This window comes from Methanomassiliicoccus sp. (assembly GCA_012719175.1).
Lineage (GTDB): Archaea > Thermoplasmatota > Thermoplasmata > Methanomassiliicoccales > Methanomassiliicoccaceae > UBA6.
In genome coordinates, this window is the sequence record JAAYAX010000005.1 from 57,672 (window position 1) to 115,342 (window position 57,671).

The window sequence follows — 57,671 nt, forward strand, 5'->3', positions numbered from 1 at the left end:
ATGGCTCAGCCGTGGTTGTTCCTGCAGGTGCTATGCATAATGTCGTCAACACTGGTAATGAGAAGCTGAAGCTCTACACTATCTACTCACCCGCGGAGCATAAGGACAAGACCGTGCATGGGACGAAGGCGGATGCCGAGGTCCATGAGGAGCATTTCGACGGGGAGACCACCGAATAAACACCTTGGCAGCCATCGGGCTGCTCTTCTTTTCCATCATTTATATAGATATATTGTATGCTCTCACGGTGTTTCCATTGACCGTCCATCATAATGGGGGTCATCGATCCGGTTAGGGTAACAGTATAATTCACCGTTTTTTCCCACACCAACCTTAGTGATCTCGAAGAAGGCGTCGACGAGCGATCTGGTGCCTGGATTTAAAATGTGTTGCATCCATTAAGGATGAGTTGGATTATACATCCAATAGGTACTTAAACAATGAATGCATTCAAGGAATTAGCAACTATCTCGTCACTCCTCGAAAACCACACATATGCTCTTTGCTTTCTGAGCATATCTCTTAGATATCAGTCCAGCTTCCATCCACACAGCATTGAAAACGCCCGCTGGTACAAGACAGGTAGGGGTCAGATTGGATTCATGGGCTAGTTCCATGATCCCTGAATCCCTTAGGGAGACATACTCTTCCCTGTGTAAGGGTTTGATCAACTTGCCAAACTTACGGACTTCGCGGCAAGTAGAGCGGATCCTTACGTTCACAGTGCCATCCTCTTGAATCTCGGCATCAATCAGCGCCTTGTGAGCGCATATGGACATATCCACACGGACCCTGGATACCATTTATTTCCCAATAATGGGTCAAAGGTTTAAGGATGATATTTCTATTGATAATAGTATCAAGATATTAACAATCGAAAATTGGAATTCGATTTCCGAAGATGTCTGGCCACTGATGACTGCATTCATAGGTTCGGTAATACGGATGAAAAGAGATTATTGCATTTAATGTAGGGAAAATATTCAGTTTCCAAGGAAAGAATGCCTATAAATATAAACTTCAGCCTACACGTTATGGAGACATCGGATTCTTTCACATAATGTAATACTACTGGCCAATGCAACAATTTGTATGAAGAGCCAACATTTTTTTATATATAATTTCTTAACTATTTTCCTTATATTCTACAATCATAGAATCAATTCTTACAACCGGGCATCACCTTTATATTGTTACGCGGTAACTAGAGTAATAGAGTGCGAGCATAGTATCCTTATAGTCCTTAGAAGGCATCTTGAGCCAGATGCTTTCGGGGAAACATTGTTGCAGTTTAGCAGATGTACTACTTTTATTTTTTGTTCAATATAATTTTGCTCTCTATAAAAGTAAAAATCTCGACTACTGTTTATATACTCTTTTCGAATTTAGGAATTGAGCGGTTCGGAATCTGAGTTAGAGTCCGGACTGTCAGACAAGAGGAGAAAGGGAAAATGCTAGACTTCGACGCAGTAAATGCAGACAAGATCTTGACTCGTTATGACATCAAGATGGAGTCTTCGGAGAAGCCAGAGACCATCGCTGCAAGGATCCTTCCGAAGGACCCTGCTCTGAAGAAGGTCGCTGAGGATGTTATGAACTTGAAGGGCAAGCTCATCGAGGATGATGTAAAGGCCGCCCTTAAGTCCAACGCCCCAGAGATGGTTATTCAGGATGGCCTGCTGAAGGGAATGGATGTTGTTTCTGAGCTTTATGGCCGCGGTATCTACTACCTGCCCCATGTCATGGTCGCAGCTGACGCCTTCGACAAGGGAATGAAGCTCGCCGAGGGAGCGATGTCCACTGAGAAGAAGACCAAGGGAACCGCCGTCATGCACGCCGCTGAGGGTGACCCCCACGACATTGGCAAGAACATCGCCGCTGTCCTTCTGAAGTCCAACGGCTACAAGGTCATCGACCTTGGCAGGGATGTTCTGGTCGACACCGTTGTTGACAGCGTCCTGAAGAACAAGCCGAACTTTGTGACCGGCACTGCTCTGATGACCACCACCATGTCCGCGTTCCCCAGGATCACCGCGAAGTTGGCAGAGAACGATGTCCACCTTCCGTTCATCGGCGCCGGCGGTGCTGTGAACAGAGAGTTCGTCGAGTCCTTCGACATGGGCGTCTACGCTGTAGCTGCCAAGGATGGCCCGCACCTCGCCGCAAAGATCGTTGACGGCTGGAGCTGGCACAGGCTTAGGGAGAAGTGGGACGACATCATCGCGGGGAAGATCTAAACGAGGTGAAAAAAATGGCACTGAAGAATTTCACAAAGATGGAGTACGGCTCCGCAGATGAAGTCGTGTTCGGCGACGCGAAGTACCCGTTGTCCTACGGCCTTGGCCTCAAGGTCGGCGCTGGGTTTGTCTCCCCTGAGATAAACTTCGCTCCCAGGCCCGGAACTGAGAAGACCCCCGAGAGACTGACCAAGGAGTACGTCGACTACATCACCGTCGACATCATGAACCGCGCCGTCACCCTCGGTTTCCCCTCCCTCCAGCTGGAGAACGAGTGGATTCACCAGATGGGTAACGACCCCAAGAAGTACGCTGCGCCGGTAGTTGCTGGCCAGAAGGCGGTCATGAAGAAGTTCAACGAGGAGTACGGCGTCGCGTGCGCTATCCGCCACACCTGCGCTGACCCCAGGCTTGCTGAGATGGGCCTGAGGGAGGGCATGGACAAGACCCACATGTACCCCGAGAAGACCATTGAGTCCTTCGAGGTCGCTGCCGAGAACGGCGCCGATGTGCTGTCTTGCGAGACCATGGGAGGCAAGGAGGTCGCTGACTACGCTGTCGTCAGGCAGGATATCCGCGGATGGCTGTTCGGTATCGGCTACCTCGGCTCCCTCGACATGGCGTGGATCTGGCCCCAGATCGTCGACATCGCCAAGAAGAACAAGATCGTCCCCGGCGGTGACACCAACTGCGCAGGCGCGAACACCTCGATGTTCATGGCCGGCGGTTACCTCGACAAGGATATCCCCAGGACCTTCTCCGCTGTGACCCGTATGATCGCTTCCGCCAGAACCCTGGTCGCGATCGAGGCTGGCGCCACTGGACCTGACAAGGACTGCGGCTATGAGGGACCCGTTCTGAAGTGCATATCCGGACGCCCGTCTGCCCAGGAAGGCAAGGGTGCCCAGGACGCGCACGCTGACCTGATGGGTAACCTGATGGCTCACACCTGCGACCTGTGGTCCAACGAGTCCGTTGAGTACCACTCTGAGTTCGGTGGATCCTCTGTCCAGTGCTGGCTCGGTGTTATCGGCTACGAAGCTGCCCTGATGAACGCTGCCAAGCAGCTGAAGCAGGACAAGACCCTGAGGGACCTCTATGTCGCCTCTGACAGGTTCAGGTGCCCAGAGGGCTTCTGTATCTGCTTCGACAACGCCTACCAGATCGGCCAGGCAATTGTCGACAACGGCAAGAGCTACTACCTAAGGGCCAAGGCTGCCGGTCTGAAGGCCGCGGAGCTCGTTCAGGCGTCCAACGACAAGAACAAGCTGAAACTCAGCAAGCAGGAGAAGGACACCCTGAACAAGATCCTCACCGACCTGAACTCCCTGCCGGACGAGGAAGGCAAGTTCGTTGACTGGGCGCTGAAGGAGTACAAGAACGTACAGGCCTTCAACCCCAAGAACTACGAGCTCTAAGCGCATAGCTTAAGCCTAGTTCCCTCCAAACCCTTTTCTTTAAACTCTTTCCCTCACATTTTTCTGTTTTGAACAGTTTTAAATTTATTAGATGAGAGAATGTATCTTTGCATCTTCCTGCGTGGCACTCTAACCACGATTAGGACGAGCTGTTCTTCATTAGGAGCAGGAGATGCGTGAAGGTTAGGAAGAATAAATCTTGCTAGTAAGTGAACGGATCACCTGGACGCGAAGAGCTGATTCAGATAATAGATCATTTTTTACATTTCAGGTTCTGTTCCCAACTACGACCAGGCGAAGAAACGATCATCGTCTTTTCTTAGACTGACATTCACGCCGTAAAGAAAGGATAAAATATTCTCATTGAGAAGGTCCATCCCCCCGTCCTTGAAGATGCTGCCGTCCCTCATCATTATGACCCGTTCGATCTCGGGGATGATATCAGAGGGATCGTGGGTGACCAGTATGATGGTCTTGCCGCTCTGCGCAAGCATGCGCATGGAAGACCGGACACTGCACTTACCAGTCAGGTCCAGAGAGCTCATCGGCTCGTCCAATATCAGGGCTTCAGGCTCGTTGACCAACGCTCTTGCTATTAGCACTCTGCGGGCCTCGCCCGTGGAGAGAGTCGACATCGTTCTCCTCGCCAGATGAGAGATGCCTATGCAGGATAGGGACCTGACCGCCGCATCCCTCATGCCTTCAGTAACTTCCTGAGATCGGTTGGTCCCAACAGAACCGAAATATCCGGATATCACCGCCTCAAGTGCGGTGAGGTCACGGTAGAATTCGTGCTGAAGGTCGCCCGAGACGGTCCCGAAGGCACGGCGGACATCGAACAAGGACCACTCCTCCTTGCCGCGTATCCTTACTGAGGCCCCTTCTACCGATGTGTCGAATCGGTTGTCCCCGATCATCGTCTTGATCAGTGAGGACTTTCCCGAGCCGTTCGGCCCAAGTATCACTACCCTCTCCCCACTGTCGATCATGAGATCCACATCATGAAGGATGGTGGCGCGACCCTTGGTGATGTTGACCCTCTTCATCTCTATGACTGGATTGAGTGGCATGCTCCCTCATCGTTGACGGACTATTTATCAGAATTTGGACTCGGAACGGATCTTAAAAACGGCGACGTCTGCCCATGGGATAAAAAAGGAGGGAAGGGGAGGCCGTTAGGCCTACGTTGGTACTCGGACTAGACATAATCCTAAGGTTTCTTCTTTCTCAACAGCAAGAAGCCTGCAACGCATACCACAGCCACAGCCACTACCCCAAGGGCTATAAGGAGCATCTGGGGGATGCCACCCTCGCCGGAAGAAAGGGTCTGGGATACCTGATCATAGGTCTGTTCCTCAGTTACCTGGCCGATGATGGTGTCTGCAACCTGCTGAGCATCTCCCACCGGTATGGACTTCATATCGAAGGTCATAGAAATCTCATACATGGCTGGTGGAGTGTGGAACTCTATGCCTGCAAGGTAACCCTTTTCCGGATAGTACCATAGCTGAAGATAGTTCTCCAGGGAGGCGTTCCTGAATCCGAACTTGTTGATATCGATCGTCCCGTAAACGGGATCATCGATCGTGGCTTGCCCTAGGCAGCTGAACTCAGGATTAACAGGCACGGAATCTATCTCCAATGTCCCATTGTCCACAGGGATTCCAGAACCGCCAGGGTTATAGATCTTCGCTAGGTCGACGGGGAATCCGGTTATCCCCGACTTCGCCAGATTCTCACTGAAGATCATATCGGTTATGTTCGATGGAAGTCCAGCAACGTTGAAGGCGCCGGTCCAGCTGAAGGACCCATTCAGGTAGCAGGTCTGCTCCCATAAGTCTCCTGTTGAGGGGTTGTCCTTGATGACCGGTAGATAGGGCTCGAAGTCCAGACTGCCTGACATCGATAGGTCCAAGGTAACGGGGCTTTCGAACGAGTCGTAGGATGTGATGTTTATCGTGTCGATATCGTTCATCCAATCATAGTCATAGGTTGTGTTGGCGTAGTTATCCATGTTCACGTATCCCCTGGCGTAGGCCGTCATCTCCATGTCAATGGATTTCATGGCCATGGTGCTCTTCTCCAGGTGGATGACATAGGTGCTGTTGGAGGCCGCCGCAATCTTGGTGTCGAAACCGAAGGTACCGTCCGCGGTCGTCGCCTCGCTGATGTTAAGGATATTATCAGGGTTTTCGGAATAGCCTTCATCCCAGTCTGTTATATAGAGACCGGGCTGGACCAGCTTACCATCAAGGGACAGTTTGGCCGCCAGAGAGATGTTGCTGGCCACGGTCATTGTGACCACGTACTCGTCGGAGGTTACTTCGGTCACCTCGAAGATGGCGACCGTTCCGGTATAGCCGGACATTCTCGCGTCGTTCAGCTTGGCGTCTCTCAACCAGGATGTCTCGTCAGCGAAGACCAGCATGCCGTTTGTGGTCTCAAGGTTGAGTCCAAGATTCCTCTCGCCCTTCAAGGCGAACTTATCACCCTTGTTCCAGGAGGCGAAAGAAGCCTCGGAGTCAGAGGTCACAAACAGGATCGTGAATGTGGCACACACTACCATGAGGGCCACAAGCCCGATCACGGCAGGTCTGGCTGTCCGATTATTAATAGTCATATCAAAAAATATAATGAGTTGTATTCATAATACTAACCGTCTGAAAATCAACTTAGGTAATACCAATGAGTGATAAGTGACTAATGGCTGACAGAACTCCTTCCAAGAGGTCTGGCTAACCCGTAACTACTAGATGAGTACCTAGGGAGGATGAAGAAAAAACTCATTTTTCAAATTTTCATTACTTGATAATAACACAGTCAGTCACTGCATGATGTTGTGAGTGGAGTTGGGGCCGTTCATACCAGCATCGCCCCCCCTTCCTTCTATCAAAATACCCTCGTTCTCTTCTATGGTTCCGATGCTGTCAATGGATATGCGGCCTCATCCTTGAGGGATAGATAAAATCGCATGATTCTAATTAAGATTTAATATTTTTTACCCAGATGAGTATCGTATGAGCAGGTTTGTACCGTTCTTGGATAAATCGGCTCTGCGTCAGAACACCATTCTTACGAACCTTCTGATCATGCCATAGGAAGGAATGATGCCTACTTGCAAGGTGAGCGTAAGGTTATGACATGTTGAAAATGTGCGTGATAATAAATGGATCAGTCGGTACCGCTCATCCGCTCTATTACTCTCTTGGCCTCTGAGAATGCCGAGGCCCTCTCGTACTCATCGCATAGATACGCGATGGTCGCAAGAGCGTTCAGGTATTCTATGGCCTTGCTCCTGTCGATTAGTCTCCCTTCCCCCGATTCCTCAAAGTGAACGGTGGTCTCTATCTGTGGCATCCCATAACCTAATGGTTTTGCATGTATATAAAACACTATTTATTTTGAATTCTAAATTTTTAATGCAGGCCATAAGCTCGACCGCAACGTCCATACCAGTAGAAAACCTCGATCATATAAAAAGATTGAATAAATCATGTTGATGGGATAAGAATACGGAAGAAAAAGATCGTGTATTGAAAGATGATGTAAGATCGGGACTGAAACATATCTTAAATCCTAGGTGTAGCCGATGATCAAAAGCTCACCGTTCTTACGCTCCACCTTCTTGCTCAGCACGTACTTGTACTCCTTCCTCACAACTTTGACCACACTGCAGTACTGACCCACGATATCGCAGATCGTCCTCTCACTGGGTATGCCCGGCGATCTGTAGGATATGACCATAATTCGATCACTAAACTTTCTTATCAGCTGATCAAAGGCCCCTCCGATCTCGTTCCTATCTGTCCAGGGCGTTCTACCTACCATCAACCTACGGTGCTTGGAACCCATATCGATCCGCGACCGCCAATTATCATAGTCAACCATCCCCTCGAGAAAATGATAGAACTGTGCATAGTCCACTCCTACGCCCCCATCGGATAAGTAGGGGGTGTCGATGTAAACCAGATCCGTGTATTCGAGGAGGTCGAAGGCGTCCTCGTTCATCGCCTTGTTCTCACGGCCGTTAGAGAACACGGCCTGATCGAACTCCTCTGCGAACCTTGAGAAAAAACCAGCGAACTCCCCATCCCAGGTGGTCTTGTTACCAAAGGAGCGATCGACCTCGGCAAATCTGACGTAAAGGTTCTTCCGATGGAACAGATTGAACGGCCTTTTGACCAGACAGGCTTGCCCCAATGCCGAATAGGCCAGAGCCCTTTTTATCTCATCATCGAGATAGGAAATGTTCGTTAGGGCCATGTCCAGGAAGGCATTTTCCTCATCCGTATAGTAGATATCTTTGAACGTATCCTGAACGAAAGTGGGGTAGTCTATCGAGGGATCGTTGGTGAGGACCATTCTTATGTCTTCATCGCTCAGCGTGACGGCATCGTTCTGGATCAGAGAAAGCGCGATCTGATGGTTGAACTTGAGAATGTCATTAGATACGATCCTTTTTCCATGCTGTTTTACATGGTAACCTACTGATCCGGTGCCGCTGAAGGCGTCGAGAAAGCTATCGAAGGACAGGTCCTTTATGGAGTCCCAGATCCACCCTACTAGCTTTTGTTTCGAGCCCTGGTATCTCGTGGAGGGGAACCGATGTTCCATACCAGAGATATCAGGGATGACCGACCGCACCGCCACCTGTCGCAGAATGGCATGGCCAGATAAGAATGTGGTGACCTGAGCATTCACATTCTGGTGTTCTGTCCGCTGTGGCTTCCCTTGATGCTACTTAAGGCCACATGGATATCTGTTATGGACGATCGTTCAAAGGTTTCTGAGCCGGTATCCTTCCAGGAGGCATGTCATAGCTCAATAGAACATCTCCACCTGGTACGATGATAAATGACGTTATTGGTCAACGCAGAGGAGACCCCTCGAAAATGCTCTTCTTTTGTGAGCTCAACCATTCTTCGACCTCTCTTCAGCACCGACTTCGTGACGTCTAGTGCTTCAGGTCTTCTTTCATGAGCAGATATTGTTCCCTAGTGATCTCTCCAAGCACATATCTCTTATCCAGGATCTCGAAACCGCTCAATTGATCTTCGTGGTTCGCTGGAAGATCTTTTTCTTTTCCTGTTCTTTCGAAAGCTAATGGAACGCCTTTGGAGTTCCATTCCTTGTAGCTCTCGATCCGAGCTTTCTTCTCTTCTTTGGTCTCGTACGTGAAACCGTATGTACCAATTAGTATGCCAACAGCCAATAACGCCATGGACAATAGTATCAGCATCCCTCTGACATCATCCGGAGTGTTCGAAAAACCTATGACGCCCAGTCCGATGATCCCGATGATGGAGATCCCACATCCTGCGAAAAAAAGACCTTTCTTCAATCTTTTCCCCATCGTCCATACTGTTATTGGAAACTTAATGTTTTACCATCTAACGTTGGTACGTTCTCGCGATGTCCTACCTAGCATGTGGGTCCAGGGACCCATTACTACTCTTTGAATGTTCATCGATCCAACGAGAGAAAGGACTGTCGAGTCTAGCTCCATTTTGGTTTTTTAATCAATGTCGGGCTGCCGACAATTCCGATCTCATTCATTTATCGGGCTGTAGCTTATCGATCAGGCTGTCTATGAGGTGCGTCAATCGGTCCATCTCCTCCGACAAGCGATCGGCTTCCCCCACGAGCACCTCAGCGGTCTTACTCAAAGACTCATCCTCAACCTGCTTCGCAAGGAGCCGAATACCGTGCTCTGCTCGCCTTATTGCATCTCTCTTGTTCTCGTAGTCCTTTATCTGTTTGATGATCCGCCTATTATCCTTGCTCAAAGGAATATTGAGTTTTCCTATGACTATCTCAATTGGGCTGGCCATGATGAGCAATGTTGATTATCGCCTAAAAAAGGTCCTGTATCAGTAACATGTTTTGATTCTGGACACGGTCTCCTCGACCCACGATCGCGATAGAGAACAGACATCCCGGATGCCTCAGACAGTATGCACCTATCTGAGGCCCTAGAGAAAGCTACTAGCAGGCCGAGGGATAGATAATAGGTAAAAATGAAGGGAAAAGTGGTGGGTCTGTCCGGACTTTCAACACCGACTATCCAGATAATCATTCCAGGTTTCAATAACGGCATTTTCGTCCTTTGAGGTTTGCTGGACAAACTCTTTCAATATTTTTTATATCCTCCTCTTACAAGGTTTATCATTTTGTCTGGTGTGCTGTTTATTACTAATCATATTATTTCTTTTTAAAAAAGATTATACCAAGTCGTTAAGTTGTTATTTTTCAATATTATTCTACACACTGGCTATCCAGTAACGACCTACTTTTTTTAAGCCGTTATCGAGTCGTTAGGCCGTTATTGAGGCATCAATCATCTCGGATTGGACTCTTAACCTCCGAGACATAATCATCAAATGCATACCGAACACCGTGGGCGCTCGCAAGAATATTCCTCTTCCACCGAACTAGGACACCACAGCTCGCATATGGTGCCTCTAGCAACATCTGCGAGTCACAGGACCTTATCCTATTATCAACGCCGCAGGCGGGGCAAGCTAATCGCTTGGTGATGTGCTGAGGGTTGTAACGCATGAAGAAATGAGCGTGCCTCTCCTTGACGCTCGTTGCGGTGGGATGTGCCCGAAAGTATTTGTTGCCAGCTACCACTGAGTGAAATAGTCGTCATCAATTTTCTTAAGCTCGTATTTATCGATGACAGAGACGCCCACATTGTTCTCGATCATCAGATCAGCCAGTTTTTCACCATCTATCAATGCCATCTCCATATCTGTCTTAAAAATAAATTGCTCCGCCTCCCTGGTGAAGGATAATGTCGTGATGAAGATGCCCTTATTCGCACCTTGCCAAGCCAACGCTCCGACGAATTTATGGACCTCAGGCCTTCCGACGACATTATCGGGCTGCCATCCTTATACAGTGAATTTGTTAAAAAAATTAAAATCAGAATAATGTATGGATGGATGACGAATGAAGTTAGTGTGATGATAAATCGCAAACAAAAATATGTCTACACTGAAGAACATTTCCTTCTATGCCCTCGGAGGAAAAGTTAACAATATTTAATTTTGATAAGCCACCCATTCTTTTAATTGGTTCTGGGATTACGCGCAGATATTTGAAAAATTCTCCTGACTGGAAAGGACTCCTTCAGATAATCGCAAACAGAATGGAGATTAATGAGGGTAGACTTGTAGCCTTCAGGCATACAGCCAGGCATAACTGTATCCCAGAAATAGGAGAGTATCCAAGATTGGCAACGGAATTAAATCTTTACTTGAATGAAGAAATAAAGAGTGGACGTATCGATCCTCAAAGGCTATTTAATGAAAAAGAATATGATTTATTCATCAAGGGAATAAATCCTATAAAAATTATTGCGTCATCGGCCCTGGAAGACCTTGAAATGACGGATGATGAATCTTTATTAGATGAGATAAATATATTTAAAAAATTAGTAGATATAATCCCATGTATTGTGACAACTAATTATGATTGTCTTATTGAAGACGCCATATTTGAAAGGAAATTTGCAGTATATTCACGAGTGTCAGATTACTATCTTTCTGGTTCTCAGGGGATAGGTGAGATATTCAAGATCCATGGAACGTTAAAAGAACCTAGCACCATCATTATTAATGAAGAGGATTACCAAGAATTTCGAGACAGGTCAAAAATCGTCTCGGCTAAACTTCTCTCCACGTTATGTGACTATCCAATGGTAATTCTGGGATACCAGTTAAATGATGGAGATGTTAAGGATATTATTAATGACCTAATTTCGTCCTTGGATGAAGACAAATTTCATGAAATTGAGAAAAATGTAATTTATATTTCTTATATGCCAGGAGAGTTAGGATTTATAAAGACCACGACGAATTTTGACTATAAAGGAAAAAGACTCGCAATATCCTCTTTAAGCACTGATAATTTTAAAGCAATATTTCAAGAATTATCGGAAATGATACCTTCTGCATCACCGTCGAAAATCAGAAAACTGAGACAATTGGTAAAAAAAATCATCGTTGTAGGGAGTTCTGCGGAAAGCAAATATGGGCTGATAGGAATAGATGACATATCTCCTGAAAAATATGACAAGCTCGTTGTAGCAATTACAGATGAAAATTATTTGCGCGCGTTGAAGGAAATACCAATCTTCACATCCGATAGCATGGTAAATAGCGTCTTATCTGGGGATTCGGAATATGATTCAAAAGCAGTGGTAAAATATTTCCAAGACTCTAAAAGAACAAGGAAAAGTGAATACGCTCCAATTTTCCATTACCTTAGAGAATCTGGTATGCCAAAAGAAGACTACGGTCCATACTTAACCGAATATATCGAAGAGAAGAAAAAACAGTATAGAGATAAGCTTGAGAACTACATTCCATCCACATTCCGATCTGTCATAAGATCGATAAATGTGAAATCATTGGACGATGTAGACAGAGCCATATCTTCAGTGGCAGAATACGCAAAACCCCTCCTGATTATGTATTATTACCAACAAGAAGCGATTTCTGAGGAAGAGGCGTTAATAATGCTACGCAGAATAAGTGACGAGTGGAAGAGCCGACCAGAAAGTGAACTTACTGGAAATTGTCGATCAAATTTTAAATGTGCAATCACATACTTAGCCTTCAAAGAAATGGGGCTAGAAAATTAAATGTGCAGGGACCTGCAGACAAATCATAGTGAAGTGGAGCTGCAGGTATGCATTGGTCAAATTACTAATGTAGAATCTCCATTTTATCTTTTGTGTATTAATCCTCAATATCTACAATGATTATTTCTTTTTCAACTGTTTTACTATTTTTCATATTCTCGGACAAGGGTTGCTATTTCCGATATATAAGCATCAAATAATATTTCATTCCAGTTGGAGGAGCAATCCGATACAGATTAATCACCTTGAGACCAATACCCGCCCGATCCAATTGAATTTCAAATCCATCCTCAACAAGCACAGGGATTTGTCTTTTTCTGAGCGAGACAAAGGCGATCGATTTGAGCGCCTTATGCAGGGATACCTGCTCACAAGTCCATTATACGAGAACGAGTTCGACAAAGTTTGGCTGTGGAGCGAGTTCCCCTTCCGGGAGCAGTTCGGTCGCACTGACACAGGAATCGACCTGGTCGCCCTGACCAAGGACGGCGAGTACTGGGCCATCCAGTGCAAATGTTACCAAGAGGACTCCCGGATTGATAAGAAGGAAGTTGATTCCTTTTTATCAACGTCGGGCCGGGGGTTTGTGGATCGAAACGGCGAGATGATCAGGTTCTTTCACCGCCTGTGGATCTCCACCACCAACAACTGGGGCGGGAACGCCGAAGCGGCCCTGGTCAATCAGGACCCCCCAGTGTCGCGCATCAGCCTGACGGACCTGGAGAACGCCCCCATTGACTGGGAAAAGCTCGATGATGGCATTTTCGGCCTGCCTGCGAGGCTGGATAAAAAGACAATTAGACCACATCAAAAGGAGGCCTTGGACAAGGTCCATGAGTACTTCAGGACCGCAGACCGAGGAAAGCTAATCATGGCCTGCGGGACCGGGAAGACGTACGCGGCCCTGAAGATCGCCGAGAACGAGACCGGTGGCAAGGGCACGATCCTTTTCCTGGTGCCGTCCATCGCGCTCCTAGGTCAAACGCTCAACGAATGGCACAACGATGCTGACAAACCTATCAATGCCATCTGCATCTGTTCTGATTCCACTGTCTCCAAGAAGAAGAACAACAAGGACGATGAGGACGCCGCTAGTACAGTGGATCTAGCACTACCAGCCAGCACGGACGTTGATAATATTATGCGGCAGCTTGCGCATATCAAGAACAGAGACAACGGCGGACTTTCAATCTTCTTCTCGACCTACCAGAGCATCGATGTGGTCTCGAAGGCGCAGGAAAGATTGGGAACTTCGTTCGACCTCATCATCTGCGACGAAGCACACAGGACAACTGGTGTGACACTGGCTGGCGATGACGAGTCCGCGTTCGTAAAGGTCCACGACAACGATTTCCTCAAGGCCAAAAAGCGCCTCTACATGACCGCTACGCCTCGGATATTCAGCGATGATAGCAAGAGCAAGGCGGATGAGAACGACGCCGTCCTCTGCTCGATGGACGACGAGACGTTGTACGGTAAGGAGATCCACAGGCTTGGCTTCGGAGAGGCGGTGGAAAGAGGGCTCCTCGCCGACTACAAGGTCCTCGTACTCACTCTGAACGACCGAAACATCTCGCCATCGGTGCAGAGGATGGTGGCCAATGTGGACCAGACGATTAACGCTGACGATGCCGCGAAGCTCATCGGTTGCATCAATGCGCTATCGAAGCAGATCGTCGGCGATGATGGCGTTATTAGGGACACAGACCCACTACCGATGAAGAGGGCCGTGGCATTCTGCCAGACCATAAAGATCAGCAAGGGCATCGCTTACAACTTCAACGAGGTCTCGGAGAAGTACATGGACGACCTGCCCGAGGAAACGGTAGGAAGAATACTGGGAGTCGAGGCTCGACACGTTGACGGGACCATGAGCGCAACGATGCGCGATGAGATGCTCAGCTGGCTGAAGAGGGAGGGCGACGAGTGCAGGATCCTCACGAACGTCAGATGCCTGAGCGAAGGCGTTGATGTACCATCATTGGACGCAGTGATGTTCCTGGCTGCGCGTAACTCTCAGGTCGATGTTGTTCAGTCTGTAGGCCGCGTCATGAGGCTCTCTGAGGGTAAAAAGTACGGATACATCATCATCCCGGTCGTCATCCCCAGCGGCGTATCGGCCGAGAAGGCTTTGGAGGACAATGTCCGATATAAAGTCGTCTGGCAGGTACTTAACGCTCTGCGTGCCCACGATGACCGCTTCAATGCTACCATCAACAAGATAGACCTCAACAAAAAGAAGCCTACCACCATCCTAGTCGGTAGGCCGGACCTCGGCTTTGATGAGAACGGCAATCCGATAGTATCCGAAGGTCAGGTTGGGGAAGGGACAATACAGATGAGGCTGAACCTGGAGTTCGAGGAACTCCAGGACGCTGTCTATGCTCGGATGGTCATGAAGGTCGGGGATCGCCTGTACTGGGAGCAGTGGGCCAAGAATGTTGCAGAGATCGCTGAAAAACAGATAGACCGCCTATCCAGGTTGGTGGAGAACGAACGAATAAAGGATACCTTCAACGACTTCCTTTCGGAACTTCGGCGAAACCTCAACCCCGAGATCTCGAAGGAGCAGGCCATAGAGATGCTGTCACAGCACATGATCACGAGGCCGGTCTTCGAGGCCTTGTTCGAGAACTACTCGTTCGCGGACCACAACCCGATCTCAAGGTCGATGCAGAAGATGGTCGATCTTCTAGAGGCCAACGCGATTGAGAAGGACACTCAAGCCCTGGAACGCTTCTACGAATCCGTACGTATGAGGGCTTCCATGATCGATAACGCCGAGGGTAGGCAGCGTATCATCATCGAGCTGTACGACAAGTTCTTCAAGGCCGCCTTCCCGAAGATGGCCGACCAGCTCGGTATCGTCTACACCCCGGTGGAAGTGGTAGATTTCATCATCCGCTCGGTCGATGATGTCCTGAAGAAGGAGTTCAATAGAGGTCTGACGGATGAGAACGTTCACATCCTCGATCCATTTACTGGAACCGGAACGTTCATCACACGGCTACTTCAGAGCGGATTGATCGAGCAGGAGGACCTGGAACGCAAATACGCGAGCGAGATCCACGCCAACGAAATCGTCCTGCTAGCGTACTACATCGCCGCCGTGAACATCGAGAACGTGTATCATGATATACTGGCAGTGGAGGATGAATATCGGACCTTCGACGGCATATGTTTGACCGATACTTTCCAACTGGGCGAGGCCGTACAGGGTGACCTGTTCCGCCCAAGTTTCTTCCCCGAGAACATCGGAAATGTTGAGAGCCAGCAAAAAGCACCTATCAATGTAATCATTGGCAATCCGCCTTATTCGGCGTGGCAAACATCGGCGAACGATGATGCACAAAATACATCATATCCAAAACTGAATGGGCGGATTTCAGAGACCTACGCTAAGAAATCAACTGCTACTTTGAAAAACTCGCTGTATGATAGCTATATCAAAGCGTTCCGTTGGTCATCTGATAGATTAGATGAGCATCGAGGAGGCATAATCTGTTTTATCTCGAATGGTGGCTGGTTGGACGGCAATGCCCAAGATGGTTTCAGAAAGCATCTGGAGAGGGAGTTCAGCAGCGTTTACGTGTTCAATCTGAGAGGGAACCAGCGTACCAGTGGAGAACTAAGCCGTAGGGAAGGCGGAAAAATTTTCGGGTCCGGATCGAGGGCTCCAATCGCTATTGCCCTGCTGGTAAAAAATCTTAAAGCGTCTAGAAATAAAGCGACGATCTATTATCACGACATCGGTGACTACCTTACAAGGGAAGAGAAACTGGAAAGGATAGTGCAATTGAGTACTGTTACCAACCCAGACTTCAATTGGGAAATTATCACGCCCAATGAGGCGGGCGATTGGATTAATCAACGTAGTGCTTCATTCAGTAAATTTATACCGATAGGAGATAAGGGTAACAAGGATGGCAAATCATATTTCGTACCTAACTATTCGAGTGGTGTAAAAACCAATAGAGATGCCTGGTGCTTCAATTCCAACAGAGACAAGCTCGTTCAAAAAATCAAAGAATCTATCGATTACTACAACTCACAAGTGGATGGGTTCTCCAGCGCCAAATCCCAGACCAATGATCTGACCGTTGAGGACTTTATAACATATGATTCAACGCGGTTTAGCTGGGATGCCCAACAAAGGATAGATATAATAAAAGGCATGAAATATTCATTCGATCCAGAGTCTATCCGAATCAGCTCGTATAGACCGTTTTTTAAACAATATCTCTATTTTAACCGACATTTAAATAATAGGGTCTATCAAATGCCCAAACTTTTCCCGGATTCAAAAGTCTCAAATCTAGTAATCTGCACATCCGGTATCGGAGTAACAAAGGAGTTCTCTTGCATCATCACTAACATGATGCCTGACCTTGAGCTTGTAGGAAAATCTCAATGCTTTCCCCTATATCATTTTGAGGAAATTGGAGTCGGCAATTGGAAAATGATTGACTCATCCCAGTCCCTTCTAGATGTGGGGGACACCCATCTAAGTAACAAATGTGTCCGAAAAGATGGTATTAGCGATTTTATCCTTAATAAGGCAAGAAAGGAGTATGGCGACTCGGGACTTTCCAAAGAGGACATCTTCTATTACGTATACGGCATCCTACACAGCCCCGACTATCGTAAGACCTTCTCCAACGATTTGAAGAAGATGCTACCAAGGATCCCCTTGGTTGACGATGTTACGGACTTCTGGGCCTTTAGCCAGGCAGGGAGGAGGCTAGCAGATCTCCACCTCAACTACGAGGCAATCCCTTGGCACCCCGACGTTAAGGTCACAGGCGCTGAGGCCGGGGACTTCACCGTCTGCAAGATGAGGTTTCCGAAGAAGGGCGAGAAGGGCACGATCAAATACAACAGTAAGATCAAGATCTCAGGGATACCGGACAAAGCCTATGAGTATATTGTGAACGGAAAGAGCCCCATTGAATGGATTATGGAGCGGTACCGGGTGACGATAGATAAGGCCAGTGAAATCAAGAACGACCCCAACGACTGGGCAATTGAATCGGGCAAACCTCGCTATATCCTCGACCTGCTTTTGAGCATCATCAACCTCAGCGTCCAGACCGTTGACATCGTTGATGGTCTGCCGAAACTTAAAATTGAATGAAGGGCTGATACCAGGGACACGTATCAAAGAGTAGGTAATCTTTTATATTAATGCCAAGAAGTGTTAAGTAATCGTCTACAATAAAAACACTGGTTCACAGAATGTGCAAGAGTTAATCTTTTAAAATGTTGCTAAGATTTGGAAGTAGCAACAGAGAGTGATTATGAATTAGTTCTATCTTTTATTTCGTCTTCAATCTCTGTAATTAAAGTTGTGTGGCATTCCTCGAATTTCATTGGATACCATCTATTATACTTTCCGGACCTATAATTCGTCAACCACTCACCACATTTATCATCGGGACTAATTAAGACCACTTTTGCCTTAGTATTCATAATATGGTCCCAAATATGCTTATCATCTGGATTGGGCTTGACTCCGATGATTATCACTAGGTTTGCATCATTCACTAACGATTGAAATTCAAATAGAATAGCATCTAGCTCTGCACTACAAGTTAAATTATCTTTATCCTTCGTAAAGAAACGCATAGCAGGTTGTATTTGGCTATTCTTTATCTTATCTACAAGTCCGTCCAAGGACTCCACCTCAAACGGTACGATTATTTTATTCGCATAATGCTCTAGACTAGCCAACTTGATAGAGGGTAGGAAATTGCATGATCCATGGATTTTATCTAGCTTCACTCCGTTCGCTCCAGGTTTATATGCTATCTTCAATCCCTGTTTTTGTATTGCTTCATCGAGTAAACAATCGTAGTTCAAGGATCCGATGGTGATTATTCCCGATTCTAGCAATGAACGGAACTCTTTTACGAACCAAGTATAAGGATCTGAATAATCATCCCCAATACCTAAACGAAAACCAGCGAAATACTGGCCAAGGTCCTTTTGATATGTTTTTAAATTCCATTTGTCGGATTCTCTAGCCTCTGTTAGCATCAACCCCATGCCCCTTTCAAATGATCCTGGTACGGTATCATTGAAAACGTCCTTTAGGTATGGGGGTAAAACCCCCCAAGTTACTGGAAAATCCTTGGTCATTTCGAGAAATAGTGTCGTACTAAGGGGTGGATTTCTTGGTGTGCAAGAGCTTACTCCATAACTCGCGCCCGCTCCAAAAACAATTACAACTTGCCCCTTTTTTGTCTTTATCGCTGGGGTCGTGTTGACTTTCATTGTTTGATTTTCTTCTTGAGATGTCATTTTTTCTAAATAATCAACAAAGATTATGAAATAAGTGGATTAATTATGGAAGCGTTTAAGATGTGAAACCACAAGGACATTAGCAATAGAAAGTTTCAAACGAGCTTACGCTTCTATGCTTCTGGATTACTTCTTCTCCAACAATTAATATAACTCATTAACCATATTCATAGTAGCTACCATAATATGTGTAAGTGATATCATGGGCGCGACCAAGTATCCAGTGTTGGACGAGAGCTTCTACCCGCGAATGATCGCCTCCTGCACCAACGACGAGCAGCGCGGTCTCATCACGGTCCTGGACCTCACCGGGATGCACGTCTCCTCGGTGTGTAAGCTCGGACCGGATAGCATGATCCGGCAGGGGGACAAGATCTACCTAAAATGGGTCAGACCGAAGAACAAGAAGACCTTACAATCCGAGGTTCCGCCCATCAAGGTCCACGTCATCCAAAACTTCCTGAATATGAGGCGAAAAACCCGGGAGTTTTATTTCATTCTAGTCAAGGAGATAGGCAGGACGGCAGGCTATCAAGATGTCAGCCCTATGACCTTCCGCCATAATAGGGCGATCAGGGCCCTGGTTACCGAGAGATACACGATCTATGAGCTGCCGCAGATCATGGGATGCACCTTGGAGGTCGCCGTCAGGAACTATGCCAAGGTCAAAGAGGCGGATCTCATAAAGACGCAGAGAGAGCAGGAGCAAAGGGCTCAGTCGAACGGCAAGCCTCGGACAAGGACCAAAGGCAAGGGCATGGTGTCCAAGCTCATGAGGAGGCGATGAGGGACGTCCAGCGCGTTCATCACCACCAAGCCTTTGATATATAGCACGAAAGGCGGTGTCGAGTGTCCAGCATGTGAGTTCTTCGATTACAGCTATATTTCCGATGTTGACGACATCCACGCCATCGTGGAATGTCGCAACTGTGGGGTATGGTATCAGGTCAGGCATGTCGATCTCCATCGATCTTAGACGCGTAGGGATACGTTCACGTTCAACGTTTACGGATGTACGCTGGCTCTTATGCAGCGAATGTCAAATCATGCCCATACAGGCGTTCACATACGTTCGATAGGGCGTCGTATGTCATCGTCAACGTTCATTGATCCCGCATGGTTCACTTATCGGAGCGTCCCTCAGGGTCATCGTCTTAACGGTCATCACCTCGCCCGATCCAAAATTCTCATTGACAAAATAGACCCTAGCCAGTAATTTTGTCAATGTCAAATGGGGAGCGGGGTTGCGCAATATATAAAGAACAAGAGAAAGAAGAGAACGTAGGGAACAATGCCTAGTGCCGTATTCGTTGACAATTTCCTCTTCTCAGTCTTGACCCTCGGCTGTCCTCGAACGAGGCCGTGCTTTAGCGTCTCTAGGCCCTCCCCTGGACCGTAGATCCCTCCCTCGCACGCCGAGGTCCTTCCGGCCCGGGGCCTCGGCCCGATCACTCGGTTAGCCTCCTTGTTGTGGGTTACTAAGGTCCACGTTGCCGTTTGTGATGATGGTTCCCGGCAACGTGCCTTGACGCCGATTAGGAGACCGGTCCCTCAAGGCCACATCTATTTTGGGAGTGACGCATATTTTTACTTTCATAAGAAGGACCAGATAATTACTCAGAGGATTCAGATCCCTCAGAATACTCCGGCTCATCGTAAATTCGGAAGATTCTGAATCCTCGTACATCGCATTATCCGCTCGGATGAGTATCCATTAGCACTTTCATTGTGGTACGGACACTCGACCAGAAAAGACTAACATTCTAAATACCACATTTCTGGTAGGTCGTTTCATGGTAACGCGGAGAGCATGGAACAAAGAGGGCGGGATCTCATTGAGGCTCATCCTGCCGATTGCTTCATTCACCATCTCCCGCTTACTCCTTTTGGCAGCCGTGACCTCGGTCAAGGGTGAGGTCCTGGACTTCTTCGCTCGGTTGTTCGGGACCTTCTGAGCCCTCCTTTCTGCCACAGGCGGACGACCAATGGGAGTTCTCCTTCCCCCAGAGGGTCGTGGGCGTCTACTATTCAGCCCCACGCCCCAAAAAATTCCTTTTTTTATGATTCGTGCCTATTTAATATCTGAAATTTCTCAATTTCTTTAATTTCTCAATTTCTTTAATTTCGTATATTTTTTAATCTCTTTCATTTCTTTAATTTCTTAATTTCTTTAATTTCGTATATTTCCAACGGAATGTATGATTTTTTAACGGTTTGTAGAGAGAAAGTATAAATCTTTTAATTATAATTATCAACCTCAAATCCGAAAAACACATCCCGAAATTGCGTTTGGTCATGTCGAAAAAAACCTGACGCATCTCGATTCGGAAACAAGCCTGGGACGTTCAGCACAATGCCGACCAAGCAATAGGACCGAACGTCCCAGGCCGGCCAAACCCCATTGAAAGGAGATGGCGAACAATGAATAACGAAAAGCAGGACTTAAATAATTCGCAGGACCGCGACAATGAGCCGCGAGCCATGCTGGCCTTGGTTCTGAAAGCAGACATTAATCGGATGTCGGAAATCGTCCGATTAGTCGATTCTGTTCCACATACTCGAATTATCTATCAGCGAGTGTCGGGCGGCCGTCTCACCGTTGTTGAAGAAAGGTGATCGGCGATGGACCTAGTTAGGGCATACCGAGGTGGTTGCCTCGTTCATTCCGTAGCCACTCAGTTTAATCTTTTACATAATCCTGACATTTGCGAGTCGCTAAAAGTTACAGAACGGAATCCGTTGGAGATTGTAAAGGAAGCGATAAGGAATATTCAGGATGATGAGGTGGTCCTCGCTCCGCACCATATTGGAGTGAGACGATGACCGACATTGACCAGGATAACGTCCAGTGCGTCATCTGCGGTAAGGCCTTTTCTTTCAACAGGTGGAGTTCAGGCCCTCGTCGCTGCACCTGTTCCGAAGCCTGCCAGATCTTACTTGACGAAATTACCGGTGATCGCACCTCGATGAAGTACATGCGCCAACGAGCAGCCGACCCGGACATCTGCATAATCTGTGCCGGCCCTCTGGAAAAAAGAGACCGCTCGTTCAAACTCTATTGTGGGCAGAGGTGTCAGAAGATAGGCTGGCGGCGGGGCGTTAATACCGAGGAACTTACCGCTATCAGGGTGAACGCCGTTCGGACGGCGCACGGGCATCCTATGCATGCCAAGGAGGGTAAGGAGGGGGACCCTTGATCGAGGTGAAGAGACCGTTCATCCTTTACGGACAGGGAACGGATGCAGCTCTTGACGCCATTGAGGAGCAGTGTGAGTTCTTAGTAAAATTACGCCAACTTGCTTTACCTCCGTTCGTGGCTAGAAAGCTAGACCATGATCTTGGATACCTCCTGGTGCGCGATAGTGAACTCGAAGGACTGCAGAGGCTTATTCGATGAAACCGGAGGGCGAGGACAGGATAGACCCACGGGAGCGGGTCCGTGAGTACCTTCGCCAGCACCCGGGGACCCGGCTTATGGGCCTGGAGGGATCCGATGATCCGGTGAAGATAGACATCGCCGTCCAGGTTAAGATCATGCTCCGGAATGGCGAACTGATCGAGCATCCAAAGACCAAGGTCCTGATGTTCCCTGGTGAGGGCCCTGTTCGATCAACGAAGGACTCAGTGCCGACCAAGGCGGAGGAGTACGTCCTGGTCCGAATGAACGTGGCCACCAGGCTAACGGACGCCGAGGGTGTGGCCAGGGATCTTCGCGTCGGTGATGTCGTGACCTTGCCCAATACCACAGCCAAGGCTCTTGTCATCAAGGAAATGGCAGTAATGGTGGATGCTTATCCACCTATCGAAGTGAAGGCGGAAGGGGCGACAGCCGAAGGGTCACCCTCGACCGTACCAGTGGCTTCGGGAGGATCGCCTGGGTGTGAGACACCTCCGACCACACCAGCACCGGATGAGGGAGACGTTTCTGCCCGCCAACGGGAGTGGCTGGAAAAGCTCCAGGCAGTTCAGGATGAACAGAGCAGGAAGCCTCGCCCCATCCGGATACAGCATCGCAAGACAGACACCTGGCACCCCTGGAACGAGTGCCAGCACAAGGACCGCATCATCACCGCTGGAACGTTGCTCAATGAGATTGTCTTCGATTTCGATACCGAGGACTGGAGCGCAATCATCCAGGAGGGAAATAAGCTCCTGACCTATCTCAAGAATGAGGTCATACCTCATCAACTGGCATGGTCTGGAGGAAAGGGCATCCACATCCATGTGTTCGTGGACATGGGCTCGGTGGAACCAGATCCCGCGCTGGCTGAACATCTTGAGGACCGGGCCGAATATGGCCTCGACGTTTCGGCCATCGTCCGACGGGCGCTGAACGACCACATCGCTGCCGAAGCTGGCATGGACATCAAGAGGGCTGGACTAGACCCGTTGAAGGTGGACTTCAGCACCGCTCGAAAGGGCTCGATGATGCGAGCTTACGGCTGCCTTCGGCCTAAGGCGGAGAAGTACGCTGGCGGTGTTAAGACTCTCCTGGACTCCATACCGGAGCGCCGCCCCCGGCCGGGAGAGCTGCCCTTGGTCTTCCCCGAGAAGATCGGTCTGTGGAACATCGGGGCTTTGTCCAGCATCATCAACGACGCGCTTCGCGCCGAGATTCAGGAGGCCAGTCGGGAAGCGTTCACTCCAAAAGCCATCGAAGGCCCGCTATCGTCCATCCCGTGTTATTCCTACCTCCGTGCGAATGGTGCGCCACTCGGTCTCAGGAACGAGGGGGCGCTGACCATCAGTATATTCAACCAGGTCCATGGCCGCCTCCTTGAGGAGGCCCGGGACGAGGTCCGTGCCTACTCTCGCGCCTGCTCTCCATCGGGGGAGCTGGAGAGGGAGCATCTGGACACGCTGGAAGGGGTCTATAAACGTACCTACAAAGGGGCCTCATGTAAGCACATTCGAGGGAAGTTCGGGGAAAAGATCTGCATTAAGGGAAGGTGCCCAATATGCATCCAGGCCCGAGCTGATAAATCCGAGGATAAAGGGCGAAGTCGAAATGGCTCAGACGAACAGGTCGATTTCCTGTTACAGCTTGCTAGGCAGGACGGGGAGGCGGAGTTTTTTCATGATGCCGCTAACGTACCTTTCATCCGAGTTGTTAATGAATCTCATCATGAAGTCAAGGCTGTTGGGGAGCAGGACTTTTCGGACTGGCTTAAGTACCAAGCAGTAAAAGTTGCTGGACATGCACCGAAGAAGGATCCTCTGAATCAGGCTATCGATACCATTTCGGTTCTAGCTAGGTTCGAGGGTGAGGAGCGAGAGGTCTATATCAGAAAGGGGGCGCATGATGGGGCGTTCTACTATGATCTCTGCAACGCCTCCTGGCAATCAATCCGAATTTCCGCTGATGGCTGGCAGGTGGTAGATGACCCACCAGTGATGTTTCGCCGCTTCGATACGATGCGACCGCAGGTGATACCATTATCAGGGAGGCCTGAGGCTCTCGATGAGATAGTCAGGTTGATCAACACTACTCCTGAGAGGAGGCGGTTACTGAAGTATCAGATAGCTGCATTTAACGTGGCCGACATAAACCACTATAATGCCTTTTTTCTTGGGCCACAGGGCTCAACAAAAAGTACAGGGAATGATGTGGTCAAGGCCTTGGACGATCCAGGGACGGACAATAGAGACTCTTTGCCCCTGAAGGAGGACGACCTGGATCTCATATTATCTCGACGATGCACCGCAGCTTTCGACAACATATCTAGGATAAACCTAGAAATATCCGACAAGCTCACCAAGGCCAACTCCATGGGGCGTTCATCTCGCCGGACCCTCTACACCAATAATGACGAGAACGGTCGGAGATATAGGACAAAGATTATCCTCAACGCCATCGGCCTCGATGGTGGTGTTCGACCTGATCTGCTAGACAGGACGATCATTTACAATTGTGAGGTCGTGGACGAATCCCAGCGGTTGGGGCAGGGGGAGGTTAATGCTCGTATCGACCAACTTCTCCCATACGCCTTTGGAGCAGCTCTGGACCTCCTAGTGAAGGCCATTCCAATCTATGAGCAGCTCAGCGATTGTAAGGGATGGAGCCCGCGCCTAAAGGATGCATATCTCTGGATGATGGCCATTGCCAAGGTTGATGGCATGGGCGAAGAAGAATTCGAGATTCTGTTCAAGAAGGTAATCGAGCAGAGGGATTCCGACGCTATAGAAGGCGATCCCCTGGCCATCGCACTGGAACACGTCGCAGAGATAGGCGGCTTCGTTGGGACTGCGGCACAACTGCATGAGTTGCTTAACGCCCCAGGACTTGACATCCCCGAGTTGTGTCAGATTGATACAAAGGATAAAGCATGGCCCCGTGGGGGGATAGGCATAGGCATGCGCCTACCTCGCATCATCGCCCCCCTACGCAGTCGAGGGGTATATGTTTACCAGTGTCACTTCTCCGAGATTGAAGAGACCTTCGGAGATGGAATAAAGGGACTAACCCGCGCATGGAGAGATAAGCCCTACATTGATCAGGACCGCATGATCATTATTTCTAAGGACGACATCAAACTAGTTGAACAATCGATCCGGGGGTGAAATTATTTTTAAAACAGCTTGGGGTTTAACACTAAACAGCCTGGTGAATAACTATGGCCCACAAGCTGTTAACGATAAGCCAGATGACGAATTTTCTGCCCTAATTAACAACTTTGCAGGTTGGTGAGCAATATCTCTACGCTCTCCTCCGAACAGGCTAAGGATAACCTCCACGATACTGTAGGCGAGGTAAAACCTCATGCGAAACGCAGAGGACGCCTCAAGAGGACCGACATCAAGGAGGTTTTGTCCTTGCGGCTAGGGAGGTATCCCTTCCGCGGGGGTATAGACCGATATATAGAGAGCAGGAAAGGTTCGTGGAACACAAAAACAACAAAAAAGGAAGAGCGGAGAAAGTTGGAACAGATTGGAAAGGAACTCGAAGCCCTGAAGGCCCAAGGACGAATATCGACCACAGACCCCAGACATCTAACGAGGTCGGATGTCCAGGAATATATGGTCGAATTACGTAAGGTCGATCCATCGTTCCAAAACAAACAGATAGGGCGTCTGAAGAGGTATATGGCATTCTACAAGAACCACGTTATCGAGGAAATGAAGAACGAGGGTTTTAGGATGCCTAAGACTCCTAGGAAGCCAATCCGGGCACTGTCGGAAGATGAGCTATACGCAGTCTTCGGTTGTCTGGACGAATTAAAAAGGTGGCCCGGTTCGGTGGCCCGTGGGTTGATGGCGCTTTCGTTCGCCACCGGCCGACGGCCGTCAGAACTTCGCCTGGCCCATATGGAAGACCTAAACCTGAGGAAGCGAACGTTCTTTGTACGCTACCCAAAGGGTGAGGGCAACTGGGCTAGTCCCGAGGAGGTGGGCATTATCCGCGAGGACATGGTCCCCCTTATCGAGAGGTACGTTCGAGAGCGAGCTGCCCACCTTCAGAAAAAGAAGGCCGCTAACGCGATCGCTCTTTTCCCAAACACCCTTAGCACAAATGGGTTCTACTCCGCGAATCGATTCAACCAGATAAAGCACAAGGTCGAGGTACTGTCGGGGGTGGACTTCAAATTGAAGGACTTTCGCTCGACCCTTACGACCATCACCATCAACGGTGATATGAGCCGGGTTATCGGCATGTCGGTCCAATTGGGGCATATGGATCCCAACACGACGCTAAAGTCCTACAATAGGATAGAACGAAGCGTCGCCAGGAAGAGACTCAAGGACGTTTGGAGGGAGAGCCCGATAATGGTGTCAAAAACCCCCTCTATTGAAAATCGTTTTGAAATGACTGGATATGGATAGTGGTGGGTCTGTCCGAATTTGAATCGGAGTCACCAGCACCCCAAGCTGGAAGGATACCAAGCTACCCCACAGACCCGTGGATAAAGGGGTTATAGTGAAGGGGTTTATTAACTTTCAGCCCAGCGGGATGACCTCGTCGACGAGGTCCGCGTGCGCTACGATCATGCGGCGGCAGCAGTAGCGCTGCAGTCCGAGGTCGTCCAGGACCTGTTGGGGGTCCTCGCCCAGTTGCACCCGCTTGAGGTACGTCTGATAAACGCCCCCGATGACCTTGCCGCACGTGAAGCATCTTACTGGGATGATCATTTGCTCACCTGTAGGACTTCTGCCTCTTCTTCCTCGCGCCGCGACCCAGAGGCTTCTTGGGAAGCTTCCTGCGGGGATCGCTGATGAGCAGGGAACGGTCGTAGTCCTTGAAGAGCCTTTCTAGTTCCTCATCCTTGAGGAAGTCCACCAGGCCCTTGGCGATCGCCGTGCGCGACGCTTCCGCCTGGCCCATGAAGCCACCTCCCTGGACGTTCACCGAGACGTCGACCTTGGAGGCCTTGTCTCCGGCTAGGACCATCGGCTCCATGATCTTGAGGCGAACGATCTCAGGAGCTAAGATCTCGATCGGGACGTTGTTGATCCTGACCCTGCCGCTGCCCTCGCTGACGACGCACCGGGCCACAGCCTCCTTCCTCTTGCCGCTGGTATTTGCAACTTCTGCCATGTTGTTCACCTCAACCTCGATCCGAGGTGCTCTGCTACCTCTCCCAGGGTGACATACTTGTCCGTCCACAGGTTGGTCGCGGTCTCGATCCTCTCCATCTTCGCGGTCGCCATGTCCTTGGGCACGCCCACGAACACCTTCAGGTTCCTGTACACATCCCTGCCGCGGGAGGTCTTGTAGGGGATCATTCCCCTTACTGTCCTCTTCAGGATCAGGTCGGCCCTCTTAGGGAAGAACGGACCGTTGATCTGCTTGCCTCGCTTGTACTTGGCAGTGTAGTTCTCGAACACCACGGCCCTGTTACCGGTGATGACGGCCTTCTCGGCGTTCACCACGATGATCTCCTCGCCATTCAGCAGGCGCTTGGCCACGTTGGTGCTGAGGCGTCCCAGGATGTGCCCTTCTGCATTGATGACAGCTACCATTTGGCTCACCCCATGATCCTGACGCCATTGCCCGTGGGGTTATCGGCGACCAGCTCGGTTATGGACATCCTCTTCCCGCCGGCCTCATCTATGGCCTTGGCGGCCGACTCCGAGAACCGGAACGCCGCTACCGTAACCTTCTTTTTGAGGCTTCCAGCGCCGAGTACCTTTCCGGCGACGACGATGACGTCGCCCTCGTTCGCGTATCTCTCCAACTTGCTCAGGTTGACCTCGGCCCAGCTGCGGCTGGGCTTCTCCAAGCGCTGAGCAATGTCTCGCCAGATGGCGGTCTCCCTCTCCCGGGACTCCCTCTTCAGATCGTTGATGAGGGCCACCAGGTTGGGGTCCGTTTTTCGTATATGTTTCATTCTGACTCCCTCGACATTGAGCAGAGCCTCTAATAGGCAGGGGTTTAATAAACTTTCCCAGCAACAGGAACGCTCCCGATAAGCCCTATGGCCTACAGGGGCCTACGAAAGGAGTCGGATCCCGCAGAAGATAGATAACCGGCCGCCACCAAGCGTCTGAGAGCATCATCGACCCTTTTCATATCCGACTCCGACAGCCTATCATGGCGGTAGAAGCGTGTCACCCTGTCGAAGAGCTCCCTCTTGGCGATCATAACATCGCTACCCATCACATACAGCGCGGCCTCCCCCAGTTCCTCCGGGGCCACGCGGGCGAGCACCACTGCCTCCGCCCCCCGGGGCCCCCTCACAGGAGGTCGAGACATGCCCACTGGCCAGACGAAGTCCCCTCTGGCCACGACCACCTTCTCTGCGATCATCTCGTTAAGGACGGCATCGAACGTGTCCCCGGACACCTCCCCCATGCCGGACCTTCCTAAAGAGATTCTCAGGCCCGGTCGATCCACGGGCCCCTCGATCCTCACCAGGTCCACCAAGGCGGTCCTCAGCAGCGACCGGCCCTCAAGCTCATCCCCCTTGGTGTCCTGAGATGCCCCCTCGTTCCCTGGGGGGGCACACCGGGAGGCGTTGATCCTAGCGATCTCCGCCCTGATCCTCTCCAGCTCCCGGCCTCTGTGGTCCACCCAATCGCGGGACCACAGATGATGGATGTTCCAGCCCAGCCCCTTCAGGACCATGTCTCGCAAACGGTCACGGTCCCTCGCGGTCATGCCTGAACGGTAGGAGTCGCCGTCGCACACTATGCCCAGCAGAAATGATCCCGGTCTTGAGGGATCCTCAACGGCGAGATCTATGCGGTAGCTGGAGCATCCGATATGCTTCTGCACCTTCCAACCCTCACCGGTCAGAGCGTTGTGGACGTCGTCCTCCAGCTCCGTACCGAACGTGAGCCTTTGCACCCTCTCCGGAGCCCCCGGGAGCGTGGTCCTGCTGTCCCCGCTGGCCGCGTAGGCGATGTAGTCCCTCAACATTCTCGCCCCCTGGCTCATCGAGCCGTCCACGTCCTCAGGTCCGATGGACGCCACCAGCTTGATATGCATCCTCGCCCGGGTGATGGCGACGTTGAGCCTTCTCTCCCCCCCTGCAGTGTTGAGGGGCCCATAGTTCTGGTGCATCCTGCCCTGGGGGTCCCTCCCGTAACCGACGGAGAAGATCATCACGTCACGCTCGTCGCCCTGAACGCTCTCCAGGTTCTTCACGAAGAACTCCTCGTCCCCATCCTCGGCGAAGTGGGCTTCGAACTCTGGCCTCTCTCGGCGGAGGTCGTCGATGACATCGATAATGGCCATCTGCTGTGCCTCGCTGAAGGCGATCACCCCCAGAGACCTTTCGGGAGTGCGGGCGAAATGCTCGAACACCAGCTCGGCCACCTTCCTTGCCTCCACGGGATTGGTCCGGCTGCCGCCCCTCTCGTACACTCCATCGGTCACACGAACGAAGCTGACGCCCCATTCCCCTGCCTCATGTCCGGCCGAGGGGAAGGTGTTCAGTAAACCGTCGTACATGCGCTGGTTGGAGAAGGCGATGAGCGACTCGTGCCGGCTGCGGTAGTGCCACAGGAGCATGTGCTGCTTGATGTTGAGGGCGGTGCACTCGTCCAGGATGCTCTCGAGGTCCTCCAGTTCCTCGTCCTCTGCCTCTCCCGCCTCGCTCCTGAAGAAGGAAGTGGGAGGAAGCTGCTTGCTGTCCCCTACTACTATGGTCTGGCCCCCTCTCATGATAGAGCCCACGGCATCCTCTGGCCGCACCTGTGAGGCCTCGTCGAAGACCACCATGTCGAACCTCACCACGGCCGGGTCAAGGAACTGGCTCACCGATAGGGGGCTCATGAGGAGGCAGGGTTTCAGCTTCAGGATGATGTCCGGGCACTGCTGGAAAAGCTGGCGGACCTGCTTGAACCTCTTCTTCTTTGCCAGCTCCCGCTTCAAGACGGCTAGCTCGCTACCCTTCTCCGCCTGCGCGCTCAGAGCCAGCTCAATCCCCGCGGCCAGCTTGGCCCTGAGCCTCGTCTGGGCGATCGCCATCTGTCTCTCGTCCAACTCCCGGAAGCGGCCGATGGCGTCCTCACGGTCCTCGCCCCGGAAGTCACGAAGGCGAGAATCCAAGGAACAGACGTGCTCGAACCATAGGCGGTAGGACCGCTTCTCGAACGCGGCCACAATGTCCCCTCCCGGAAGGTCTCCGTCCCTCCCGATCCGGAACAGGTCGGCTATGCCCTGCTCCCGGCACGCCCTCTCCAGGGAGGCCGCCTCCAGCCACTCCCTCATCGACGGCAGGTCCGCGAGATGACGCTCTGCGAACAGGGTAAGCTCCTCGAAGCTCCTGTCCTGCGTCCTGGCCCTGCCCTGAAGCTCGAAGTAGCGCTGCATCTCGCCCAGAGAGCGGGACAGGTCCGCCGCGGCAGCATCGCCCTCCTGGGCTGTGGTCTCCAGCTTCCTTCCCGGCCCGGAGGGATCGCACAGGGCCTGTACCAACGGCGACGGGAGAGGAGTAGGGAGTCCTATGACATAATCAGCGGTCCACGTGAGGCTGTTCCTCAGGTCGCCCCAGTCAGTGCTGGGCCCGCGGAACCGAGGTCCGAGGTTGCCTGCCGCGGACGCCTCCCTGGACTCCAGCTCTCGGGACCGCTCCTCCATGGACACCAGACGGCGGAGGTCGGACACGATCTCACCATGATCGGGCCTGCGGCCGTCCCTACGTTGTTGCAGAACGAGGGCACGATCGGCCTTGAACCGCGAGCTAAGGGAGCGGAGCATACCCCTGTGCTCGGCCTCGAACCGGTAGAGGAGGCCCCGGGCATCCAGGGTCCGGACCTCCTCGTGGTAGCGCTCTCTGAGCCACCTCTGATCATCATCCTTCTGGCGGTATGCCCTCTGCAGCAGTTCACACTCCTGTAAGAGGGCAGCCGCCCTTCCCGGCGCCAGCCAGGACTCCATGGGGTAGGGGGTGGAGCCGGTCCTGTGGAGCAGGGACAGCAGCTTCTGGCCCTCGGCAAGGGATCGGGGGGGCTCCATGCCCACGGCCGCGCCCGCCCCGGAGGTGATCTCCTGCACCCTGTGCACTCCGTCCTTGAGCCCCCTCAAGGCCGAGGCCACGGCCACCTCTTCCCCGGCCTTCCAGCCGTCTGTGCGCAGGTCCCTCCAGGTGTGAACATCCATCCTCTCTACCAGGGCCCGCTGGGCCTGGACCTTGCCTACCAGCCGCAGGCGTGCCTCGAGATCCTCGGGGCGCATGGAGGCTACATCGGGGATGGCGATGGTCAGGTCCGGAGCCTCGTGCAGGGTGGCCAATCTGGAGAGGACCTGGAACGCCGAGCGGCCCAGGGGACCGCGCACGATGTGGAGTGCGTTCACGTACCCGTTGATCTCATCGCGCACCAGCTCCAGCCTTCTCAGGTCGTCCACGTTCACCGGAGGTACTGGAGCGGGCATCATGCAGCGGCGAAGCTCCTCCACCACCGCGGTCTTGCTGGACTTCTGGCTGTGGATCTCCAGGGTGTAATCGCCCAGCCCCTTGTCCTCCAGACGGCCCTTGACCACCTCCAGGGCGGCCATCTTCTCGGACACGAACAGAACCCGCTTGTCCTGCGCCAGGGCCTCGGCGATAATGTTGCTGATGGTCTGGCTCTTCCCGGTTCCGGGAGGGCCCTGCAGGACGAAACTGATACCCCGCTTGGCCATCTCTATGGCCTCCTGCTGCGAGGAATCGGCATCGAGGATCTGGAAGGAGTCGGCGGGGCGCACCATGGCGTCCATGCGATCGGCCCGGGGATGGTCGGGCAGGGCCGGGAGAAGCGATGGATCGCCTGCCAGCGCATTGATGAACGGATGCTTGGCCAACCTCTCGTGCTCCACCAGCAGCTCCTGGTACATGCTGAGCTTGGCGAAGGAGAACAGGCCGAGATGGGCGCTGGCCTCCACCTCCCATTTAGGGGCGACAGAGATGGACGCCCTGACCCTATCCAGGAACCCGTCCAGGGAGGTGAGCTCCTCCGGCCACTCTGGGAGGGTGATCGAAAGATCGACCTTCAGCTTGTATGCCAGGTTGGGATTGACGACGATATCTTCATCGATGGCCCGGACGCGAAAGGGCACCAGCGGCCCCTCCTTGACCAGCTCCACGGGCACCAGGACCAATGGTGACATCAGCTCCTGGGACCTGTCCTTAGGATCGTACCATGTGATCATGCCCAAGGCCAGGAAGAGGATGTTCACCCCCTGTTCCTGAATGGACCCGCGGGCCCGCAGACGCATCCTCTTCAGGGTGGCGTCCATGCCTCGGGGATCATGAGGTACCCATAACCGGTCCGCGGCCAGTGGTTGCTGAGCTAGGTTACCAGGGCTCTCCTTCACCATCTCATCTAAGGAGATCATACGGCCTTTGACCACGAGCTCCTCGAAGACCGTCGAGGCCTGCGGCGCGATGATACGCACCGCTGAGCGGGGCTGGAAATTGAGGAGACGGTTCCTTAGGCTCATATCCAGGAGCTCCTCCCGCCATCTCTGGATCTTCTGTTCCAACGTTGATGCTGGCCGTGGGATCATTGCTTACCTCGAAGGAAGGCGCGGTCCTGGAGAAAAAGGTATGGACCGCTGGAAGGTGGTTCAGCCCTCAGCTTCAGCTCCCCTCTTTGAAGCCATCTAGGTCATCCATGCGTCCATCGTCGATATCTTTGGCCTTCCTCGTCCTGCTCGGGGCGACGGTGGCCAGTGTCCTCTCGACCCGTTTCTTGATGGCAGCGGTAGGCCTCTTGTAGCCCAGGAGGTCGGAGACATCGTTCACCACCCTTTTCACCCTGATGTTGGGGGTCCTGGCGGTTATCATCCTCACCATGGCCTCCATCTCAGCATCGCACACATGATCGATGTCGCGCCGTGGTGAGTAACAGCGCCGGGGGCGCAGAGTCCTGAGGTCCGCGGGCCACAAGAAGTCGCCCTCTATCCTGATCCTGCTCTCTTCCTCCAGACCGCCGATCGCCGGCCGTATAAGCCTGTCCACGTTTGAGGGGCGCTTCCCTGTGGAGACCGCGACCAGCTCCTTGACCCGGTCCCGGACGACGGTCATATGGACCGGACCTTCCTCCTCGACCACCCTGATGGCCGCCTCCCGCATCGCCGCTTCTTGGTCCTGCGCAAATAGGTAGACCAGGGACGGGTCCTCATGCAGCCGGGCCCGGGAATAGATCGCGCACAGGTCCCTCAGGGGCTCGTCCGGGGCCATTAGCCCCTGGCTTACGGCCCTGGTGTCCGGCTCGGCGGCGATGGCGGCGGGCACCTCATCCACAATGAGCTCGGTCTCCTCCGAGGCGCTGTTAAAGGAGATGGACCCGCCCTCAGCGGATAGGTCGACCTCTTCCGCGGCCGACAGGGACGTCATTACGGTACCGTCCACCTCCGGATCGGCAGAGCTCCAGCCTCCGCCCGCGATGCCGTCATCGACGGTCAAGGTGTTAGGTGCATCGGACGCCCCGGCCATATCCACCACTGACAGCGAGGCCACCAGGACCTCTAGTGGTCTCATCTCCTCATCGGCCTCCTTCTCCGCGTGCGCAGTCCTGCTCATCTCCACGGCGGCCACGATCCGCTCCACCTCCGCCTGGGGGTTGCTTAGCCAATCCTGGGACCAGAGGCGGTGGAGTATCCAACCTAAGTTGGTGAGGACCTCCTGCCGGAGCCGATCCCGGTCCCTGGCGCCTCCTGCCTTGCGGTAGGACCGGCCGTCAGTAAGGATGCCCAGAAGGTATCTTCCAGGATGCTCATCATCGACTATGGCCAGATCGACCTTGCCGGAGGACATCCCCACATCCCTCTCCACCTTCAGGCCGCGCTCCTCCAACCGCTCACGGACGTCGTCCGCGATGGGGTCCCGTGCGCCCGAACTCGCTCCATTCTCCACTTCGTGCCCGGGCCATGCGGCGTATTCTAGATAATCCCTTAGCACGTCCCTTCCATTGGCATCAGTCTCGATCTCCTCCGGCAGCAGCGAGGAGACGAGCTTGATGTGCTTCCTCGCCCGAGTGACGGCGACGTTCAGGCGCCTCCTGCCCATCTCGCCTTTGAGCAGGCCCAAGCTCCTGAACATCCTGCCCGATCGGTCCTTACAGTGGCCCACGGAAATTATGATCACGTCCCTCTCGTCCCCCTGCACGGCATCCAGACTCTTGACGAAGAAGGACTCCTCCCTGGCGCGGGTGAGCAGAGGTGCCAGAGCGGGATCCTGGGCGGTCCTGCGCTCCAGCTCCGCCAGGATGGCCACCTGCTGGGTTTCGGTGAATGCCACCACTCCCAGGGAATCTCGGGAACGATGACCGACATGCTCCAGGACCAGGTCGACCACCTTCTTGGCCTCCGCCTCGCTGTGGTCGCACCTGCCCTCTTCTCCGATCGCCCCCGGCACGTGGACGAACGAAACGCCCAGGTCCTCCCGGTCCAACGTTGCTGACGGGTAGGTTATCAACCGTCCACCGTAGAATCTTTCGTTGGAGAACGCGAACAGCGACTCCTGCCGCGACCGGTAATGCCACAAGAGCGATCTCTGGGGCAGCGACCCCGAGCACGCGTCCATAATGCTCTCTCGACCCTCCGCTATCGCTCCCTCGGCACCCGTGGCCAGGTCCATCGGGGGCAGCTGCATGCTGTCCCCCACTACCACCACCTGCTTGGCGCGGAGCATGCTGGCTATCCCGTCCTCTACGCGCATCTGTGAGGCCTCATCAAGGATAAGCAGGTCGAAGAGGGCGGTGGTAGGGTCCAGAAGGGCGGTGACCGCCCGGGGGCTCATCATGAGGCAGGGCTTTATCGCAAGTATGTGGTCCAAGGCCGAGGCGAACAATCCCCCCAGGGACCCCCTCTGCCCAATGCCGGATACCTCACTCTTGGGTATGGAATGCTGTTCCTCGCTCTGCTCCGAGATGCTCCTGAAGGCATCACCGCGGTGCCTTTCGAGCGCCCGTCTGGTCTGCGAGGTGGCCGCCTCCAAACTATCGAGGTCCAGCTCTGCAAAGCGGGCCGCCCTGCGCTCATGGGTCTCCCGGTCGAAGAGCCGAAGCCTGTCGTCACGGGACAGAAGAAGGTCGTGCCACAGCATGAGGTGCCGCTTGCGAACTCCCTCCCAAGTGCTCTCCGGAGAAAGCTTTCCGGCCGAGGCTAATATCAAGAGGTCCTCCAATCCGCTCTCCCGCGCCTCCTTCTGTATCCGCACCACCTCTGTCCACTCCTGGAAGGAGGTGGCGTGATCAAGATGGTTCTGGGCCCAGTCGTTCAGCTCCTGGAACGGCACCTCGCTGACGCTCCTACCGTTCATCAATGGGCTCAGGTCGAAACGTTCCCTTACCGCCGAAACGGCCGTGGACAGGCGCTGTGCGGCCTCGTCCAGGGAGTCGATCTTGGTCTTGAGGCCCTCGAGGGCGTCGGGACCGGAACACAGGAGGCGCGTGATGCCGGGGGTCTGTGGGACCCCGTTCTTGGCGCGGTACTCGCGCGTCCACTCGATGGCCTTGACGGTCTTGGCCCAGTCCGTCTTGTCCCCTTGGAAGTGCCTTCCCAGACGCTCGGCGCAATCCCTCTCATCCTTCTGGATGTGGGAGATCAGGTCCGAGACCTCGACCAGCTCCTTGAGCTCGAAGCACGCCTGAGCATGCTTGAGCTTGCGGTTCCCCCGTTTCAGGCTCTCCAATGCCTTCATGTCCCTGCGGTAGTCGTGGTCGAAGAGCCTCGTGGTCATCTTGCTGCCCTGGAGGGCCCTCTCCTGCATACCCTTGAGGTCCAGGTCGAGGACCCCATCGCGGTACATCTGTTTCACCCAGGTCATCCTTTCCAGGCGCTGCCTGTATGATTCCTGGATGTCCTCCACGAGCTCCAGCAGGGGAGCGGGGTCGCTGATCAGCCAACTCTCCTCAGGATAGTGGGTGAGGTTGATCGCCCGGAGATGGTCGGTCAGCTCGTTGGTGCCCTTGAGGTCCCGGGGGACGGGAAGGTCATACTCCTCGCACAGGCTCTTAATGACCTCCTCGAGGCGGGTCCGGGAAAGCTTAAGGTCCGAAAGCCGGCGCATGATCTCCGACTGCGCGCTCAGCTGCCATTTCCCTACCTCGCAGTCCGCCCAGGGGTGCGTCTCGCTCGTTTCCAGCAGAGGAGCATACTTCTCCAAGTCCTTTACCAGAGGCTGCAGGGACTCCAGGTATCTGGCGCTCATCCTCTCCAGTCCGGGGAAGCCCAGGGAGACCTCCGCTACCGATCTCAGCTCGGTGAGGCGGGATAGAACCTCATGGAAGGACATTCCCAGGCCCTCCCTCACCTGATGGAGGGCTTCCACGTATCCGTCCAGCTGTTTGCGGCATTGCTCCATCTCCTCACGGGAGAAGGTCACCGTGGAGGAGGACGGGAGGGATGACAGGCATCTGCCGAGCTCGTCGGCCACTTCGCGGACGTCCCGCTGGGGGTCGTACAGATCGAGACAGTACCGACCCAAGCCTCTCGTCTCCATCCGTTTCCGGACCGTATCCAGAGCATACCTCTTCTCCGAAACGAAAAGGACCTTGCGTCCTCGCGCGATCTCCTCGGTGATCATGTTCACTATGGTCTGGCTCTTGCCAGTACCAGGGGGGCCCTGCAGCACGAAGCTGGTCCCGGAGAGCATCAGCGAGACCGCCTCCCTTTGGCTGGAATCCGCGTCCAGGACGCTGAACGCCTCCGCGTCGACCGCTTCCCTGGAGCCGGAGCACTCGTCCGGAGCGCCTTTGCCCTGGGCGATAACTCTTATCACCGGATGAGCGACCATCATGTCCTGGTACTTGGCGAACTCGTCGTGGACGGCCATATGGGGCAGCTCGAAAAGGCCCAGGTGTGCCGCCGACGTCACGTCCCAGCCTTTCCCCGTGAAAAGATCGCGCAACTCTTGGAAGTAACCATCCACGTCCACCACGCCCTCAGAGAGAGGGGGGAGGGACAGCGACATCTCTGTGCGCAGTTTATGCTCCAGGACAGGGTTGAGCAGGACCGGCCCGTCGGCCCACAGCTCGAAGTCCACCGAGGACGGTGGACGCGTGACGCGGACCGGTAATAAGAGCAAAGGGGAGCGTGCCCTCCTGCCCTGAGTGCCGTCACTCGACCACTCCAGGCTGCCCATGGCGAGGAACAGGACGCGGACGCCCTGGGCGTCTAGGACCTCCTGCGCCTTGGAGTACATCGACATGAGCGAACTGGAGACCTTGGCGTTTCCGACGGAGGAAGATAAGTGGAGGCACTCGATCGACCGCGAAGCATCGCCTTCCGAAGTCCCGAGGCGGACGACGAATGAGCCGTTACGAAGAGCGAGCTCACGGTATATCTCTGCGGGAGAGGTTCCGATCAGGCCCATGCAGGCAGTGCACCCCTCTCCCATGTCCACCAGCCTGTTCCTCAAGGTGATGTCGATAAGATCATTTCGTAAACTGGATATACGTTCGACTACAACATCCGCGCTCAGAGTGACCATCCCACCCAAGCGTCATGGGTTAATAGCGGAAAAATATTGCGCTGTCATTACCACGGCCTCTTAGCGTTATAAAGAAGGACTATTCCTGGCATTGATGTAGATAAATAGCAATTAAATATGCCCTCCCGCATTGCATTGTTCGTTCGGAACACACCGAGCGCATTGGTGCGATTATGATTCGATTTGGCCCAGCGGGCATTCCACTCTCTTGCAAGGGCAGGACCCTCCGTGATGGCATCGAGGACGTCCACGGGCTAGGCCTTAATGCCATGGAGGTCCAGATGGTGAGGGTCAACGTCATCGAGCGTTTCCCCGACGAAGAGGAGGTCGGGCTCACCCCCATGGACGTGGAGAGCGACCTCATCATGGAGATCGTCCGGACCAAGAACAAAAAGGAGGTCCGGCTCACTCAGCCTAAGGAGAAGATCAAGGAGGACGATACCCTCATCACCCTGGCATCAGGCATAGCGCAGAACTTCATGGAGCTCAAGGAGCTGGGCCGCATGGGTAAGGAGATGGATGTGCAGCTGTCCATGCACACCCCCTACTACATGGACCTCGCCAGCAACACCGAGCTGACGGCCCGCTGCATGGATAACATCCGGTGGGCCGGCACCATGACCGACCAGATGGACGGATGCCTGGTGGTGACGCACCTGGGGCTGGCGCCGAACAAGAGCAAGAAGCAGGCCAAGAAGAACATCACCGAGAACATCTCCTCCATCATGGACTGGTGGAAGGACAACGGCCTCAAGCCCCGTCTGGGTTTCGAGACCAGCGGCAGGCAGGAGGTGTTCGGCTCCTTGGACGAGGTTCTGGAGATGTGCGACGACATCGAGGGGACGGTACCTGTCATCAACTTCGCCCACGTGCATGCCCGGGATGAGGGCACTCTCCGGGAGCCACAGGATTTCGGCAAACTCCTGGATAAGGTCCGGGACTATATCGATGGTCACTTCTACACTCACTTTTCCGGTGTCGAGCACGAGGGAGGGAACGAGAAGAGGATCACCCCCATCAAGAAAGGGGACCTCAAGTTCGAGCCTCTGGCGGACTACCTTGCAGAGGAGAACCCGAACATCACCATCATATCCTCATCCCCATTGCTCGAGCATGACGCCATGTATATGAAGGTCATCTACGAGCGGGTCCTGACCAAGAGGGTGGCCAAGGAGACCAGGGGCAAGAAGTCCGATAAGGGCAAGGATGAGGACCCGGAACTTGACATAGATGAGGATGATGGGGTGGAGTACGACGTCGAGATCGATGAGGTGGAGGAGGACCAGGATGTTCTGGAGACCGCACCCCGACCCCGCGTAGAGAAGAAGGCTCCTGCAGAAAAGCAGACGCCAAGCGCCAAGCCCAAGAGCGAGAAGACGAAGCCGGCCGCCAAGCAGCCGGCAAAAGCGCCCGCCAAGGCCCCAGCCAAGCCTGCTACCTCCACCAAGAAGAAGCGGTGAACATGCAGGAATCCCTGTCATACATCATGAGGGAGATGCTCGAGGCCCTCTCCCGCGTGAGCCCCTCCGAGGTGGATGCGGCTATAGAGGCCTTCGCCGCGGCCAAGAAGATCTTCATCTATGGGGTGGGAAGGTCCGGCCTGGTGGGTCAGGCGTTCGCCGTCCGCCTGGTGCAGATGGGGTTCGATGTCCACTTCGTCGGTGACATGACCACTCCCTTCGTCAACAACACCGATGTCGTCATAATCGTCTCCAACACCGGGGAGACGATGTCCGTTGTCCAGACCGCCAACATCGTCCGCAGGGTGGGGGCCAAGGTCATCGGTGTGACCTCCAATCCAAACTCCAAGCTAGGGCATGCTTCGAACATCGTCCTGGAGGTGGGCCAGGTGAAGGACGAACAGAAGAAGCGGCTGGCCCCGCTGGGAACAATCTTCGAGGACGCGGCCCTGGTGATGTTCGACTCCATGGTGCCTATGATAATGGAGAGGATGGACCAGAACGAAGCTTCCCTGAGAAGGCGGCACGCCATCTGGGTGTGATGCGTCGAGAGGTATCCCGAAAACATCGCGCTCCGCATGACCCACCATGTAATTCCCGTGTCGCAGTGTCTACATCCTATAAACGATGCCAACAGCGCGTGCCGGTCACGGCTCCCGGGCATGGGGCATCCGCCGTCTGGCGCATGCGCACGGTGGTCCCGAAATAGGGGCTCTGAAACTCGTCCCAGTATATGGCGAACGGCCTCGATCTCACCTTTTCCTCCTCCAGGTAGAAGGCCTCTATCTCTTTGTTGACAGGGTCGATGACCACAGCCGAATGGCAGCGCATGTTGAACATCCCCCGCTGGGTCTGGACGTCTGTTGAGGACATGTAGCAATGGTAGGAGGGATGGGAATGGTACCATCCCACGATCACATATCGGAACCCGATGTCATCAAGGCAGGCGAACAGCTTCTCGAAGGCATTGGGATCGAAGCGTACGCTCACCTCGGTAGCGTCCAGATCAGTGGTGGCCACATCGCGCACCACCGCGTACTCCCTGCCCGCATATCGGAAGATTGACCCCAGCATCAGACCCATGACCTCCTTCCTCTCCTCCACGTGCATGATCGCGTGGTTGCGCATCTTCTCCTCCGCCACCTTGGAGATGTATAGCTCGAACCCCGTGGCCTCCTGAGAGCGGTACTCCGACTGGCACTTTTCGGTCAGCCACTTGTGGGCCTTGATGCGATTCTTGGAAGGAGGAGGCGCTTCGCGCACCTCCGCCTGCTGCTTCCCCACGATGATCGGATGGCTCATTCCCGACCCACCACCCTAGGCACAGGGGCGGAGAGCATGGGCGGCAACCTTCTCTCACCGTTGTTGAAATACTCCGCTGCCGCCGTGCAGCTGTCCGTTCCGAACGGGCTGCTGGGATTGGGGGTGGTGACCAGGGACTCCACTCCCTTTATGAACGAGATCATGGTGGAGTTGAAGCTCCAATCCTCCAGCAGCTTGGTGCAGACGTAGCCACCATCCTCGGGCATCATGATGTTGGGGTGGAATATCGGCGTCAGCCAGGCGATGTGCGGCTTGACGAACGGATAATCCCTGCCGATGCTGATGCGCAGGCGGTGGCTGTACCTCTGAACGACACGATCCCCCTCGACGCAGGGTCCGGGAACCTTCAGCAGCTCCACCTCTATATCGATGGGGAAGATGACCTCTCTGGAGCTGCGGAGATCGGGGGAGGAGGTGATGTACCTCGCGCACGCCCTGATCTCGTTCCGCAACCTTGCCAGCAGGATGTCAGAGGGGAGGGCCACTGTATCCGCCCTCGGGGTCAGGGATGAGCTCCAGTTCATCATTGTTCTGGATGCCTGCTTCCGACACCGTCTGTTGGCCCCTTAGAAGCTTCTTACCTCTCCGGATGACGTAGGCCCCAGCATCCTTTTCCCAATATCCTGCGGCCCCTTCTATGATCTCCTCCACGGTATTCTCCTGTTCTAGCTCCATGTCTACCGTCGACCCGCTCTCTGCGTTCCTTACTTTCACCCTGAAGGGCATATTATTCAACCAATTGTATAAAATTAGTTTATACACATAAAACTGACTGTTCTATGTAGTCTATTTGATATTATTCATGACCCATATGATGGAGCGGACAGAGGGGGTCGAAGGACGCCTCCAATACTTCCCAGGTGTTATGTAACCCATTGAGATGAAGGACGTTCCTGATGATCGAATCATCTCGACCGCTCACGATCTTGAGAGCCTCACGCACCTGTACCGCCGCCACCATGGCCGTGGTTGTGATCTCCGCTGCCATCTTTGGCTGGAAGTAGGTCATCTCTGTTCCAGTGCATGAGTTCCTTCGCTCTAATATCCTGTAGTGGCTGCGGTTGAGGCCGCACTGCAGGCAGGGAGTGGACGGGGGAAGTATGACCTGCACCCTGCCCGCATGTCCGTTGGTGCCACCATCGATGTACGGCATCATGTTGAAATACGAGAAGGAGTTGACATGTAGGCGCGCAGCCACATTATCCAGGCACCCTAGAACTATGCTATGCTCACCCCATGAATCTTCGGGAAGGTCCTCCACCTTTCCCACCACGGGATCGATATCCACGCTAGGATCCAGCTCCCGAACCCTCTCGGCGACCACCTCTGCTTTGGGCCTCCTTGCCTCGCTGTCACCTTCTCTGAAGAAGATGCAGCGGTTGAGGTTGGAACGCACCACATGGTCCATGTCCACCAAGGTTATCTTGCGGGCGCCGGACAGAATCAGGTCCTTTACCACCTCGTTGCCCAAGGCCCCAGCGCCGACCACCAGAAAACTGGAGGACCGCAACTTCTCCATGTCCATCCACTTGATGCGCCGGGAACGATCCCAGCGGTCCTCGTCCCCCTCTCTGGCCCGTATCACCGTCATCCCGGTTCCTGAGTAATAATATAATATATATAGTAATAATTATATAGTATTGTTTATCAATAATGATTGGGGGCTAAGTAGCTATAAAGACACCTCAGCGAATACTAATGTAAATAGCACTAGGGCTGACCGTAAGGAACGAACGCTCCCCAAATAAGATTAAAAAGCAGTCGCAAGGGCAAGGGAAAAATTGACGATGGACGATCCAGTTAGGCTGACGGCAAGGATACTGGTCATGGACGACGAGGAGAGCATCCTAGACGTGACCAGCGAGATCCTCCGCGTGTTCGGTTATGAAGTAGGGGTAGCTACCTCGGGAGAGATGGCCCTAAAGATGTACCAGGAGGCCATGGATGAGGGGAACCGCTACGACATTGTCATCATGGACCTGACCGTTCCCATGGGGATGGGAGGGGGCGAGGCCATAATAGAGCTTCTGAAGATCGATCCTCAGGCCAAAGCCATCGTCTCTACCGGCCTCGTGGATGAGCCCTTGGTCAAGAACTTCCGATCCTACGGCTTCGTGGGCATACTGCCCAAACCCTACCGCATGCAGGACCTGGAGAAGGTCGTCCGTGCCGCCCTGAGCGAGCCCAAGGAAAGAAGGGACACTACCGTCCCCAGAACAGAATAGGTTGATATATTCCCTGACCGCTTTGCCGGACGAGTTAGCAATGAACGAGGACTTCAAGGTGACGCCCTGGGAGGTTAGCGGTGAGATCGACTACGACCTTCTGGTGGAGAAGTTTGGTACCAAGAAGATCGATGCGGACCTCATCGACCGCCTGTCCCAATACGCAGAGCCGCACCCTCTGCTGAAAAGGGGCGTGGTGTACTCCCACCGGGACATGGAATGGATCCTGGACCGCTACGAAGCAGGAGAGCCTTTCTATCTATACACCGGCCGGGGACCTTCCGGTAACACTCACCTCGGTCACCTCATGCCATGGATATTCACCAAATACCTGCAGGACACCTTCAAAGTGCCCCTGTACTTCCAGCTCACTGACGACGAGAAATACCTCTTCAACGACAATCTCGAACTCCAGGACACCCGCGACATGGCCTACCAGAACCTCCTTGACGTCATCGCCCTGGGCTTCGAGCCTGAGCTGACCAGAATATTCATTGACACCGAGTTCATCCACTCCCTCTATCCGCTGGCGCTGAGAGTGGCCAAGCGCATCACCTTCTCCACCGCACGGGCGGTCTTCGGCTTCGACAATTCCAACAATATTGGGAGCATATTCTATACCAGCATTCAGTCCGCGCCCGCATTCCTGGGCTCTGTTCTCGCGGGCAAGAACGTCCCCTGCCTCATCCCCTGCGGGATCGACCAGGACCCCCATTTCCGGGTGGCCCGAGACATCGCGCCAACGCTCGGTTACTACAAACCAGCGCTTTTGCACAACAAGATGTTCCCCGGCCTGCAGGGCACGGACAAGATGTCCTCCTCCCAGCCCAACAGCACCATATACACCACCGACCCTCCCAAGCTGGTCCGCAAGAAGATCATGTCCGCTTTCACCGGGGGCGCGGTCTCGGTGGAGGAGCAGCGCAAGAGCGGCGGGAAGCCCGAGGTATGTTCCGTCTTCAAGTACAAGCTATACTTGTTCGAGAAGGACGACCAGAAGCTCGCCGAGCTCTATGATAAATGCAGGAAGGGGGAGATCCTGTGCGGCGAGTGCAAGAAGGGCCTTGCGGACGTCATAGTCCCGTTCATCGAAGAGCATCAGCGGAAGCGCGAGGAGGCTAAGGAGCGTGTCGAGGAGTTCATGTTACGGGACTGTGGGCGAGCTTAGACCGATCGGTATCGTTCGGTCTGTGATAGGAAACGTCAGCGAGATAGAGGTCTGCCCAGACCTGGAGGAAGGGCTCTACCGCCTTGACGATAACAAGGAGATACTGATACTCTTTTTTTTTGACAGGAGCGAAGGCTTCGACCTCAAGGTACACCCTCGCGGCGATCCCTCCGAACCCCTAGCGGGCGTCTTCGCCACCCGAAGCCCCCGGCGCCCCAACCAGATAGGTGTCACCTCCGTGCGACTACTGGGGGTAAGCGGCAATATCCTTACCGTCGAGGGTCTGGACGCATGGGAGGGGACACCGGTCCTGGACATAAAGCCGGTACGACGCCGGGATGAATTGCACATGGACAGGATCAGAGGAAAGACTAATTAGTCCAGAGTTTTTCTCGGTCCCTTATATGAACACCTCGGAGATCCTCGAGGGGCTGTCCGCCAACGAAGCCCGCCTGATGCTGGCACTGAACCGCCTCAACGGCCGCGCCGATCCGGAGGAGATCTTTAAAGCGGGAAGCTTCGGCCAGCTGGTCGAGGTGATGAACGCGGCATCCTGGTTGCAGTCCAAGGGCGCCTTGCAGATCTCAGAGGTGGCCAGGAAGGTCTACTCGCTTAAGTCCCGTGAGGCCATAGAGAAGGGGCTGCCGGAGCGCAGAGCGCTGCGGCTTCTGGACCAGAAAGGCGGAGAGATGGACATGAAGGACCTGTCCATGGCCGTCGGTAAGGAGGAGGTGTCCATCGCCCTGGGGTGGCTGAGGAAGAAGAACCTCGCCGCCATCCGCAAGGAGGGCGGCAGCACCATCATCACCATCACCGACAACGGGCGTAGCATGCTCGAGCGGGAGATGGACGATGAGCGCACCCTGGCAGCGCTGGCCGAGGGGGAGATGCCCGAGGACCGGCTGGACAAGGCCACTATAGCCTCGCTCAAGTCCCGACAGGACCTCGTGGTGGAGCGTTTGCTCATCGACCGTACGTTGGAGATGACGGCCTTAGGCAGGGAGCTGGTGGAGATGGGGCTGCAGGTCAAGGAGGAGGTCGCCCAGCTGACCCCGGAGCTCATCCAGACCGGAAAGTGGAGGGATGTCACCATACGCAAGTACGATGTACGCTCCTTCGCCCCGGCGATATATCCAGGTAAGAAGCATCCCCTGACCCGGGTCGCCGATGAGATACGCAAGATCTTCGTGGACATGGGATTCCAGGAGATCGACGAGGAGTACGTGCAGCCTGCCTTCTGGAACATGGACGCCCTGTTCACACCCCAGGACCACCCGGCGAGGGAGCTGCAGGATACCTTCTACCTCAAGAGGCCTGACCACCTGCAGCTGGAGGACGAGGCGATAATCGACCGCGTATGCGATATGCACGAGTGCGGAGGCGATACTGGCTCTCTGGGGTGGAGGTACAAGTGGTGCCGCGGGGAGTCGGAACGTGCGTTGCTGCGCACGCACACCACGGTCAACACCATCCGCCACCTGTGGAAGCACCCCCAGCCACCGGTCAAGGTGTTCTCCCTGAGCAAGGTGTTCAGGAACGAGTCCATCGATGCCACCCACCTCCCGGAGTTCGGGCAGATCGAAGGCATCGTCATGGAGGAGGACGCTTCCTTCGACATGCTGTGCGGCGTCATCAAGGAGTTCTATGGGCGCATGGGCTTCAAGGACATCCGCTTCCGGCCGGGCTACTTCCCCTACGTGGAGCCGGGACTGGAGGTGGAGGTGCGCTTCAAGAACAGCTGGATGGAGCTGGGCGGAGCGGGAGTGTTCCGCCCCGAGGTCACCGAACCCTTCGGAATTAAGCATCCGGTGCTGGCCTGGGGCCTGGGCTTCGAGAGGCTGGCCATGCTGCGCTGGAACCTCAAGGACCTTCGGGACCTGTACATCAGTGATGTGGACCTGCTCAGAACGTCCCCGTTAATTTAAGATTGTTGGCCTTCAGGGCGTACTCTAGGGACCTGTCGCGGTTGCCGATGCTGTAGTACATCTCCGAGATCTTGTTGTATAGCTCGGTCTGCTTGGTGTTCATGGCGTTGCGGCTGAGGGCGAACATGCGGAGGGCCTCGTCGTCCTCCCCCGTCTTCAGGGCGATGACCCCCAGCAGATAGTATGCCCGTGCCTCTTCCTCGGGCTCCTCGAACCTGCGACTCAACAGCCGCTCCAGGATCTCCCGGGGCTCGTGGTAATCACCGTTGCGGATCAGGGACTCCGCGATATGACACTCCAGGGCTGTGTTTATGTGATCATCGTACACCCCACGGGCGCGGATGAAGGCGCGGTAGGCGAGGGCGTACTCCTTCTTGTCCATGTTCAGGAGCCCCTCGATCATGTATCCGTCGAACCTCTCCGAGGGTATGCTGGACGCCTCCATGCACTTGCAGACGATGAGGCAGTACTCGTGCTTACCCACTCGGCGCGCGGTCTCCGCCTGCACATAATGGACCAGGCCGCTGTATCCCTTGGTGACATCGCGTATGTTGGACACCGCCTCCAGCAGGTCCTCGTCCGGTGATATGAGGAGCTCCTTGGCATGATGGAAGACCAGTATCTCCGCGTCCGCGAACCGCTTAGAGCACACCAGGTGGTAAAGCACCTCCTTGAGATCGTCCCAGTGGAGCCAGTAGTCGACAGCGAAGCTGTGGTAGTCCTTGAGCTTCTCGGGATCGGTGACGCTGACCACATATTCCTTGAGCTCCAGGGGCAGGTCCACCATCCCCCGCTCGTCCACCGGCAGGAGGGACGTGGCGATGTCCGGAAGTACCTCCCTCCGGAAGGGCTTACGGAACACGCAGGACATCGCCACCACCGGCTTGAACTTGTCATCGAGGGCGTCCCATAGCTCCGGGCCCTTGCATTTACGGATGTCCTGGAATGGGGTAAGGTCGATGGCATTGACATCCGCATACTGCATAATCTCCTTGGCCTTCTTCTCTCCCTGAGGGGTTAGGAAGTAGGCCTTCCTCTTGGTCCTCCCTTTCTTGATGTGGGACAGGCGCTCTGCGACATCCTTGGAGTCCTTGAGCTTCTTCAGCTCCAGAGCGGCATGGGCGCGGGAGATGCGGAGGGCGGCGGCGATGCCATCCTGGCTTATGTCTATAGGTACATCGTACGAATCGTGGTATTTCGTGTACTGCGACAAGTGGAAGATTATCCGTTCACCTACCGTCAACGATGCTGCCATCTATGCTCCCCTTGCTGAACAGGGAGCTTAATGACCTTGCATTATTTAGTGTTTAACCACGGACCAGCTTTTTCGCTCACATGGATACATTGGGGGTGTGCACCTTTTTTGCGCGCACCGCATATTCCTCGGCCTTCTCGGTCATTCCCATCAGCCCGTAGGCATCGGAGAGGCGAAGGTACAGCTCGCCATTCTCCTTGTTGCGGGCCGCTCCCCGGCTCTTGCTGAAGCATCGAACCGCCCCCTCGGCATCCCCGCAGCACAGGGATACCGTGCCCAGCTGAAAGAATATCCGCTCCAGCTGTTCCCCGTCCCCACCCCCCTGGGTCAGCAGCCTTTCCAGCAGCTCCTTGGCCTCAGTATGACGTCCCGCCCGTATGAGGGTATCGGAGAGCTCGCACTGTAGCTCGATCTCATTCGAGTCCACCATTTCCGCGGCCCGTTTCAGGAGGCCCACAGATCCATCGTGGTCTCCTTTCTCCCTCAGTACCAAGGCCTCTATTATCATGCCGTCATGACGTTCTTTGTCAGAAGACGAGCTACAAAGCTCCTTTGCCTTCACTAGCGCCAGCTCATGGTTCCCGGTCCGGCGGGCCACCTCCGCCTGTGCGTACAGCACCCGGCCGCGATAGCGCTCGTGATCGGTGGATACTGCCATCACTATGTCCAGAAGGTCCCTGTCGGGCATGCCCATGGACGCCGCTCCCTTGGAGGCCAGGAGCATCTCCGCCTCCCGCTTCCGGCCCGCTTTCATCAAGTGGTACAGTCTTTCACGGTACTGACCGAGAGGCAGCCAATAGTCTGCGGCCATGGAGTGGTACTGTCTGAGAAGGACCGGGGACACCTGCGTCGGCACGTAGGCACGCAGTTCCCCTGGCATGTCGACCATCCCTTCAGGACTGACGGGCAGAAGGGACACAGTGGTCTCGGGGAGAGCGTCCCTCCGGAACGGTCTACGGAACACGCAGGCCTGGGCCAGAACCCCCCTCTGCTCATCACTGAGTCCCTTCCATAGCTCTGGACCCTTGCACTTCTTTAGATCCAGGAACGGTTGGACGTCTATCCCCTCGCTGTCAGCGAACTGGCGGATCTTCCGGGCCCGCTCCTCCCCCGGGGATGTCAGGAAATATACCTTCCTCTTGGTCTTGCCCTTCTTGATGTGGACCAGCTTTTCCATCACCTCTCCCGTTTCCTTCAGCTTCTTAAGCTCTATGGCGGCATGGGCGCGGGAGATACGGAGGGCGGCCGCGATCCCGTCCTGGCTGACATCCAGCGGGGCGTCGTAGCTGTCGATGAATCTCGTATACTGTGCTAATTGCAGGACTATCCTTTCTCCTACGGTCAGGGAGCTGGACATGTAGGGTCGATAATTATTGGTATGTAAATATTTTATTACGTTATTTGTATATTACGTTAAAAATGTATGTTCATTCTAGGGGTGCGGAGGTTCCAGAGCATCAACCTCGGTGACATCGATGACTATGACCGCCTGGGGAGGAGGCAGGTCCATCCTGATGGACGAGGTGACGTCACAGGACAGCCCATAGGCGGACACATCGTCGTCGCGGTGCCCACGACCCTTGATCTGATATCCGTGTCCAGCATGGTCTTGGACCACCACCGCCACCTCCGGATGCCGGACCACGTTGTGTGACGTTCTCCCTTCCACGAGCTCCGCGTACATCAACCTCTCCTCATCCAGTACGGTAAGACTTCCTTTCAGGGCGACGTTGGGGATGCCTTCAGGGGACACCGTGGCCACCAGGGCCGGTCGGTTTCTCTTGATGAAATCGATGACATCTCTCTCCATCTTCAACGGACTATCACCATCAGAACAAGTGCATGGCCAGGTTAATAAAAAGGGGGGGAAGGTGTTTCCATCCTTTCGAATGAGTTCAACGGTTGTTGGGATCTCCGAACCTAAGAGCAGAGCTGAGAGTGCTCTTGATCTCGCTCAGGGACCTGCCCACCTCCTCGTCCGCCAGGTCACGCTCTGAGATGTTCTGGGTGACGAGGGCGGAGGCGCAGCGGTCGGCGACAACCTCCAAGAGCTTGGCATCGCGGTCGTTCTCGGTCTTGGGAGTGTCCCAGGCCACGAACAGCGTCCCGATGATGTCCGAGCCCTGCTTTATGGGCACGCCCAGGAGGGATTTGGCCCCCGAGCTCTTGAGGGCGCTGGAGACCTCTCCGTACTGGACGCTCTCCACGAACACCGCGCGGTCCTCCTTCACGATATTTCCAGGGAATTCCTCGCCCACGCTCACCTCAAGGTTCGTGGGGACGGCCTCCCCGAAGCCATAGCTGGCACGGCCGGTCATGTCGTCGCCCTTTCGGCTCATCACCATGGCGCCCTCGGCGCGAGTGACCTGCGCCAGGTTACGCAGGAGCGTCTCCAGGGTCTGCTGGGGTGCCGCGGCGTTGACGGGGATGGAGGACAGCTGCTTCAGCTCCGAGAGCTCCTCGCTCACCGAGGACAGCTGCTTCATAAGGTTCTCCTTGTCCTCCTGGGCCTTCCGCTTCTCAGTGATATCGCGGACCCTCTCCATCCGCGCCTCCTTGCCCTTGTACATGATGTCCCGCGACACGATCTCCACGGTGAGGGCCCTTCCGTCCTTGCGGTTGAGCATGACCTCGAATGTACCCTCCGCCGCCCCGGATAGCTGGGGGGATACCAGGCCGCGCAGGCCAGGAGTCACCAGGGAAGAGAGCGACATGCCGATGAGCTCACCGGTGTCGTAACCGGTCATGGTGGCATAGTGCTCGTTCACTTCCACGATCTTTCCCTCCTGAACTATGGCCAATCCCTCGAAGGCGGTCCCGATCATGTACTGGTTCCTTTCCTTGATCTCCTGAAGCTCCTTCTCTAGCTTCTCGGCTTTCTTCTTCTCCGTAAGGTCCTTTATGAGGGCGTAATAGTACTGTACCTTTCCATCCTTGTCGTTGGTCTGGCAGAGGATGACCTCCACAGGGGTCTTGGACCCGTCCTTGTTGAGCTGCCACTTCTCGTAGAACTGGGGTTGACCGGTCTTCCTCAGCTCCTCCATGGCCTGAGCCTCCCTGTCCTGGCACTCCGGCGGCGTTAGGTAAAGGACCCAGGGCATTCCTCGCAGCTCGTCCTCGGAATAGCCGCTGAGCTTGGTGAACGCCTCATTGAACGCCATGGTCTTTCCGTCGGGATAGCCGGCCACGAAGGGCATGGTCGATTTATCCATCGCATCTGCTAGCAGGTGTACGTATTCCCGAAGGACCTTCAGCTCCCTCTGGATGTTGGTTTCATGTTTATCAATGACATCTGACACGACTATCACACTTCTGGGCTGATCCCCGCCAACCCGTTGTCTCCGTTTCGCCGCTCTACCAGTCCCAGGACTGTGGCAAGCCCCTTCCTATTTTTCTCATCACATTAATTCTTTCCTCCGTGAATTCTTAATATCCGGAATAACTCTGTAGCCAGACAATCAAGGTGTGAGGGACATGAGGTTATTGGTGTGTAGTCTGGAGGACAATGCGAGCGTGAACATCCGGGACCGGATCCTGGCCCTTGCCGATTGGACCGAGCAAGGAACGATGGAAGGCTCGCCCGTGTACTACCTGAAGGACATGGCCTTGATCACCGTCCCCCGCCTCCATCTGTGGAACGACAACATCGACAAGGCCGCAGCGAGAGCGCTGGGCACGTCCGTGGAGGAGGTGGTGTTCCTCTCTCGCCACAAGGCGGCCTCAGGAAAACGATCCCTCACCGTGCACCCCATAGGCAACTGGGGCCGGGCGGATTACGGCGGCAGGGAGGGGACCGTGGTCCCCTCGGCCCCCCATCTGATGTCCTCCCTGCTGAGGCAGCTGAAGGAGGAAGCGGCAGGGCTGGAGTTCGAGATCACCTTCGAAGTAACACATCACGGCCCCTACCTGGAGACGCCTACATTGTTCATAGAGATCGGCAGCAGTGAGGCCACCTGGGGGGACCATGACGCCGCCCAGGCCATCGCCCGCTCCCTGTTGAACGTGGAGGTGTCCGCTTACCCCGTGGCCATGGGGATCGGGGGCGGCCACTATGCTCCCCGGTTCTCCGAGTCTAGTCTGTTCAAGAAGATCGATTTCGGTCATATGCTGCCCAACCACGCCTTCGATCTGGAGGACAAGGAGGGTCTGGCCGATAAGATCAGGAGGGGCATGGAGGGAAGCGGGGCTTCCCTTGCTTACATCCACAGGAAATCGATGAAGCGGTCCGAGGCCACCACGCTCTCCGAGCTCGTGAGGTCGATGGGCTATGGGACGGTGGACAGCTCGGACCTGGAGAACATCCACCCGTCCGACCCCTGATGCGGGTGAGAGCTCACTTCTTGCGGGTCTTCGTCTTGGCCTTGGAAGATACGGCTGGCTTAGCGCTTTCCGCGGCCTTCTCCTCTTCCATTTCGGCGAACAGCTCGCTCAGTCCGCTCCTGGCAACCGACCAGGTGGGAACCCCGCCGCACACCACCGCTACGTGCATGGCCTCAACGATCTCCTGCTTGGTGGCCCCGTAGTTGACGGCGACCCGCGCCTGTGGGTATATGCAACCTTCGCACATCCGGGTGGCCACGCAGGCCAGGGCGATGAGCCTCTTGGTCTTGCGGTCCAAGGCCCCATCTTCCACTAGGACCCTGTCCAGTTCTTTTATTACAACTGCAAGTTCAGGGTTGTGCTCCCTTATATGATGGAGGGTGTGGGGTGCGTAGTTGCCCATGCGGCACTTCATCTCCGCGACCGCTTCCTCTGCGCTGACATCGTCCTTCAGGTTCTTGATCCGCTTGCACTGCTTACCTTCCTCTGTCATGTCCAATCCTCTTGACCTCAATGTCTATGATGCAGAGACCAGTTAATGCTTATCCCTGACATCAACCGCCGATCACGGTGCCTTTGACCTTCCTGCCTCTGATCGCGTCCTCCATGTCCTGGAGATCGCGACCGGACACGATGAACAGGGGTATGCGGCACCTCTTGACGATCTCCGCCCCCATGGGATCGAACACGTGCGAGTTTCCGGCTCCGTGGCCTCCTGCCATCATCTCCCCGAGCTGATCGAAGGTCAACCGATCGTACCTCCTGGCCTCAGGGAACTTCCGGGGGTCGGCGGAGTACACCCCGTCCACAGAAGTGGCGTTGACTATACGTGAGGCTCCGACCTTCTCGGCCAGCGCCGCGGACACCCCGTCGGTGGTATGCCCGGGAGTGGTACCCCCCATCACCGCCACCCGGCCACATCGGCCCTGGGCGGCCGTCTCCTCGACGGTGACCGGCACCTCGTCGTAGGCCATGTCCTTGAGCGCGAGCTGTAGGAGGCGGGCGTTGAGTCGGGTCACACCGATGCCCAGCTCGTCCAGCTGTTCCTCCGTGGCATCGAGGTCGCGGCCGGTGTTGATGTAATAGCGAGCGACCTTGCCGCCTCCGCACACGACGTAGATCTCCAGATCGTCGGTCAAGGTCCTGAGCAGGGATGCGAGATCCTTGAGGAAGGTTCCGTCCCGATCGTCCGGGATCAAGATGGAGCCTCCCAGCGAGATGACTACCTTTTCCATGTGGTCTTTCCCTCCAATTCAGCTATGGCCTACTCACGATGATGTAGATGTAGCCGCATATCGCCAAGGCATTTAATCATATCACTTGTTGCGTTCCCAACACATAGGGTCAAACTGTTCCCTACAGAAGCGTAGGAGGGCGTACCATCCGTGGATCCCCAGGCGAAACGGACCAGGAATCCGGTCACTCCCTTGACCCCCGGTCCATTTCATGGACATGCGCGGCATGCGGCCGTCCCTTGGTAGAGGAAGGAGCAGTATCGAACCAGCGTGCGTAGAGCGCGGCTTCGCCGGCCCGCCCTTTTACCTATAATCCTGAACTCTGCTGCCAGGGACCTTGTCAGCGACCTATCAAAGCTATCGATCTCGAAACAGAACGATCTCCCTAGTCGCAAGCATCCAGTGGGAAAGTGGAGGCTGACCAATAGGTTTAATATAGAAATACCTTTAGCGTAAAAAAGCGTAGGTCGAAGTCAAGATGGCTCCAGATGAGAGCGATAATGAGAGGATGATGGAGAAGCGCAGGTATGATTTCAAGCGCGCTCTAGAAGAGATAAGGAACATCCATGGGCGAGGTACCGAGCTGGTATCCGTCTACGTGCCCCCGGACAAGCAGATATCCGATGTGGCCAACTACCTAAGGAACGAATATTCACAATCACTGAACATCAAGAGCAAGAGGACCAATAAGGCCGTCACAGGGGCCATCGAGTCCATACTGGCACGCCTGAAATATTTCAAGACCCCTCCCGAGAACGGCGTGATATTCTTCGTGGGTGAAGCGCCGACCGCAGGAGATCAGACCAGGCAGGTGCAGTTCGTCCTGGAACCCCCTGAACCGATCACCACGTTCATGTACCGCTGCGACTCCGAGTTCTACACCGAGAAGCTGTGGGACATGCTTGATGAGAAGACCACCTTCGGCCTTCTGGTCATCGACAGGTCGGAGTCCACCATCGGACTGTTGAAGGGCAAGAGGGTCATACCGGTGAAGAACATCCAGTCCCTGGTGCCGTCCAAGCACGGACGCGGTGGCCAATCGGCCCTGCGTTTCGAGCGGCTCATCGAGATCGCCGCGCACGAGTTCTACAAGAAGACCGCGGACATCGCCAACGAGGCGTTCCTGGCCCAGTCGGACCTGGAGGGAGTACTGATCGGCGGTCCCGGCCCCACCAAGGAGTTCTTCGTGAAAGAAGAGTACCTTCATCACGAGCTGAGGAAGAAGATCATCGACACCTTCGATACCGGCTATACTGACGAGTACGGCCTCAAGGAGCTGGTGGAGAAGGCCAAAGATTCGCTCGCGGACCTGGACCTGATGCGGGAGAAGGCGCTGATGCAGAGGCTGCTGGAGGAGATACGCAAGTCCGACGGCGGCCTCGCCTCCTATGGAGAGGAGCAGGTGCGGCACGCCCTGGCGCTGGGAGCGGTGGACACTCTGCTGATCTCCGAGGGTCTGAGGAAGGTGCGGGTGACCATGAAATGTCCGGAGTGCGGATGGTCCGGAACCCTAACCATGGACAAGGTGGAGGACGCCAAGTGCCCCTCCTGCCCCGGGGCCACGCCGATAATAGAGAGCTCGGTGGACTTTGTAGACGCGTTCTACGAGGACGCCTCCAAGGTGGGCTCCAAAGTGGAGCTGCTCTCGGTCGACTCTGAGGAAGGGGAGCTGTTGCTCAAGGCCTTCGGTGGCATTGCGGCCATCCTTCGATATGGGATCGGTGGGATGTGATGGACCCCCTGGAGCCGTTCCGAGAGGAGGTCCGTATCGCGGCCCAGAAGGCGTTCGCCCAGATGGGTGCGGACGTGAGCTTCGAGATCGAGGTGCCATCGACCGGGATCGCCGATTTTGCGGTGCCCTGCTTCCCCCTGGCCAAGAAGCTGCGGAAGGCGCCACCACTTATTGCTGAAGAGGCGGCCGCCCTCATCCCCTCCCTGGGCCTGGTCTCTAAGGTGTGGGCGGAAAAAGGCTACCTCAACTTCCAGCTCAACGACGGCCAGCTGAACGTCAGCACCCTGGAGGCCATAGCGGCGATGAAGGGTAGCTACGGCCGCGGGGACCTGGAGAAGAAGAGAGTGCTCCTGGAGCACACCTCGGTAAACCCTACCGGCCCCATACATGTGGGGAGGGCCCGCAACCCCATAATCGGAGACACGTTGGCCAGGTGCATGCGGGCCTACGGCTACGATGTCACCACCGAGTACTACGTCAACGATGTAGGCAAGCAGGTGGTCATGCTCACCTGGGGCCTGGAGAACATCCCCGCAGAGGATCTCCCGGAGGTCGCTGGCGACAAGGCCGACCACCGCCTCGTGGTCTACTACCAGAAGGCCAACAAGATGATGGAGTCTGACCCTGAGGTGGAGAGGCAGGTGGGGCAGATGCTGCGCCGCTTCGAGGATGGGGACGAGGAGGTCATGGGCAAGGTCCGCAGGACCGCCAAGCTCATGCTGGACGGCATCATCGAGAGCTTGGTCTCCATAAACGTCATCATAGACCAGTTCACCTGGGAATCCCAGTTCATCAAGGACGGGTCGGCCCACCGCGTGGTGGCGGAGCTGAAGCGCTCCGAGCACTGCTCCGAGGAGAAGGGCGCCTGCTATCTGGAGCTGAAGCCCTTCGGCATCCATGGCAAGGAGACCCGGTTCTTCTTCACCAGGGCTGACGGCACCACGCTTTACACCACCAGGGACATGGCATATCACCTTGACAAGTTCAAGCGTGCGGACCGTATGATCAACATCCTGGGAGAGGACCAGAAGCTGGGCCAGGCACAGCTGGCCATCGCCCTCAAGCTCCTGGGCCAGGACCGGGCTCCGGAGTGCGTGTTCTACTCCTTCGTATCCCTGCCTGAGGGACGTATGTCCACCCGCAAGGGAACGGTGGTGTATCTTGACGACCTCATCGAGGAGGCCGAGGAGCGTGCCCTGGAGGAGGTCAGGAAGCGGCGGACGGACCTCTCAGAGGAGCGCATGCGCGAGATCGCCAAGGCCATCGGTAGGGGGGCGGTGCGTTATAATATAGTGCGGGTTCAGCCCGAGAAGCCCCTGGTCTTCAAGTGGGAGGACGCCCTCAACTTCGAGGGCAACAGCGCCCCCTTCGTGCAGTACGCCCACGCCCGTGCGTGCAGCATCCAGAGGAAGGCCGGAATCAGCGAGGGAGCGTACGATCCGGCGACCCTCACCAACGAGTACGAGCTGCGGCTCGTCCGCGTCCTCGCCCGTTATCCCTCCGTGATCAGGGAGGCGGGGGAGAAGGCCCGTATCCAGGTCCTGCCCGCGTTCGGCCACGAGCTGGCCGCTGCTTTCAACCAGTTCTACACCTACGTCCCGGTGCTGAAGGGCGAGGAGAACAGGGAGGTCCGCCTGGCCCTTGTCGATGCCACCCGCATCGTCCTGGCCAATGTCCTCAACACCCTGGGTCTGAGCGCTCCTGAGGAGATGTGAGATGAAGATAGTCCCCCTGACCGATGAGGAACGCGTGTCGGTGCGCATGCTGGAACTGGCCTGCGTGCGGGAGTATGTCGAGGGGCCCATGGCAATGAAGTGGGACGACTTCTCTCAGGAGGTCAGGCAGAAGTTGGGAGCGTCGGCCAGCGGCTCGTTCTCGTTCTACCGGGACCAGGGCCTCAGCTTCATAGCCAAGGAGGGGGACCAGGTAGTGGGCTTCGTCTTCGGCCAGATGGTCCAATGGATCGACGGCATCGAGAAAGCGGTGTGGCTGGAGAACATTGGGGTGGACAGGGAGTTCCGCCGGATGGGCATCGGCTACATGCTCCTGCGGCATCTGGCGCTGGAGGGCAAGAAGAAGGGTGCCCTGGTCGTCCACAGTTCGATAGCCCCGAACAACATCAGCTCGCTCCTCCTGCATAAGAAGATGGGGTTCATGGCCGAGGACAGGAAGGTAGCGTACCTGGACCTGGAGAAGTACGTCTAACGCAGGAAGGTATGCTGTTCCCGGCCGTACTTCGTAGCCACCAGGTCATCCATCGATTGAACCTCGTTGGAGGTCAGATACCCCTTCTCCATAGTGCATCCCAGAGCTTTCGAGAACCCCCGGACCACCGCTATTTTCACCGCGTCCATGGACGGTACAGGCACAATTAACTCTGACAAGGAGACCATGGAGGCACGGACGCGCTTGTTCGAGCGCAGGACCGCGAACATCCTGTCATAGTCGACGCTTACCAACAACGTCCCGTGCTGCAGGACCGCACCCCCCCTGCGCATCTGGGCGCTCCCGGAGATCTTGCGGCCGTCGACCAGGATGTCGTTCACTGGCTTATATTCAGCACTCACCCCCAGCTCCTCCAGGCCCAGGACCAGCCCCCGACAGAGCATACGGAACGTCTCTTGGGGATCCTCGGGGACGGAGCGGCGGTCCATGATCACAGAGTAGATGAGCTGTCCGGGATCGGTATATATGGCGCTGCCGCCGCTCGCCCGCCTTACCGCCCTCACCCCCAGACGTTCCATGGCCTCCATGTCCAGGCATTCGTCAGACCTTTCAAAATAGCCCAGGGAGACCGTGGGACCGCTCCTTCGGTACAGGTGAAGCGTATCGGGGACGGACCCTTCCCCCCTCGCCTGGAGGATGGCCTCGTCGATGGCCGCGGAGCGCTCCGGGCTCACCAGGTCCGTGTCCACGAGACGAAGGCGCATGGCAGCGTTCTGCTCAGGTCACGATCTCCTTGAGGCGCCCTTCCTCCACCGCCCTCCTGACCTCCATGGCCAGCCTGCGCCCGGTGGACATGTTCTGGCGCCACAGGGAGTTGCCGTAGGCATGCCCCACGTTCATATGGACGTTGGTGCCGCCGCCGATGCGTGGCGCCACATCATAGATGAAGAAGTTGAGGTCCTTGTCCACACAGGTCTGGAGGCAGAACGGTCCGATGATGCCCGGAGAGAACAGCTCCTTGGTCGCCTGGACGTACTTCTCTGCGAGCTCGAACGCCTTCTCCAGCAGGCTCTCCCTAAGGGTTGCGGAATTATGGCCGCAGACGGTGTACTCGGGTACCTTCTGCTCCTCGTTCAAGGTGATCTGCTGGACAGCAGGTATGCGCACATGCCCGTCGAGGGAGCTCTCGAACCTCCAGTCCACTCCGATGAGCTCCACCCGCTCCCCGCGCTTCTCCAGGGGCGAGTAGAAGAAGTCCAGGTTGAACACGGGGCCGATGATGTACTCCTCCATCCTCGCGCTCTCCAGGGTCTCCCGGTCGATGACCCCCTGCCTGATCAGTTGCTCCGATTTCTGAACATACTCATCATAGGACGCGCAGGTGAAGAAACCCCTCT

The 57,671-nt window shown here is 54.8% G+C and carries 47 protein-coding genes, 1 tRNA gene and 1 pseudogene (2 of these 49 cut by a window edge); 21 read left to right on the top strand and 28 right to left on the bottom strand.

Annotation, left to right across the window (positions count from 1 at the left end):
- Nucleotides 1–179 carry the 3' end of a cupin domain-containing protein gene (locus GXX95_03880; protein NLT37284.1) on the top strand. 232 nt of this gene lie to the left of the window's left edge, so only the last 179 of its 411 coding nucleotides appear in the window; the start codon falls outside the window, past its left edge; the stop codon is at nt 177–179.
- A gap of 294 nt (nt 180–473) precedes the next feature.
- On the opposite strand, the gene GXX95_03885 is transcribed toward GXX95_03880, so the two are convergent.
- Nucleotides 474–803 (bottom strand): hypothetical protein, encoded by a 330-nt coding sequence (locus tag GXX95_03885; GenBank protein ID NLT37285.1) that lies wholly within the window; start codon nt 801–803, stop codon nt 474–476.
- 648 nt (nt 804–1,451) lie between these two features.
- Between GXX95_03885 and GXX95_03890 the strand changes: the two genes are divergently transcribed.
- Together GXX95_03890 and GXX95_03895 are read left to right on the top strand one after the other, a co-directional pair.
- Nucleotides 1,452–2,237 (top strand): methanol--corrinoid methyltransferase, encoded by a 786-nt coding sequence (locus tag GXX95_03890; protein ID NLT37286.1) that lies wholly within the window; start codon nt 1,452–1,454, stop codon nt 2,235–2,237.
- Between the two features lie 14 nt (nt 2,238–2,251).
- Nucleotides 2,252–3,655: a methanol--corrinoid methyltransferase gene (locus GXX95_03895; GenBank protein NLT37287.1), complete on the top strand. Its 1,404-nt coding sequence runs from the start codon at nt 2,252–2,254 to the stop codon at nt 3,653–3,655.
- 284 nt (nt 3,656–3,939) lie between these two features.
- Here the strand turns inward: GXX95_03895 and GXX95_03900 are convergent, their stop codons facing one another.
- From GXX95_03900 to GXX95_03930, 7 genes and pseudogenes are all read right to left on the bottom strand, one after another.
- The gene (locus GXX95_03900; protein NLT37288.1) at nt 3,940–4,725 is read right to left on the bottom strand and encodes an ATP-binding cassette domain-containing protein; all 786 of its coding nucleotides are present in this window, start codon (nt 4,723–4,725) and stop codon (nt 3,940–3,942) included.
- 140 nt (nt 4,726–4,865) lie between these two features.
- Nucleotides 4,866–6,242 carry a hypothetical protein gene (locus GXX95_03905; GenBank protein NLT37289.1) on the bottom strand — a complete coding sequence of 459 codons (1,377 nt, stop codon included), beginning with the start codon at nt 6,240–6,242 and terminating at the stop codon, nt 4,866–4,868.
- 584 nt (nt 6,243–6,826) lie between these two features.
- Nucleotides 6,827–7,012 carry a hypothetical protein gene (locus GXX95_03910; protein ID NLT37290.1) on the bottom strand — a complete coding sequence of 62 codons (186 nt, stop codon included), beginning with the start codon at nt 7,010–7,012 and terminating at the stop codon, nt 6,827–6,829.
- 219 nt (nt 7,013–7,231) lie between these two features.
- The gene (locus tag GXX95_03915) at nt 7,232–8,269 is read right to left on the bottom strand and encodes a DNA methyltransferase (protein ID NLT37291.1); all 1,038 of its coding nucleotides are present in this window, start codon (nt 8,267–8,269) and stop codon (nt 7,232–7,234) included.
- Nucleotides 8,270–8,609: 340 nt separating this feature from the next.
- Entirely contained in the window at nt 8,610–8,996 is a 387-nt protein-coding gene (locus GXX95_03920) for a hypothetical protein (protein NLT37292.1), read from the bottom strand.
- Nucleotides 8,997–9,207: 211 nt separating this feature from the next.
- Complete coding sequence (locus GXX95_03925; GenBank protein ID NLT37293.1) at nt 9,208–9,486, bottom strand: hypothetical protein; 279 nt, start codon at nt 9,484–9,486, stop codon at nt 9,208–9,210.
- Between the two features lie 795 nt (nt 9,487–10,281).
- Nucleotides 10,282–10,548 (bottom strand): annotated as a pseudogene (locus GXX95_03930) (restriction endonuclease).
- Between the two features lie 125 nt (nt 10,549–10,673).
- Between GXX95_03930 and GXX95_03935 the strand changes: the two are divergent.
- A complete protein-coding gene (locus GXX95_03935) occupies nt 10,674–12,305 on the top strand; it encodes an SIR2 family protein (protein ID NLT37294.1) in 1,632 nt (543 codons plus the stop codon).
- 271 nt (nt 12,306–12,576) lie between these two features.
- Nucleotides 12,577–17,439: a DEAD/DEAH box helicase gene (locus GXX95_03940; GenBank protein NLT37295.1), complete on the top strand. Its 4,863-nt coding sequence runs from the start codon at nt 12,577–12,579 to the stop codon at nt 17,437–17,439.
- 161 nt (nt 17,440–17,600) lie between these two features.
- Here GXX95_03940 and GXX95_03945 read toward each other — a convergent pair whose 3' ends face one another.
- Nucleotides 17,601–18,578 carry a hypothetical protein gene (locus GXX95_03945; protein ID NLT37296.1) on the bottom strand — a complete coding sequence of 326 codons (978 nt, stop codon included), beginning with the start codon at nt 18,576–18,578 and terminating at the stop codon, nt 17,601–17,603.
- A 229-nt stretch (nt 18,579–18,807) separates the two neighbouring features.
- Between GXX95_03945 and GXX95_03950 the strand changes: the two genes are divergently transcribed.
- From GXX95_03950 to GXX95_03975, 6 genes are all read left to right on the top strand, one after another.
- A complete protein-coding gene (locus GXX95_03950; GenBank protein NLT37297.1) occupies nt 18,808–19,392 on the top strand; it encodes a hypothetical protein in 585 nt (194 codons plus the stop codon).
- 1,006 nt (nt 19,393–20,398) lie between these two features.
- Entirely contained in the window at nt 20,399–20,560 is a 162-nt protein-coding gene (locus tag GXX95_03955) for a hypothetical protein (protein NLT37298.1), read from the top strand.
- Between the two features lie 1,011 nt (nt 20,561–21,571).
- A complete protein-coding gene (locus GXX95_03960) occupies nt 21,572–21,802 on the top strand; it encodes a hypothetical protein (protein ID NLT37299.1) in 231 nt (76 codons plus the stop codon).
- Entirely contained in the window at nt 21,799–22,002 is a 204-nt protein-coding gene (locus GXX95_03965; protein NLT37300.1) for a hypothetical protein, read from the top strand. Before GXX95_03960 ends, GXX95_03965 begins: the two co-directional genes overlap by 4 nt.
- Nucleotides 21,999–25,166: a hypothetical protein gene (locus tag GXX95_03970; GenBank protein ID NLT37301.1), complete on the top strand. Its 3,168-nt coding sequence runs from the start codon at nt 21,999–22,001 to the stop codon at nt 25,164–25,166. The genes GXX95_03965 and GXX95_03970 overlap by 4 nt, the downstream gene beginning before the upstream one ends.
- Nucleotides 25,167–25,289: 123 nt before the next feature.
- A complete protein-coding gene (locus GXX95_03975) occupies nt 25,290–26,426 on the top strand; it encodes a tyrosine-type recombinase/integrase (GenBank protein ID NLT37302.1) in 1,137 nt (378 codons plus the stop codon).
- Here the strand turns inward: GXX95_03975 and GXX95_03980 are convergent.
- The 7 genes from GXX95_03980 to GXX95_04010 form a co-directional block, all read right to left on the bottom strand.
- Nucleotides 26,427–26,502: transfer RNA gene (locus GXX95_03980), tRNA-Pro, on the bottom strand.
- A 38-nt stretch (nt 26,503–26,540) separates the two neighbouring features.
- Entirely contained in the window at nt 26,541–26,732 is a 192-nt protein-coding gene (locus tag GXX95_03985; GenBank protein NLT37303.1) for a DNA-directed RNA polymerase subunit N, read from the bottom strand.
- 4 nt (nt 26,733–26,736) lie between these two features.
- Nucleotides 26,737–27,138 (bottom strand): 30S ribosomal protein S9, encoded by a 402-nt coding sequence (locus tag GXX95_03990; GenBank protein NLT37304.1) that lies wholly within the window; start codon nt 27,136–27,138, stop codon nt 26,737–26,739.
- Between the two features lie 5 nt (nt 27,139–27,143).
- Nucleotides 27,144–27,563: a 50S ribosomal protein L13 gene (locus tag GXX95_03995; GenBank protein NLT37305.1), complete on the bottom strand. Its 420-nt coding sequence runs from the start codon at nt 27,561–27,563 to the stop codon at nt 27,144–27,146.
- Between the two features lie 5 nt (nt 27,564–27,568).
- Entirely contained in the window at nt 27,569–27,931 is a 363-nt protein-coding gene (locus GXX95_04000) for a 50S ribosomal protein L18e (protein ID NLT37306.1), read from the bottom strand.
- Nucleotides 27,932–28,023: 92 nt separating this feature from the next.
- Complete coding sequence (locus GXX95_04005; protein ID NLT37307.1) at nt 28,024–32,535, bottom strand: DUF4011 domain-containing protein; 4,512 nt, start codon at nt 32,533–32,535, stop codon at nt 28,024–28,026.
- 73 nt (nt 32,536–32,608) lie between these two features.
- Nucleotides 32,609–37,465: a DUF4011 domain-containing protein gene (locus GXX95_04010; GenBank protein NLT37308.1), complete on the bottom strand. Its 4,857-nt coding sequence runs from the start codon at nt 37,463–37,465 to the stop codon at nt 32,609–32,611.
- A gap of 173 nt (nt 37,466–37,638) precedes the next feature.
- Between GXX95_04010 and GXX95_04015 the strand changes: the two genes are divergently transcribed.
- Both GXX95_04015 and GXX95_04020 read left to right on the top strand, forming a co-directional pair.
- Complete coding sequence (locus tag GXX95_04015; GenBank protein NLT37309.1) at nt 37,639–38,925, top strand: TIM barrel protein; 1,287 nt, start codon at nt 37,639–37,641, stop codon at nt 38,923–38,925.
- Nucleotides 38,926–38,960: 35 nt separating this feature from the next.
- Nucleotides 38,961–39,467 (top strand): SIS domain-containing protein, encoded by a 507-nt coding sequence (locus GXX95_04020; protein ID NLT37310.1) that lies wholly within the window; start codon nt 38,961–38,963, stop codon nt 39,465–39,467.
- Nucleotides 39,468–39,543: 76 nt separating this feature from the next.
- On the opposite strand, the gene GXX95_04025 is transcribed toward GXX95_04020, so the two are convergent.
- From GXX95_04025 to GXX95_04040, 4 genes are all read right to left on the bottom strand, one after another.
- The gene (locus GXX95_04025; GenBank protein ID NLT37311.1) at nt 39,544–40,227 is read right to left on the bottom strand and encodes a hypothetical protein; all 684 of its coding nucleotides are present in this window, start codon (nt 40,225–40,227) and stop codon (nt 39,544–39,546) included.
- Complete coding sequence (locus GXX95_04030) at nt 40,224–40,733, bottom strand: ubiquitin-conjugating enzyme E2 (protein ID NLT37312.1); 510 nt, start codon at nt 40,731–40,733, stop codon at nt 40,224–40,226. The genes GXX95_04025 and GXX95_04030 overlap by 4 nt, the downstream gene beginning before the upstream one ends.
- Nucleotides 40,717–40,974, bottom strand: coding sequence for a hypothetical protein (locus GXX95_04035; GenBank protein ID NLT37313.1), 258 nt, complete (start codon nt 40,972–40,974; stop codon nt 40,717–40,719). Before GXX95_04035 ends, GXX95_04030 begins: the two co-directional genes overlap by 17 nt.
- Before the next feature lie 70 nt (nt 40,975–41,044).
- A complete protein-coding gene (locus GXX95_04040; GenBank protein NLT37314.1) occupies nt 41,045–41,839 on the bottom strand; it encodes a ThiF family adenylyltransferase in 795 nt (264 codons plus the stop codon).
- Nucleotides 41,840–42,035: 196 nt separating this feature from the next.
- Here GXX95_04040 and GXX95_04045 point away from each other — a divergent pair, with 196 nt between their 5' ends.
- From GXX95_04045 to GXX95_04060, 4 genes are read left to right on the top strand one after another with little or no spacing between them, the layout of a single operon-like run.
- Entirely contained in the window at nt 42,036–42,473 is a 438-nt protein-coding gene (locus GXX95_04045; GenBank protein NLT37315.1) for a response regulator, read from the top strand.
- Between the two features lie 40 nt (nt 42,474–42,513).
- Nucleotides 42,514–43,641, top strand: a complete 1,128-nt coding sequence (locus GXX95_04050; GenBank protein NLT37316.1) for a tryptophan--tRNA ligase — start codon at nt 42,514–42,516, stop codon at nt 43,639–43,641.
- 22 nt (nt 43,642–43,663) lie between these two features.
- Nucleotides 43,664–44,020, top strand: coding sequence for a tRNA (N6-threonylcarbamoyladenosine(37)-N6)-methyltransferase TrmO (tsaA, locus tag GXX95_04055; protein NLT37317.1), 357 nt, complete (start codon nt 43,664–43,666; stop codon nt 44,018–44,020).
- 25 nt (nt 44,021–44,045) lie between these two features.
- Nucleotides 44,046–45,566, top strand: a complete 1,521-nt coding sequence (locus GXX95_04060) for a phenylalanine--tRNA ligase subunit alpha (GenBank protein ID NLT37318.1) — start codon at nt 44,046–44,048, stop codon at nt 45,564–45,566.
- Here GXX95_04060 and GXX95_04065 read toward each other — a convergent pair.
- The 4 genes from GXX95_04065 to GXX95_04080 form a co-directional block, all read right to left on the bottom strand.
- Complete coding sequence (locus GXX95_04065) at nt 45,544–46,821, bottom strand: tetratricopeptide repeat protein (protein NLT37319.1); 1,278 nt, start codon at nt 46,819–46,821, stop codon at nt 45,544–45,546. The two genes, GXX95_04060 and GXX95_04065, sit on opposite strands and share 23 nt — an antisense overlap.
- A gap of 76 nt (nt 46,822–46,897) precedes the next feature.
- Complete coding sequence (locus GXX95_04070) at nt 46,898–48,178, bottom strand: tetratricopeptide repeat protein (protein NLT37320.1); 1,281 nt, start codon at nt 48,176–48,178, stop codon at nt 46,898–46,900.
- A gap of 75 nt (nt 48,179–48,253) precedes the next feature.
- A complete protein-coding gene (locus GXX95_04075) occupies nt 48,254–48,637 on the bottom strand; it encodes a pyridoxamine 5'-phosphate oxidase family protein (GenBank protein ID NLT37321.1) in 384 nt (127 codons plus the stop codon).
- A gap of 79 nt (nt 48,638–48,716) precedes the next feature.
- A complete protein-coding gene (locus GXX95_04080; GenBank protein NLT37322.1) occupies nt 48,717–50,033 on the bottom strand; it encodes a PAS domain S-box protein in 1,317 nt (438 codons plus the stop codon).
- 262 nt (nt 50,034–50,295) lie between these two features.
- Here GXX95_04080 and GXX95_04085 point away from each other — a divergent pair, with 262 nt between their 5' ends.
- Nucleotides 50,296–51,141 carry a transposase gene (locus GXX95_04085; GenBank protein NLT37323.1) on the top strand — a complete coding sequence of 282 codons (846 nt, stop codon included), beginning with the start codon at nt 50,296–50,298 and terminating at the stop codon, nt 51,139–51,141.
- 13 nt (nt 51,142–51,154) lie between these two features.
- Here the strand turns inward: GXX95_04085 and GXX95_04090 are convergent, their stop codons facing one another.
- Both GXX95_04090 and pyrH read right to left on the bottom strand, forming a co-directional pair.
- On the bottom strand, nt 51,155–51,634 hold the full coding sequence (locus GXX95_04090) for a carboxymuconolactone decarboxylase family protein (GenBank protein NLT37324.1): 480 nt from the start codon (nt 51,632–51,634) through the stop codon (nt 51,155–51,157).
- 61 nt (nt 51,635–51,695) lie between these two features.
- Nucleotides 51,696–52,376 carry a UMP kinase gene (pyrH, locus tag GXX95_04095; protein NLT37325.1) on the bottom strand — a complete coding sequence of 227 codons (681 nt, stop codon included), beginning with the start codon at nt 52,374–52,376 and terminating at the stop codon, nt 51,696–51,698.
- A 478-nt stretch (nt 52,377–52,854) separates the two neighbouring features.
- Here pyrH and prf1 point away from each other — a divergent pair, with 478 nt between their 5' ends.
- From prf1 to GXX95_04110, 3 genes are read left to right on the top strand one after another with little or no spacing between them, the layout of a single operon-like run.
- Nucleotides 52,855–54,108, top strand: a complete 1,254-nt coding sequence (gene prf1, locus GXX95_04100) for a peptide chain release factor 1 (protein NLT37326.1) — start codon at nt 52,855–52,857, stop codon at nt 54,106–54,108.
- Entirely contained in the window at nt 54,108–55,823 is a 1,716-nt protein-coding gene (locus GXX95_04105) for an arginine--tRNA ligase (GenBank protein ID NLT37327.1), read from the top strand. Before prf1 ends, GXX95_04105 begins: the two co-directional genes overlap by 1 nt.
- Nucleotide 55,824: 1 nt before the next feature.
- Nucleotides 55,825–56,313: a GNAT family N-acetyltransferase gene (locus GXX95_04110; protein ID NLT37328.1), complete on the top strand. Its 489-nt coding sequence runs from the start codon at nt 55,825–55,827 to the stop codon at nt 56,311–56,313.
- Here GXX95_04110 and GXX95_04115 read toward each other — a convergent pair.
- Nucleotides 56,310–57,038: a lipoate--protein ligase family protein gene (locus tag GXX95_04115; protein ID NLT37329.1), complete on the bottom strand. Its 729-nt coding sequence runs from the start codon at nt 57,036–57,038 to the stop codon at nt 56,310–56,312. The genes GXX95_04110 and GXX95_04115 overlap by 4 nt on opposite strands.
- 13 nt (nt 57,039–57,051) lie before the next feature.
- A protein-coding gene (locus GXX95_04120; GenBank protein ID NLT37330.1) for a formate--phosphoribosylaminoimidazolecarboxamide ligase family protein crosses the window boundary here: on the bottom strand, nt 57,052–57,671 show its 3' portion. It continues 538 nt past the right edge of the window; only the last 620 of its 1,158 coding nucleotides appear in the window; the start codon falls outside the window, past its right edge; the stop codon is at nt 57,052–57,054.

Bases quoted from the DNA above. Each gene is read 5' to 3' on its own strand.
- GXX95_04000 (NLT37306.1), bottom strand. From the start codon at position 27,931: ATGAAACATATACGAAAAACGGACCCCAACCTGGTGGCCCTCATCAAC.
- GXX95_04045 (NLT37315.1), top strand. From the start codon at position 42,036: ATGGACGATCCAGTTAGGCTGACGGCAAGGATACTGGTCATGGACGAC.
- GXX95_03995 (NLT37305.1), bottom strand. From the start codon at position 27,563: ATGGTAGCTGTCATCAATGCAGAAGGGCACATCCTGGGACGCCTCAGC.
- GXX95_04115 (NLT37329.1), bottom strand. From the start codon at position 57,038: ATGCGCCTTCGTCTCGTGGACACGGACCTGGTGAGCCCGGAGCGCTCC.
- GXX95_04035 (NLT37313.1), bottom strand. From the start codon at position 40,974: ATGCCCTTCAGGGTGAAAGTAAGGAACGCAGAGAGCGGGTCGACGGTA.
- GXX95_04015 (NLT37309.1), top strand. From the start codon at position 37,639: ATGATTCGATTTGGCCCAGCGGGCATTCCACTCTCTTGCAAGGGCAGG.
- GXX95_04105 (NLT37327.1), top strand. From the start codon at position 54,108: ATGGACCCCCTGGAGCCGTTCCGAGAGGAGGTCCGTATCGCGGCCCAG.
- GXX95_03950 (NLT37297.1), top strand. From the start codon at position 18,808: ATGGGCGCGACCAAGTATCCAGTGTTGGACGAGAGCTTCTACCCGCGA.
- GXX95_03925 (NLT37293.1), bottom strand. From the start codon at position 9,486: ATGGCCAGCCCAATTGAGATAGTCATAGGAAAACTCAATATTCCTTTG.
- GXX95_04050 (NLT37316.1), top strand. From the start codon at position 42,514: ATGAACGAGGACTTCAAGGTGACGCCCTGGGAGGTTAGCGGTGAGATC.
- GXX95_03910 (NLT37290.1), bottom strand. From the start codon at position 7,012: ATGCCACAGATAGAGACCACCGTTCACTTTGAGGAATCGGGGGAAGGG.
- GXX95_03900 (NLT37288.1), bottom strand. From the start codon at position 4,725: ATGCCACTCAATCCAGTCATAGAGATGAAGAGGGTCAACATCACCAAG.
- GXX95_04085 (NLT37323.1), top strand. From the start codon at position 50,296: ATGAGGTTATTGGTGTGTAGTCTGGAGGACAATGCGAGCGTGAACATC.
- GXX95_03915 (NLT37291.1), bottom strand. From the start codon at position 8,269: ATGGAACATCGGTTCCCCTCCACGAGATACCAGGGCTCGAAACAAAAG.
- GXX95_04090 (NLT37324.1), bottom strand. From the start codon at position 51,634: ATGACAGAGGAAGGTAAGCAGTGCAAGCGGATCAAGAACCTGAAGGAC.
- GXX95_03945 (NLT37296.1), bottom strand. From the start codon at position 18,578: ATGAAAGTCAACACGACCCCAGCGATAAAGACAAAAAAGGGGCAAGTT.
- pyrH (NLT37325.1), bottom strand. From the start codon at position 52,376: ATGGAAAAGGTAGTCATCTCGCTGGGAGGCTCCATCTTGATCCCGGAC.
- GXX95_04020 (NLT37310.1), top strand. From the start codon at position 38,961: ATGCTCGAGGCCCTCTCCCGCGTGAGCCCCTCCGAGGTGGATGCGGCT.
- GXX95_04005 (NLT37307.1), bottom strand. From the start codon at position 32,535: ATGATCCCACGGCCAGCATCAACGTTGGAACAGAAGATCCAGAGATGG.
- GXX95_03935 (NLT37294.1), top strand. From the start codon at position 10,674: ATGCCCTCGGAGGAAAAGTTAACAATATTTAATTTTGATAAGCCACCC.
- GXX95_04080 (NLT37322.1), bottom strand. From the start codon at position 50,033: ATGGATAAATCGACCATGCCCTTCGTGGCCGGCTATCCCGACGGAAAG.
- GXX95_03990 (NLT37304.1), bottom strand. From the start codon at position 27,138: ATGGCAGAAGTTGCAAATACCAGCGGCAAGAGGAAGGAGGCTGTGGCC.
- GXX95_03960 (NLT37299.1), top strand. From the start codon at position 21,572: ATGAAGTACATGCGCCAACGAGCAGCCGACCCGGACATCTGCATAATC.
- GXX95_03970 (NLT37301.1), top strand. From the start codon at position 21,999: ATGAAACCGGAGGGCGAGGACAGGATAGACCCACGGGAGCGGGTCCGT.
- GXX95_04065 (NLT37319.1), bottom strand. From the start codon at position 46,821: ATGGCAGCATCGTTGACGGTAGGTGAACGGATAATCTTCCACTTGTCG.
- GXX95_04110 (NLT37328.1), top strand. From the start codon at position 55,825: ATGAAGATAGTCCCCCTGACCGATGAGGAACGCGTGTCGGTGCGCATG.
- GXX95_04040 (NLT37314.1), bottom strand. From the start codon at position 41,839: ATGACGGTGATACGGGCCAGAGAGGGGGACGAGGACCGCTGGGATCGT.
- GXX95_03890 (NLT37286.1), top strand. From the start codon at position 1,452: ATGCTAGACTTCGACGCAGTAAATGCAGACAAGATCTTGACTCGTTAT.
- GXX95_04060 (NLT37318.1), top strand. From the start codon at position 44,046: ATGAACACCTCGGAGATCCTCGAGGGGCTGTCCGCCAACGAAGCCCGC.
- GXX95_04010 (NLT37308.1), bottom strand. From the start codon at position 37,465: ATGGTCACTCTGAGCGCGGATGTTGTAGTCGAACGTATATCCAGTTTA.
- GXX95_04070 (NLT37320.1), bottom strand. From the start codon at position 48,178: ATGTCCAGCTCCCTGACCGTAGGAGAAAGGATAGTCCTGCAATTAGCA.
- GXX95_03885 (NLT37285.1), bottom strand. From the start codon at position 803: ATGGTATCCAGGGTCCGTGTGGATATGTCCATATGCGCTCACAAGGCG.
- GXX95_03985 (NLT37303.1), bottom strand. From the start codon at position 26,732: ATGATCATCCCAGTAAGATGCTTCACGTGCGGCAAGGTCATCGGGGGC.
- GXX95_03895 (NLT37287.1), top strand. From the start codon at position 2,252: ATGGCACTGAAGAATTTCACAAAGATGGAGTACGGCTCCGCAGATGAA.
- GXX95_04025 (NLT37311.1), bottom strand. From the start codon at position 40,227: ATGAGCCATCCGATCATCGTGGGGAAGCAGCAGGCGGAGGTGCGCGAA.
- GXX95_03955 (NLT37298.1), top strand. From the start codon at position 20,399: ATGGTAACGCGGAGAGCATGGAACAAAGAGGGCGGGATCTCATTGAGG.
- prf1 (NLT37326.1), top strand. From the start codon at position 52,855: ATGGCTCCAGATGAGAGCGATAATGAGAGGATGATGGAGAAGCGCAGG.